Genomic DNA, 57,671 nt, shown 5'->3' on the forward strand with positions numbered 1-57,671 from the left:
CTGGGCACGTATGCGTGAACAGTAACGAGATAATAGGGGAAATTTAAGATTTCCTTTCTTGCTATCCACAAAACGAAATGCTATACTGATACAAGCCGTTTCTCTGGTTTTACGAATAAGAAAAGGAGAAGAATGTGATGGAACAGACAGAGATTGCAAGAGAGCAGGGAGCTCCGACTGCATCCATTTTGGCAGAGCAGGCATGGGAGGGAAAAGTCCGAAAGGTTTTTTCATGGATTGTGTCGGTGTATCTGTGTGTGGTGTTTGGGGCATTTCCGCTATATTTCCATAATTATTATTATGATATTCTGGTATCGAAATATCAGTTTTACTGGCTCAGTACGGTTGCGATGCTGGCGTCATGCCTGATCGCAGCGATAGTATTTGCGTGCATGGACTTAAAGCGGTTTGGCGGGGCGCATGTGCGGCGCTTTTTGGGCGCGTTTCGACTGACTGAATTAAAAAAGCAGCCATTTGCCTATAAGGCGTTGGCAGTTTTCTGGGCGCTGGCACTGATATCGACGGTGCTGTCGGACTATGTGTATGAGTCGTTCTGGGGAAATGAGGGACGATTCAGCGGATTATTCTTGATTACGCTGTATGTGCTGGGAACGATTGTGATCAGCAAGTATGGTCGGATGAGAAAATGGTACCTGGATGTGTTTTTGGCATCGTCCGTTCTGGTCTGTCTGTTTGGAATCACAGATTATTTCCAGATGGATTTATTGGGATGGAAAAAGGGCGTGAGCAATGAACAGGGAAACCTGTTTGTATCTACATTGGGAAATATTAACACATATACGGCGTTTGTGGCGCTTACGATGGCGGTTGCCTGCGGCTGTTTTGTAAGTGAGAGAAAAGTGGGACGCCGTATCTGGTATTATCTGGTTTCGGCGCTGGCCTTTTTTGCATTGATTACCGGACAGAGTGATAATGCATATTTATCACTTGGAATGCTGTTTGCGGTGATGCCGCTGTTTTTATTTACGACATGGCGGGGCATCGCAGATTATGGTATTCTGGCGGCTACGTTTATGACCGTGATCAAGGTAGTAGATACGGTCAATAAAGTATATGCCGATCAGGTCATCGGTCTGGGCGGTGTGTTTGGCGTGTTGGTGCGCTATCGTTATCTGGAGGGAGTCGTCGTTTTATTCTGGATTCTGGCGGGGATTCTCTGTGTTTGGAAACGGAAGATGGAACAGACGAATCCAGAGAGCAAACCGGGACGATGGATTTGGCGTGGCTGGTGTGCAGTTTTGATTCTTGGATGCCTGGCAGTGGCATTTGTCTTCTATGATGCAAATCTGGGAGGACATGCGGAACGGTACAGCGCGTTGTCCCAGTATCTTGTTTTTGATGATGATTGGGGGACGAACCGGGGATATTGCTGGAGAATTGGCTGGCAGTCCTATCGCGAGCTGCCGTTCCTGCATCAGTTGTTTGGTTTTGGACCAGACACATATGGAATTCTGACTTGGGATTTCAGGCAGGATGCGCTGGATCGGTATGGAGTTTTCTATGAGAGCGCCCACAACGAATATTTCCAGTACCTTGTTACAATGGGACCGCTTGCGCTTGCATCCTATCTTGCGTTTCTGGGCAGCGCCTGCGTGCGGATGTGCAGAAAATGGAAAGAGTGCGCCTGGATTCTGGCGCCTGTTCTGGCGGTGCTCTGCTATGGAGCACAGGCAGTTGTTAATATCAACCTCCCGATCGCGACGCCGATTATGTGGGCGATGCTGGCGATTGGGCTTACACTCACAAGAGAGAAAGCAGAACAGGCAGAATAGCTCAAATAGACGGCAAATCCGGGCAGATTCGGCGGAAAAGCCGAAATGACGAACTTTGTCGATTTAGAATTTAAAGTAATGTGTGAACAGTAACCCGTGTCGAAATTTGCGATCGATAGACTCTTTTATTTTTCTTAAAATCGGTTTATAAATAATATGAAACGAAAAAACGATAGGATCGCCTGGCAGAGCTGCGTTATGCAGTGTGGTCATCTGAATGGAAGAACAGGCAGTCAAAAGGAGGAGAGTTTATGGATGAAGCTAAAAAATTGGTCGTTTTGGAACAGGAAAATGAAGAATTAAAGCGTGAGCTTAAGGAGTTATTTAAAACTCTGGATCAGATGAATCAAAGCTTAAACCGGATGATTGACCACTACATACTCTGTAAGACGGAGAAGGCGGGATAAGCGGAGAAACTGGATAAGATGGGAGAGAAGAGGCTCATTTATACCAGATGGAGCAAGTGAACAATCAAATCAAAAATTAAATACTAAATCGAATATCAAAGCCGCATGATTCAGAAGGTATGTTATTAAACCAGAATGAATCATGCGGCATTTTTTATGTACTCTATGTAATATGCAGTTGGCGCGTCAATTTCCAGATTAAATCATGCATCCAGGAGATCGTCTGCTCCAGCTGCTCGTTTTTCTCTCTTAGCGCCAATACTTCCTGATAGAGAGTTTCCTTGTCGGAATCTTTTGAGATATCCGGATGGAGATTCGAGGAAGTGGAAGATGATTTTGTTTTACCCGGTGCTGCAGAATGATCTGTCATCAATTTGGTGTTATCAGGTGCTGCATTTTGATCCGACGATTTTGCATCATCCGGTGATTTGCTCCGGCCGGATGGCTTTGTCTGCCCTGGTGCCTTAGCCTTGTTCGCCTGTTTGGCTTTAGAATCCAAAGGGCTTGCCGCATTAATCATGTGTCTGGAAATCAGGATCTGCCGTTGTGGATAGTCTAAGTCCATGAAATCCTGATACGGAATGGGAAGAGGAGTCATGGCGATTGAGCAATGCGGACACACCGCATTGGCAACGAGCTGAAAGAATCCATAATGTCCACAGTTTGGACAGCAATAAACATTTAAACCACGCATAGAGTTGCCTCCGTAGAAGTAAGAGTTGAGTCATTGGGAGAAAAATGAAAACATCCCCTTTATTATAATACGTTTTAATCGGGAACATTATAACTGGTTTTTAGAAAAAAATTTAAAAATTTCCAAAAAAATTTTTAAAACGATAAAAAAAGACATCTTTCAGAAAAAATACCGCGGTGTCACAAAAGTGTCCTGCGGTATTTGAACGGATGCAATATTATATTTTACTGGATGATTCCAGATGTGTCAACTGTCCAGGCAGTATCATTGCTGTCTTTGATATCCTTGAACCCTTTTCCGAGTTCCGGACGGGAAGCGGAAGAGGAGGAAGAGGTTGCTTTCTGGATGGTGCCGCTGGTGTTTACCAGGTAGCGTTTTTCACCGATGGAAACCGGCTCATAGCGGAGTTCCGGATCCGCCTTCTTTAAAAGACCGTTTACATAAACCTGGTTATCGCGCTCTCCATGGTAGCCCTGTCCTTTGAGGGAACCTTTGGTCTGGAAATACCAGATCTGGTTTTCTTCTAAATCATCATTGTAAATAGTCTGCTTGCCGGTACGCATCACGCCGTCGTCGCCGAAGTAGTAGGAGGCGAAGCTGCCATCCGCCTGTTTCAGGCTCTGAAGCCCGGTCTGCATTTCACCGCGCTCGTTGAAGCAGTAGCGCTCGGAATTGATGGTGAAAATAGCAAGATCCTTCTCGGCAAAGTAAGCAGTTCCGTTTTTAAAGAAGAAGGAAAATGGCTCTTCTTCTTCGCTGATGCCCGGTGCCCCTTCAATGGTGTACCAGCCGCTTGCCCGGCGTCCGCCATTTTCCGGATCGTAATAGCGGAAATCGTTTAAGCTGACAGTGTCTGTGGCAGAGTTGTCCGTTGTTGCTGCTTCGTTTGAAGGTGTGCTGGAGCTTACAAATCCAGCTTCCGCGACATTGATCCAGCCTGTCTGCATCTGGCCGTCGATGAAGGTGTAGTAGGCATTGTCGATTTTGCGGTCCATTTGGTTTACGATCATGCGTCCTTCGGTGTCAAAATAGCACCAGATATCTTCATCGTCGGTGTCTTTCGTGATGGTTTCCAGCAGAATCCATCCGGTTTTTCTGGCGCCGTCATCTTCCTCGCCGAGGTAGTAGGTCTGTCCGTCCAGCTCCAGAAGCCCGGTCTGCATCAGTCCGTCCTCGTCGAAATAGTAGGTTTTTCCGTTGATGCTCATCCATTTGGCAGTTACAATCTTGCCGTCCTTGCCAAAATAGAGCCAGGAGCCGCCGTCCGGAGAATCCGGGCTGTCGTAGCTGATCTCATTTTCAGCCGAAACCCATTGGTTCTTTGCCATGTGCCCCTCATCGTTGACGAAATAGTCATCGACTCTCTGATTGGTAGCAATCTCGCCTTCCTCATCGAGATAAAACCAGTCGCCATTCCGCTTTTTCCATGTGTTTGTCTCTTTATAGCCGTCCTCATCGTAGTAATAAAGACGACCATCTTCCTCTGTCCAGCCGCTCTGAGCCGCCAGAACTCTGTAAGTTCCCGTATTTGTCATTATAGGTGCAGCAGCCGCGAACAAAGCCGCAGCGGATAAAACAGCTAAAGTTTTAGTTTGCTTACGCATGGTATAATCTCTCCTTTTTGAAAATGCGAAAATCCATCGCTGCATTACGGGGCTTATTATACGGGGATTATGCGTAAAAAGATAGTGTGCGTTGCTGGAAAGGGTGGAGAGATGTGGAAAAAGGGGTGAACCAGCTGGAACACCCCTTTTTCTATATGAAAATATAATTTTTTATTTTACGTATTTCGAATCCGTCAGGAACTCCAGCGTCAGCGTTCCTGCCAGCCTCTCCAGCGTATCTATCACATACTGGTTAATACTCTGTGATTTTTCCCGCGCGATCCGGTAGTCCATCGCGGAATTATAATAGTTGTCTCCATCGATCGTATATCCGTCGAATCCCGCGCAGGCGGCGTGGTGGACGCTTGTTTTGGTCAGGACGTTCAGCAGCATGACAAAGGAATTATCGATGATCTCTGCATTCTGGTCGATCAGGGAATTATAGTTTAAGGTGTAATCAAAATGTGTATCTTTGACATTTGTCACGTTTGAGGTCGCGATGACGCGCACCGGGCGTCCCTGGGCGTCGGCGTGCTCGAGCAGGCGGTTGTTGAGTTGGACATAGCGCCTGGAATTGCTTAAGAACGCATAATCGATTGGAATTCCCTCCGGGATAAAATTGACGGAGATTGTGATCGGATTGTGCGCCTTAATATAGGAAAGAATTGCCTCCTTTTCCAGTTCCAGATTCTTTCCCGGACCGAGCAGCAGAAGCGGGCGCTCGCGCCAGGAAGCACTCAATGCCTGAATATCGGCTTCGTCATTGCATTCTGTGCTCTGATACCTGCGGTACAGTGTTTCAATGTAATCTTTGTCGTAGAGCAGTTTTTTCTCCGGCTTAATCGCATCCAGAATCGTATTGATGGATTTAAGCGACAGGGTGTGCTTATCCATCAGGAAGCGGACGTAGTTCGGATGGCAGTTGTTGGAGGCGGAAATATAGAAGAACAGGTTATATCCCCATGGGCTCTTGCGGAAGAACGGCATGATGCTGATGTCGATCGCCTCGAGCATCTGACTGACATTGAAATTGCGTCCGAATACAGTGTTCATGTACATGGAAATGAGTTCGATCGGAAGATTTCCGGCGCTTTTTCCCATGCCGTACAGGGTGGCATCAACTAAAACGGTGCGGTCTGCCGGTTCGCGTAAGACTTCCATGCTGTTTGAGTATGCGAGCTGGAAGTTATTGTGGGAGTGGTAGCCGATCGCGATCGATGGTTTTAAGTTGTAGTTTAAGAGCTGGAAATAGTGCAGCAGGTTATCCTGATGCAGCAGACCGTAGGTGTCTACAAGGGACATCGCATACGGTTCCAGATCGTTGACAAGGTCAACCAGATCCAGAAGCTCACGGTCGGAGTAACTGGTGATCGAAACCGCCTGTGCAAACACTTTGTAGCCCAGTTTTTTGACTTCGTGGCAGAACTGGATCGCCTCATGCATCACATGTTTTTTGAAAATGACGCGAATGCCGTCGATGTAGGACTCTGAACACGGGCTTAAATTAGAAATATCGCAGGTTCCGTAGTCGATCATGGCAACGATCATCGTATTTCCCTTGTCCAGCTTGCCGAAAATCTGATCGGCACACTGGGTTGTCGGCATGATCGTGCGGTTGCGGTCGAAAGTGCGGCGGTCATCCAGAAAACCAACTTCCAGAATGTCCACGCCCGCGCTGATCAGACGTTCAAAAATAGTAACAATATTGTCGTGACCGAACTCCCAGTCGTTGACGTAGCCGCCGTCGCGGAGAGTGCAGTCGAGTAATTTGACTTGTTTCATGATGTTTGTCCCCTTGTTATGTTTGTAATTTTAAAAATTGACTCCCAGAAACGCCCCGATATCATGCGTATCCTTTGCCGTATAAACCGGCGCATATTCCTGCCATGCCTCCGCGGTATCTGGTCCGAAGCCGTAGGTGACTGCCATAAAATCGACAGCTGCCTCTTTGGCACCCTTTCCGTCGGAAGAGGTATCACCGATAAGAACTGCCTCGGATGGAGACAACTCCAAAGCTTTTAAGCACTTGTGCAGAACGTCAGCCTTCGTCATTTTGCTGGCAAAATCGCTGCCGCAGATGGAGTCACAGAGTTCTGTGAAATGGTAATGTTCCAGCAGAGTCAGCGCATAATCTTCACGTTTCAGGGTGGCAACCCCGATCTTGCAGCCCTGTGCGCGGAGTGCGCGGATCAGGTCTTTGATACCGGCGTATGGCTCGGCTTTCAGCAGGTCGTGATCCTTGTACTGGGTGCGGAAAATCTCGGTTGCGTGGTTCGCGGCGTCCTCGTCCAGTCCATAGAGGCGGATGAGCGACAGCTTGACGGGCGGTCCGATAAAGGTGCGGAGTGTCGCCTCGTCGAGGGCAGGTTTTCCAAGTGCTTCTACCGTGTGTCGCACGCTCGCAAAGACGCCTTCGGATGTATCGAGCAGCGTGCCGTCGAGGTCGAAGATCACGCCGCGGTATGTTTTCTTATTCATAGGGTGCTAGTCCTCCTGTGTAAAATCGCCTGTACTGTTTCAAGGTCGGCGGGGGTGTCTACGGAAAGCGTATATCCGCAGATGGGAAGAAATAGGATCGTTTTCCCATATTCGAGGAAACGCAGCAAATCCACGCCCTCGATCTGTTCCAGAATGCCCGGTCTGCTCTGGCAGAAGAAATCAAGCGATTCCCGCGTATAAAGCCCGATACTCACAAATTTCCGGGAAGGTTTGTCAAGCGTCCCCTTGCGGAATGGAATTGGCGCACGGGAAATGTAAAGCCCTGTGCCGTCCGGGCGGCAGACCACTTTTATGTTGGATGGATCGGCTGTCTCGGCATCGTTCGGGATATCTGCCATGGCATTGATGAGAAATGGACGCTGTACATTCTCTTTTGAGGTAATAACAGTAAGCGCCTGCTCCATAAAATTTTGCAGAATCTCCGGTGTCAGAAGCGGTTCATCCCCGCCGATCATCGCATAAAAATCAAATTTCCGCGAAGAAGCAGACTTGGAATCTTCCAGAATCGTCACCGCCTCCTGAATGCGGGAGGTCGGATTCTGATGGGAATGGGAGGTGAAAACCGCCTCAAATCCATATGTCTGGCAAACAGCAGCAATCTCAGGGCTGTCGGTCGCAGCGTAAACGGCATCAAATACACCGCTGTCCCGCGCCGCTGCGAGAACCCGCACAACCATTGGAATCCCATCAATCTGTTTCAATGCCTTTCCCGGAAAGCGAACCGAATTAAGCCGCGCCGGAATCAGCGCGCAGACCTTTTTTTCCTGTGCTAATCGATTCATAAGACGTTCCTCTGTATGATAAAGCAGTTACATAAAGTAAAATGAATCGTAACGTAACGATTCAGGCATACCGATGTGAACCGGATGCTGACCTTTATTATAGAAAAGAAATAGGAGAAATACAAGACAGCATAAGAAAAATGTAAGGAGTTGGGAAAATGCCGTGTCGGCTATGAAAAAAGAAATATGTGTGGTATAATATGACCACTTGACAAGGTATTTTCAGGAGGAAATCAAAATGAAACAGAAACTTTCTAATTATATAGCAGAAAAGCTTCTCGCATCCGGCATCACGGATGTGTTTATGATCACGGGCGGCGGCGCGATGCATCTGGATGACGCGCTGGGGCATCAGGAAGGACTTCACTGCCTCTACAATCATCATGAGCAGGCATGTGCGATGGCAGCGGAGGCGTATGCCCGCATCCACAACAAGATTGCGGCAGTGTGCGTGACGACGGGACCTGGCGGCATCAATGCGATGAACGGCGTTGCGGGCGGATTCCTGGATTCAATCCCGATGTTTGTCATTTCCGGACAGGTGCGTTATGACACGACAGCGCGCAGCACGGGACTTCACCTGCGCGCGATGGGCGATCAGGAGTATGATATCACCAAATCGGTTGCCAATATGACAAAATACTGTGAGATGGTGATCGATCCGATGCGTATCCGCTTCTGTGTGGAAAAAGCCCTGTATCTGGCTTACAACGGTCGTCCGGGTCCTACCTGGCTGGATATTCCGCTGAATGTGCAGGCGGCAATGATCGAGACAGACGATCTGATCGGCTTTGATCCGGAGGATTATGAGGCGGGCGGAACCGGCTGGGCGGCAGAGAGCGCGTCCGAGATCCCGGAGGATACCGCCGGAAAAGGTGAATTTCGTGCAAAACTTCCGGCACGTGTGACGAAGGAGACGGCGCGTGCGATCATCGAGAAAGTCCGCACCTCCAAACGTCCGGTGATCAATGCCGGAAATGGTATCCGTATCGGCGCGGCGCACGATGTTTTCATGCGCGTGGTTGAAAAGCTGGGAATCCCGGTTGTGACCGGCGCGGACAGCATCGACTGTATCTATGACGAACACCCGCTGTACATCGGAAAAGGCGGCAACGTCGGCGATCGCCCGGGCAACTTCGCGATCCAGAACAGCGATCTGGTGCTGTCGCTCGGAAGCCGTCTGAGTTTCCGCCAGGTCGGTTACCGTTTTACTACCTGGGCGCGCGAGGCGTATGTGATTGTGAATGATATCGATGCCGAAGAGCTGAAAAAGCCGACCCTGCATGTGGACATGCCGGTTCACGCGGATGTGAAGGATCTTCTGACCGTGATGGACGAGGTTCTTTCGGAGGAAGGAAAAGCGGACGGCGCGGCTTCGATGACGCAGGAGTACAAGGACGCGCAGGCAGAGTGGCTGCGTATCTGCCAGGGCTGGAAGCATGATTATCCGGTGGTTCTGCCGAAGCACATGAACGGCGGCACGGAGACAGAGGCAAACGTATATGCATTTGCGTATGAGATGAGCCGCCGTTTAAATGAGAACCAGATCGTGGTTGTGGGGAATGGATCTGCAAATGTTGTGTGTGGACACGCAAATATTGTGAAAAAGGGACAGAGATTTATCTCGAACTCCGGCATCGCTTCGATGGGCTACGGACTTCCGGCATCGATCGGCGCGTGCGTGGCAGATCACAGCCAGGATATTATCCTGATCACCGGAGACGGCAGTATTCAGATGAATTTACAGGAGCTTGAGACAGTTGTCAGCCACCGGATGCCGATCAAGATCTTCATTATCAATAACGGCGGTTACCATTCCATCCGCCAGACCCAGAAGAATTTCTTCGGCGAGCCGCTCATCGGTATCGGCGTGGACAGCGGCGATCTTGGATTCCCGAGCATGGAAAAGCTGGCGTGGGCGTATGGATTCCCATATGTAGCGATTCATGGAAACAAGGAGCTGGGCGAGAAGGTAGAAGAAACGCTGGCGATGGACGGCCCGGTGATCTGCGAGGTATTTGTAACGCTGGATCAGAACTTTGAGCCAAAGTCCGCGGCGAAGAGACTGCCGGACGGAACGCTTGTATCGCCGCCGCTGGAGGATCTGTCCCCATTCCTGCCGGACGAGGAGATGGACCGTATCATGCTGATTCCGCGTATTAAAAAATAGTAAAGGAAACGATAGAATGAAGATAGTTGTCACAGGTGCCACCAGCTTTGTAGGTCTGGGGGCGGTGCGCGAGCTGTTACATCGCGGACATCAGGTATACGCCGTACTGCGGGAGCATTCGACGAAAGCGGATCTGCTGCGGGAAAATGGAAAATTTCCGCAGGGACTCACGATTTTGGAGGAGGATCTGGGGAATCTCTCGAAACTGCCGGAACGGATTCCGGGCGGATGCGATGTGTTTCTCCATATGGGCTGGCGCGGTGCAGGGAGTGATTCACGGAAAAATGAGGCAGTCCAGGAGGAGAGCGTGCAGGACGCGCTGAATGCCGTCCGCGTGGCGAAAGACCTCGGGTGCCGGCGGTTTCTCTTTACAGGTTCGCAGGCGGAGTATGGCGTCAAGAGCGAGCTGACAGACGAGGAGACGGTCTGCGAGCCGACCTCCCCGTATGGACGCGCGAAACTGGCAGTCCGGCAGCGGGCGGAAGTGCTCTGCCGGGAACTGGGACTGGATTACGGGCATGCACGGATTTTCAGCACGTATGGACCGGGCGATCACCCGTGGTCGCTTCTTTCCTCCTGTGTCCGGGTCTTCCGGGCAGGGGAGAAGATGACGATGACCGCCTGCACGCAGCTCTGGAACTTCATGTATATTGACGATGCGGGGCGCGCCCTGGCGGATCTGGCAGAATATGCGGGAAATCTCACGGATCACGGATGTGTCTACAATCTGGGCGGTCCGATGGATGAGACAGGACCGCTGCGCGGGTTTGTCGAGACGGTCTATGAGCTGTGCGGCAGGCAGGGCAGCATGGAATTTGGCGTCCGCCCGCCGAATGCAGAGGGAATCGTCAATCTGATCCCGGATATCCGCAAGATGGAGCGGGTGGTTGGCTGGAAGCCACAGGTATATTTTGAAGAAGGAATGAAGAGAATTCTAGCTTTTCAGAAATGATTTTTCTGCCCTCTGTGCAGAGTGACGGGAGAGAATGGTAAATATTTGGACATATTTTATCAGTTTATGCCAAGTAAATAGCGAAGCAGCCAAAAATCGTTAAGAAAATTGTAGGTTGTCAAAAGAGAGAAAGACGTTTAAAATAAAGGCAGTATAGCCGAAGCGGCTTTCTCTTTTTTTTGTGTTCGAAATTTGGTGGAACGAAACAGAAGAGTTCAAACAAAAAGCAAATTAATAGGAATCAGAAAAGTATGAAAAAAATCAGTATATTAATTCCCTGCTACAACGAGGAAGAGAATGTAGGTCCGATCAGCGAGGCGGTTGTGGAGACGCTGGAGCGCGATCTGCCGGAATATGACTATGAGCTTGTCTTTATCGACAATGATTCGACGGACCAGACGCGCCCGATTCTTCGGAAGATCTGCAGCGAGAATCCACGGATCAAGGCAATTTTTAATGCCAAAAACTTTGGACAGTTCAATTCCCCGTATTATGGAATGTTACAGTGTACCGGCGACTGCGTGATCAGCATGGTGGCAGATTTTCAGGATCCGGTCGATATGATCCCGAAATATGTCCATGAGTGGGAAAATGGCTACAAGATTGTCATCGGCATCAAGACGGGAAGCAAGGAAAACCCGATCATGTATGCGCTGAGGAGCTGCTATTACAAGATGATAAAGAAACTCTCCGATGTCGAGCAGATTGAGCATTTTACCGGTTCGGGTCTGTATGACCGCGATTTTATTGAGATTCTGCGGGAGCTTGACGATCCGACGCCGTTTCTGCGCGGAATCGTGGCGGAGCTTGGTTATAAGCGCAAGGAGATCCCATATATCCAGCCGCAGCGCCGCGCAGGCAAGACACACAACAATTTTTACCGGCTCTACGATGCCGCGATGCTCAGTGTGACCTCCTATACGAAGGTCGGTCTGCGCCTGGCGACGATTTTTGGAAGTATCTGCGCGGCGATCAGTATGATCGTGGCGATTGTATATCTGGTGATGAAACTGCTTCACTGGTATGATTTTCCGGCTGGTATGGCGCCGGTTCTGATTGGAATGTGCTTTTTAGGGTCGGTTCAAATCTTTTTCATTGGTCTGGTGGGAGAGTATATTTTATCGATCAATTCGAGAGTCATGAAGCGTCCGCTGGTAGTGGAGGAAGAGCGGCTGAATTTTGATACACCGGTGAAAAAAGTTGGGGGCAAACAGCATGAAATGTAATGTCGATGTAGTTCGGATTCGTGAAAATTCGATTCAGCTCAATGGCTGGGCGATCGGAAAGACGCCGGAGACGGAGATCACCTATCAGGTTGAAGATGGGGCACATCAGCCGATCCGGTTTCAGTATGTGGCGACCCGCCGCGACGACGTCAGCCAGATTTATTTTGGGCGAACGGTAGAAAAAGAGCTTGGATTTGATATCCAGTTCCCGTATGAGCGCGGAAAAGATTATTATCTGATCGCAAAAGGCGAGGGACGCAAAATCCGCATTAAATATAATGAAGAACTGATCCGCAAGCGCAGCAGTGTGGCGCACAAGCGGATGCAAAAGATCCGCGATCTGATGAACATGGAGACTGTGCGGGTCTGTCTGGATTTCTGGAAGGAAAATGGTCTGAAAGCCCTGCTGGTAAAATCCAAGCACAAACTGCAGGGAATTGACAATGACTACGATTACGGCGAGTGGTATTCACTGACGAAGCCGACGGCGGAGGAGCTGGAGGAGCAGAGGAAAAAGGTGTTTGACGCGCCGGTTAAATTCTCGATCGTGATTCCGGCATTTAAGACACCGGAGCGATTTCTGCGGGAAATGCTGGATTCGATCGCGGAACAGACATACGCAAACTGGGAGGTCTGCGTGGCGGACGGCAGTCCGGCAGGACAAAGCTGCGAGCGGGTGCTGGAGCAGTATGCGAAGAAGGACAGCCGCTTTAAATACGTAATTTTAGGCGAAAATAAGGGCATTTCCGGCAATACGAATGCAGCAATGGATATGGCGACCGGCGATTATATTGTGCTGGCGGACCATGACGATAAGCTGACACCGAATGCTCTCTATGAGTGTGCGAAACTGTTACAGGAACATCCGGGATGCGACTGCTTCTATTCGGATGAGGATAAGCTGGATATGGACGGCGGCGCTTTGTTTGATCCGCATTTTAAGCCGGATTTCAATATCGATCTGCTCTGCAGCGTCAACTATATCTGCCATCTGTTTGTCGTCAGCCACGATCTGGCAGCGCAGGTGGGCGGCTTCCGTCAGGAATACGACGGAGCGCAGGATTATGACTTTATTTTCCGTTGTACGGAGAAGGCGAAGGAGATTCGCCATATCCCGAAGGTGCTGTATCACTGGCGCTGCCACAAGGATTCGACAGCGAGCAACCCGGAGAGCAAGCTGTACGCATTTGATGCGGGTGCGCGCGCGATCATGGATCATTATAAACGCGTCGGTATCGAGGCGGAGCGCGTGGAAAAAGGTGTGGACTACGGCATTTATCACTCTGTATATAAAATTCAGGGGGAACCGCTGGTATCGATCATCATTCCGAACAAGGATCACCATACGGATCTGGATCTATGCCTGCGGGCGATTGAGACGCGGGCAACGTACCGCAATGTTGAGTTTATCATTGTAGAGAACAACAGCACGGAGAAGGAAACCTTTGAATACTATGAAAAGATTCAGAAGGAATTTTCCAATGTCCATGTGGTAACCTGGGAGCGCGAGTTTAACTATTCGGCGATCAACAACTTCGGCGTGACCTTCGCAAAGGGCGAATATCTGCTGTTTTTAAATAATGATACCGAGCTGATTGCGGAGAATTTCATCGAGGAGATGCTGGGACTGTGCCAGCGTGAGGACGTCGGCGCAGTTGGCGCGAGACTGCTCTATCAGGATGATACGATCCAGCATGCGGGCGTCGTGATTGGTTTCGGCGGCATCGCAGGGCATACGTTTATAGGGCTTCATAAGGCGGAAAACAGCTATTTCCACCGTGCGATGAGTACACAGGATTACAGCGCTGTGACGGCGGCGTGCCTGATGACAAAGAAAGCACTCTTTGATGAGGTCGGCGGCTTTACGGAGAAGCTGGCGGTCGCATTTAACGATATCGATTATTGCATGAAAGTGCGGGCATCAAATCATTTAGTGGTTTACAATCCGTACGCATTGCTGTATCATTATGAGTCGAAGTCAAGAGGACTGGAGGATACGCCGGAGAAGGTGGCACGTTTTAACAGGGAGATCAAGATTTTCTCGGAGCGCTGGCCGGAGATCCTTAAAGATGGAGATCCTTACTACAATCCGAACCTGACGCTGCGGAAGTCCAATTTCGCCCTCAGGGATCTGAAAAAAGAGAAAATCGGAGAACCGTATCATCTGGAGGTATAACCCGGGATGGAGATTACAACGACAATTATTATTCCCAATTATAATGGGTTGAAATTTATGGACGAATGCATCCGTTCACTGAATGCACAGACGTATCCGAATTTCCGGACACTGGTGGTGGACAACGGTTCGACGGACGGAAGTGTGGAGTGGCTGAAGGAACATCAGATCGATACGATTTTCCTGCCGGAAAACACGGGATTTTCCGGTGCAGTCAACGTCGGAATCAAGGCGGCAGACACACCGTATGTGCTGCTTTTAAATAATGACGTCCGGGTGGACGAGTATTTCGTGGCGGAGATGGTGCGTGCGATCGGTCAGTCGGAGCGCATCTTTTCCGTCAGCAGCCGGATGATCCAGATGTACCATCCAGACAGGCTGGATGATGCAGGCGATATGTATTCCCTGCTTGGCTGGGCGTACCAGCGCGGCGTGGGACGGGATCTTACGCATTACCGCCGTTCAAGCCGGGTATTCTCGGCGTGTGCGGGCGCAGCGATCTACAGGAGAGAGGTATTTGAGGAGATAGGCTATTTCGATGAGATGCATTTTGCCTATCTGGAAGATATTGATGTGGGCTATAGAGCCCGGATTGCGGGTTATGACAATATATACTGCCCGGCGGCGCTGGTATGGCACGTCGGAAGCGGAACCAGCGGTTCCAAGTACAATTCATTCAAGGTTAAGCTGGCGGCACGCAACAATGTGTATCTGAATTATAAAAATATGCCGTGCTTACAGCTTATCATAAATGCGATTCCGATCGCAGCGGGGATTTTCGTGAAATATTCATTTTTCAGGAAACTCGGGTTTGGAAAAGATTATCTGGAAGGTCTGAAAGAAGGCATACGGACGGCAAAGAAGTGTAAAAAAGTGGCGTACCGCCCGGAACGGCTTAAAAATTATCTGGCGATAGAGCTGGAACTTTTAGCTGGGACATTTCTCTATGTCTATGAATTTGCTGTGAGACAGATCGAGAAAAAAGCAGCATCTGATAAATCGTGAGGAAAAGGTTAGAGTTGTTACTGGGCGCGTATGTGTGGACAGTAACTTAGAGTTTGCGCGATGTGTGAACGGTCATGGTTTAGCAGATGCAGCACGGAGAAAGGCTGCTTATCAGACAATGTCTGAGCGGCAGCAAGCAAGTGAAAGATGAGGTAGCTTATGAATTATGAGGATGATGAGCTGGAGCGCATGAGGGCGCGCCGCGAGGGCAGAAGCAGCCGTGCCAGTCAGGCAGGGTATTCTTCGCGCGGCAGTTCTGCTTCCGGCACCAGCCGCAGAAGAGTCAGCAGTACAGTCGAAAATAGCCAGAGAAAAGGTGAGGCGGGCAGCGGTTCAGTACGTTCCGGCTACAGCGGTCCTAAGAGCGCTGGAAGTGGAAAAAAGAGTTCGGGACGCCGCGGCAGCCATTACCGTAAATCGGCGCGCCACAGAAAGCATATGATCATTGCGGCGGAGATTGTCGTGATTATATTGATGATTCTGGGCGGTGCGTTCTGGTATATGTATCACAGAACCTTCGGTTCTATGCAGAAGATTGATTTTAACGAGGACCAGGTTAAGAACGTCAACCTGTCCCAGGAACAGATCGATGATATGAAGGGCTACATGACCGTGGCGTGCTTCGGTGTCGATTCGCGAAGTGAGCACGGGCAGATGAATGTCGGAAAAGGTACGAACGCGGATGTCAACATGATTGCCAATATCAATCTGGAGACGGGTGAGATCCGTCTTGTATCGGTATTCCGGGACAGTTATCTGAATATCAACGATAAAAACTCTTATAATAAGATCAACGCCGCTTACGCACAGGGCGGTCCGGAGCAGGCAGTTAAGGCGCTGAATAAGAACCTGGGTCTTAACATTACCCAGTATGCGACGTTCAACTGGAAAGCGGTTGCGGATGCCATCAACATTCTGGGCGGTGTAGATGTCGAGCTGAGTGATGCAGAGTTCTCCTGGATCAATGCCTTCATCACGGAGACCGTAAAGGAGACTGGTATCGGTTCTCATCAGCTGACCCATGCGGGCAATGTACATCTGGATGGTATCCAGGCAGTTGCATACGGACGTATCCGTTATTCAGATACGGACTATGCGCGTACCGAGCGTCAGAGAATTATTCTTCAGAAAGCCTTTGATAAGGCAAAAAATGCAGACTGGGCGACACTCAACTGTCTGATTCAGACGATCATGCCGCAGCTTGCAACCAATGTTGATATTACGGATTTGATTCCGCTGGCACGCAATATCGCGAAGTTCCATATTGGTGAGACCGCGGGATTCCCGGCAGCCAGAGGTGAGCAGGATGTTGGAAAGATCGGTGACTGCGTTATCCCGCAGACACTGGAGTACAACGTAAAAGAGCTTCATAAGTTCCTGTTTGATGAGGAAGATTATCAGGTTCCGTCTAATGTTAAGGAGTACAGCAGCCATATCGCGCAGGTAACGGGGCTTACGACGAATGCGAAGCTGATTGGTCATGTTCCGGTCGATCAGGGTGTCAGCGCCCAGACGTTTATCAAGAAACGGGCGAGCCGTATTGCCGCGCAGGCAGCGGCGAAGGATGCCGCTAAGAAGTCATCGACGAGTGCTTCGGACGAGTCGGATGACGAGAGCGGGGATGAGACCAAGAAGGGCGAGAGCGAGAGCTCGATCGGATTGGACGAGATCTTTGATCCGGATGAAGACTGGATTGACTGGGAGGAAGAAGAGTCGAAGAGCAACAGCAGTAAGGGACCAGGAACAACGACGACTCCCGGCAAGAAAAATCATACGGATAAGACAACCGAGGCGGATGATTCTTTATCCGGACCAGGCAGCACATCGGAGACGAAGTCTTCCGTTGCAAAACCGGGATCTACAACCACGACAGCGGCAGAGACAGCGGCATCCAGTGAAAAGACTTCTCCGGGTGCATCAGATAATTCCGGTGTGAAAAGCCCGGTCACAGAGATTCAGGATCCGGGGAATTCCGGAAACAGCGATGCAGCAGGCCCCGGCGGTCCGGCAGGTCCGGGAGCTTAATCTGAATTCAGGTGATATACTATGATAAAAGATAACCAGAAACGGCTGAACCATTTCCACGTAGTGCTGGACGCATGTGTCATTGCATGCGCCTACGCACTTGCGTGGTTTATCGTCAATGGAACGTCGTGGTTTAATGTAACAGGGCATAATAAGAGCGCAATGGCAGTCGTCTATCTGGCGGCTGGCGTTCTTATTGTACCGTTTTATTTGATTTTATACGCATTTTTTCATCTTTACACGCCCAAACGGGTTCAGGGAAGACGGGTGGAGTTAGCCAATATTTTTAAGGCGAACATCATCGGTCTTTTGGTGATCTCACTGATGCTTTACCTGGGCGGTAAAAATGAGTATTTCCACAACTTCTCCCGTCCGATGGTATTTTTGTTTTTTGGCATCAATCTCTTTGCTGAGATTCTGATGCGGAATATCCTGCGGATAGCGCTTCGGTCGATGCGGTCGAAGGGATATAACCAGAAGCATCTGCTTCTGGTCGGTTACAGCCGGGCAGCGGAAGGATTTATTGACCGTGTGAATGTCAACCCGGAGTGGGGCTATAAAATCCGCGGTATTCTGGATGACCATGAGGAGTGGGGCAAAGAATATAAGGGAGTGCGCGTGATCGGCAAAATTGACGATCTGGATACGATTCTGGCGCTCAATACGCTGGATGAGATCGCGATCACCCTGAGCATCCAGGAGTATGGAAAACTGGAAAAAATCGTGGCAGGCTGTGAAAAATCGGGTGTGCATACGAAATTTATCCCGGATTATTATAACTTTATCCCGACCCGTCCGTTTATGGAGGATCTGCAGGGACTTCCGGTGATCCACATCCGCCATGTGCCGCTCACGAATCTGCTCAACGCAACGATGAAGCGGACGATGGATCTGGTCGGCGGCATGATGGCGCTCATCCTGTTTTCACCGGTGATGCTGGTGACGGCGATTCTTATAAAGGCGACTTCGCCGGGACCGGTCATTTTCTGTCAGGAGCGGGTGGGACTTCACAATAAGCCGTTTAAGATGTATAAGTTCCGCTCGATGGCGGTACAGTCGGCGGCAAAGGAGAAAAGCCAGTGGACGACGCCGGGAGACCCGCGTGTGACTCCGATTGGAAGATTTATCCGGAAGACGAGCATTGACGAGCTTCCGCAGCTGTTTAATGTTCTGAAGGGCGATATGAGCCTGGTTGGACCGCGCCCGGAACGCCCGTTTTTCGTTGAAAAATTCAAGGAAGAGATTCCGCGTTATATGATCAAACACCAGGTGCGTCCGGGAATGACCGGATGGGCACAGGTCAATGGTTACCGGGGCGATACCTCGATCACGAAGCGGATTGAGCATGATCTGTATTACATCGAGAACTGGACGCTGGGATTTGATTTTAAAATCATGTTTTTGACGGTTTTTAAGGGCTTTATAAATAAAAACGCGTATTGATGAGGAAAACCACATGGGATATGAAGAAGAAAGAGATAGGTCAGGACACCGCCGGAGCCGACGGGCAAAACCGTCGGAGATGGAAGACGATGGTCTGACACTGATCACGGATTCATTTACGGAACGCCGGGAGGACGGATCCCACCGGAGCGGAGATAGAAGCCGAAGTGGTCAGAAAGCGGCAAAGAGGGGACAGACGCAGCCTGGCAGCAGCCGGGAGAGCCGGAATCAGGAGAAAACCCGGACCATGAACCGGTCGGATATTTACGCCGACCCGGTTAAATTGAAAGCGCGCCGGAAAAAGAAGCGGAAGATATGGTTTATTCTTCTGGAGAGCGTGATGCTGATCGGGATTCTCTGCTTTGCGGGATATTCGTATATCAGCAGCCGTCTGGATCTGATGCAGCGGCTTCCGTGGAACCCGGATGAGATCAAAAACGTCGAGATTTCGGAGGAGAAGCAGGAGCAGATGAGCGGTTACTGGACGATCGCGGTTTTCGGCGTGGATAGCCGTAACTCATCGGTCGGAAAGGGCAACAACTCGGATGTCAATATTCTCTGCAACATCGATCAGGGAACCGGTGAGATACGTCTGGTTTCGGTGTACCGGGATTCATATTTAAATATCAGCGACAAGAATACCTACAACAAAATCAACGCTGCTTATATGCAGGGCGGACCGGAGCAGGTTGTCAAGGCGCTCAATAGGAACCTGGATATCGATATTGACGATTATGCGACCTTTAACTGGAAAGCCGTTGCAGATGCGATCAACATTCTGGGCGGCATTGACGTGGAGATCACGAAATCAGAGTTTTATTATATCAATGCGTTCATTTCTGAGACGGTCAAGGCGACCGGCGTCGCTTCGACCCAGCTTAAATCAGCGGGCATGAACCATCTGGACGGTGTGCAGGCGGTTGCATATGGGCGTCTCCGTCTGATGGATACGGACTATGCCCGTACCGAACGGCAGAGAAAGGTTATTTCCCTCGCGTTTGAGAAGATGAAAAAAGCAGATTGGGCGACGATCAACAATATTGTGCAGACGGTATTTCCACAGGTGGCGACCAGCATCGAGATCAATGATCTGTTGAAGATAGGACGAAATATTACGCGTTACCATCTGACCGAGACGACCGGTTTCCCGTCGGAGCTGAGGGAAAAGAAGATGGGACGCAAGGGCGCCTGCGTCATCCCGCAGACGCTGGAGAGCAATGTCATCGAGCTGCATCATTTCCTGTTTGGCGATGAGGAATACACGCCGACTGAGACGGTCCGGACGATCAGTCAGAAAATTGTATCAGATACAGGCGTTCATGGCACGAAACAGGCAGAAACGAAGGCATTGCCGAAGACGACCGAGGCGACGACAATTTCCATTCTGGATCCGACGCAGGAGAGCGGCGCGGACGAAAGCCAGGAAGCCGGGAGCGGCAGCGACGAGTCGGAGAAAGAGACCGGTAATGCTTCGGAAACACAGGAGAATGACGCTTCTGAGCAGGAAAGCCGTCCGGACGGTACGCATGCATCAAAGGAAAATGCGCGGGAGAGCAGTGAGGCAGAGTCTGGCGGTTCTTCGCCGGCATTTCCGGGCGGAAATTCTGGCACCGGCACGGAGAATGGCAGAGAAAAACCTTCCGGCAGCGGTTCCCCGAATGGAAGCAGTGCACCGGGAAGTAAGACGGATGCGGGAATCATCATTGAGTGATGAGAGAGTGTGAAACGGAGGAAATGCTTTGAATTTAGATGGTTTGTACCGGATGCAGGGAATGTTATTTTCCCTGATGATTCTGGGTGCATTCTTAAAGAAGAAGGGAATTATCACGGATGAGGGAAAAAGGGTCATTGCGGATCTGGTCATCTTTGTGACACTTCCCTGCAGTATCATTGAGTCATTTGAAGTAGAACTGAGCATGGATATCTTAAAGAGCAGCGCACAGGCGCTGCTCGTCTCGTGTATGGTTCAGGTGGCTTGTTATATCTTAAATATGGTACTGTATCCGGGTGTGGGAGAGGAAAAGAAGAAGGTCCTCAAATACGCGACGATGGCGTCCAATGCCGGGATTCTGGGAAATCCGGTGGCGGAGGGCATCTTCGGCTCGATGGGGCTTTTCTACGCCTCTTTTTACCTGATTCCGCAGAGAACTGCGATGTGGTCTCTGGGAATGACGTATTTTACGAAGGCGCCGGATCGGAAGACGCTGATTAAAAAGATATGCACGCATCCGTGTATTGTCTCCGTATTCATCGGCTTTGTGCTGATGCTTTTACAGATGCAGATTCCGGGATTCCTGGGAGATACGGTACATAGCTTAAACAAGGCAAACACGGCAGTCTCCATGATTTTCGTCGGAACCGTTCTGGCGGAGGCAGATATGAAGACGATGATCACGCCACTCAGCTGCTACTATGCCGCCGTGCGCCTGATCCTGATCCCGGCGCTTGTGTGGATCGGCTGCCTCCTGTTCCATATTGACACGCTGGTGATGGGGATTTCTGTGGTGCTGGCAGCGATGCCGGCAGCAAGCACGACGGCGATTCTTGCCGCGAAATATGGCGGGGATGAAGTCTTTGCGACGAAGTGCGTGGTATTTACGACGCTGCTTTCGATGGTGTCGGCACCGGTTTGGTGTATGGTGCTGCAGCGGTAATCCCTTATGAGTTCGTATTTCTATAAAGGGGGTTTCGCTTGCATTGGATGAAAAGATATGTTATATTAGGGATAGAAAAAGGAAAAGCCAGAGGAGCGGCTTACCTGAATAAATTAAATAACTGTTTTATTAACAGCCGTCATTATTGCAGTAATGGCGGCTATTTTCGTTTTCCCTTGAAAATTGTATAACACAATCCAACAAGGGCGCAAATGAATATTCCAATCTGAATCAAATCAGAGTATGTAACATACATTGGCAATGCCCTCCTTTCTTTCGTCTGGAGGGTTAGATTTGTGCCTCGTTCCAGTCTTTGATAAACAAGCTTTGCTGAAATCTAGCAACCCTCCGATAACAGAGGGTAAGCCGCCTGGCTCTCTGGTTTTTCCATGTACGAAGTATATCATAATTTATCAGAACAGACAATGATAAAACGAAACAAATCCCCTCAGATTGCTCTGAGAGGATTTGCAGATTCATGATTTATAATAGCAGTTCATATTGCTTGGTTATAGTCTTACAAACATTCTGTAATTTTACTTTTCATCCACAATCTGGAAAATGTAGAACTTCAGATAATAGGACGTCTCATCCCCCGCCCACAGAATCGGATGGTCGGCTGCCTGGGTGCGGTATTCGATCTGGCGCAGGCGGCGGTGGGCGCTGCGGGCTGCCTCCTGAATCGCCTTTGTGAAGAGCTCCGGCGTCATGAAATGGGAGCAGGAGCAGGTGGCGAAGTAGCCGCCGTCCTTTACCAGACGCAGACCGCGAATATTGATCTCGCGGTAGCCCTTGATGGCATTTTTGACCGAGCTGCGGGATTTTGTGAAGGCAGGCGGGTCGAGGATCACGACGTCAAATTGCTCACCTTTTGCCTCTAATTCCGGAAGCAGGTCAAAGACATCCGCGCACTGAAAGGTGGTAGTGCCGGAAACACCGTTTAACTCTGCATTTTCACGCGCCTGTGCGACGGCAAGTTCGGACGCATCCACGCCGATGACCTCTTTGGCGCCAGAGACGGCTGCATTTAAGGCAAAGGAGCCGGTGTGGGTAAAACAGTCCAGAACGCGTTTGCCCGGGCAGAGACGCTGGATTGCCAGACGGTTGTATTTCTGGTCGAGGAAAAAGCCAGTTTTCTGCCCGTCCTTGACATCTACCAGATAGCGGACACCATTTTCAACGATCTCTACTTTTGTATCAAATGGTTCCCCGATAAAGCCCTTATAGCGCTCCATGTCCTCCTGTAAGCGGACCTTAGCGTCGCTGCGCTCGTAAATACCGCGGATATGAATGCCGTCTTCCTCAAGCACCTTGACGAGTTTTTCCAGAATCAGCGGTTTCAGACGGTCGATACCGAGCGCCAGGGATTCAACGACCAGCACATCGGAAAATTTGTCGATCACGATGCCCGGAAGGAAATCTGCTTCGCCGAAAATCAGGCGGCAGCTGCTGGTATCAACTGTCTGACGGCGGTATTCCCAGGCATTGCGGACGCGCATTTCGATAAAAGCATCGTCGATGACAGTATCCTTTTTGCGGGAAAGCATCCGCACGGTAAGCTTGGAGCGGGTGTTGATAAAACCACATCCGAGCGGATAACCGTCAAAATCTTCGACACGAAGGATATCGCCATTTTCAAATTCGCCCTCAATTCGTTCAATTTCATTATCATAGATCCACATACCGCCGGCTTTCAGGGAACGAGCCTCGCCTTTGCGGATATGGACAACTGCCTGTGTATTCATCATGGATGTAACAGTCCTTTCATATAAAATGTAAAATTCGTTTCATTCATTAAGTATACAAGAGGAGAGAAAGACTGACAAGTGAAAACCGAGAGATGTTTTTAAGCTTCACAGATTTATGATTTTATTTTCACAATTACATCACAAATAACTGATAGACTATCTCATGTAAACAGAGAGAGGGCAGAAAGCCTGAGACAGAATATAAGAGTATGAACAATCCGCTGCGGGAAGGTTCGCAAAATGGACAGTACGCGGCTGTGATTCCTGAGAACAGGAGGTATGAATATATGTATGACGAGAATGAAAGAAATGAGAGACACGATCAGGATGTAGATTATACGGAGGGCGCTTATTCGGACAGCGCTTATGAGGAAAAGAATAACGATACTGCTAAAAAAGAAGAAACTTCCGATTATGGCGGTTATCATGATTCCCGTTACCGGGGCAGTCTCGATGGAGAACCGGAGGCAGCAGCCGGAGCAGACCCGAAAGAGAATGCAGAGAAGCAGCCGGAACGCAGCTATATTCCGGAAGAACGGAGTGGCCGGGGACATGGCTCTAAGAATACTGGTAAGAAAATTGCGGCACTTGTGATGTCGGGCATTTTGTTTGGCTGTGTGGCAGGCGGAACCATGGTCGGCGTGAATGCACTTTCAAATCGGCTTCTTCCGGGTGAGACCGCACAGGAAACGATCGGTCAGGTTTCCCAGGAGACACAGGCAGATGCGGGCACTAAAACGCAGGCCTCCATTGGCAACGATGTTTCTTCGATTGTAGAGAAAGCGATGCCGTCCGTTGTAGCGATCAACAACAAGATGATTTATACACAGAACAACTGGCTGTTTGGTCAGCAGCAGTACGAGGTGCCGAGCAGCGGTTCAGGAATCATTGCCGGACAGAATGACACGGAACTTCTGATTATTACCAATAACCATGTCGTTGAAGATTCCGAGGAACTTTCGGTTACCTTTATTGATAACCAGAGCGTTAAGGCAGCGGTCAAAGGTACTGATTCCGATTCGGATCTGGCAGTCATTGCCGTACAGCTTTCGGATATACCGGAAGAAACGAGAAAACAGATTAAGGCAGCCGATCTGGGCGATTCTGATTCCCTGAAGCTGGGACAGGGTGTTGTGGCAATCGGTAACGCACTGGGACAGGGGCAGTCGGTTACCGTCGGTTATGTCAGCGCTTTAAATAAAAAGCTAACCATCAACGACGTAGAGCGGACACTTCTGCAGGTAGATGCGGCGATCAACCCAGGCAACAGCGGCGGCGCACTTTTAAATATGAACGGTGAAGTTATCGGCATCAATGCGGCGAAGTATTCGGACACCAGTGTTGAGGGCATCGGCTATGCGATCCCGATTTCACAGGCAAAGGATATTATCAGCGACCTGATGACGAAGACGACGAAGGTAGCTGTTGATGAGAATGAGCAGGGCTATCTGGGAATCCAGCCTCAGAATATCGACAGCCAGATGGCGCAGGCGTATGGCATGCCGGAAGGTATCTATGTATACAAGATTGTTGCGGGCGGCGCGGCATCCAGGTCGGATCTGCGGGAGCGCGATATTATCACCAAGTTTGACGGTGAGAAGGTAAAGAATGGTGATGATCTCAAGAAACTGCTGACTTACTATAAGGCAGGTTCCACCGTTACCATGACGGTACAGAGTCTGGAAAATGGCAAATATGTCGAGAGAAACGTACAGATTACACTGGGCTCCAAGAGCGATATGCCGCAGAGTCAGGATAGCCAGAACGAGAGCCGGAGTGAATCACAGGCAAGTCCGCAGAGAAAACTGGGAAGATAGAAAATATCCCATCAGCGAAGTGGACTGGAATGGATATTTGCCCGTAACGGTGAAGATACGGAACTGTTGCGAAGCGGAAATGAATAAAATCAGGAAGATATAGAAAAGAAGGCAGGTGAACCGCCGGTAGATCCTCTTGTAATCAGAGAGGGCGGTGATTCATCTGTCTTTTTGTTTCATAGGAAATTTTTTTATTTTTAAAATGAAATGACGGCTGCTGTTATGATTTACGTTTTTCGCAAGCTATGATAAAATGAAAAGGTGCTTTCAGATTGGAGGAAATATAAAAATATGAGTGATAACCAGAATATAGATACGACAACCAATATAAACGAAACAGATACAAATAAAACCAGTACAGATCATTCGGATGATTACGAGAAAATCTGCTACGTCTGCCGCCGCCCGGAGAGCAAGGCGGGAGAGATGATCACGATGCCGGGCGGGATGAATTTCTGCCATGAGTGTATGCAGAAAGCATTTGACTCGATTTCCAAGTCGGGCATGGACTTTTCCAAGCTTCAAAATATGCCGTTTATGAACATGAATCTCAATGATTTTGCGGGCATGCAGGTGCCGAATACAGAGATTCCAGAGAAAAATAAGATCAAGAAAAAGAGCAAGGCAAAAGACACGGAGAAATTTCTGACGATGAAGGATGTTCCGGCACCGCACCAGATCAAGGCGCAGCTGGATGCATATGTGATCGGGCAGGAGCGGGCGAAAAGGGCAGTTTCAGTGGCAGTCTACAACCATTATAAGCGCGTGATTCTCCGGCAGCAGGACGAGCTCCGGGCAAATGAAAATACGGAAGAAAAGGCGGAAAACGCGGCGGCACAGGGAATGCAGATGCAGGGCGGCGAGCCGGAGATTGAGAAATCCAACATCCTGATGCTGGGACCGACCGGAAGCGGAAAAACGTACCTGGTCAAGACGCTGGCGAAGCTTTTGGATGTGCCGCTGGCGATCGCGGATGCGACGGCGCTCACGGAAGCTGGATATATCGGAGATGATATAGAAAGCGTAGTCTCCAAGCTTCTGGCAGCGGCTGGAAATGATGTGGAGAAAGCTGAGCAAGGCATCATTTTCATCGATGAGATCGATAAAATTGCGAAAAAGAAAAATACGATGAGCCGCGATGTCAGCGGTGAGTCGGTACAGCAGGAGCTTTTAAAACTTCTGGAAGGCAGCCAGGTAGAGGTGCCGGTCGGCTCAAACCAGAAGAATGCACTCACGCCGATGGCGACTGTGGATACGAACAACATCCTGTTTATCTGTGGTGGCGCGTTTCCGGGACTGGATGATATCATCAAGGAGCGCCTGAAAAAGCGTTCCACGATGGGCTTCAACTCCCATTTGAAGGATGAATTTGACAATGATCCGGATATTTTGAGCCAGGTGACAACGGAAGATCTGCGGAATTTTGGCATGATTCCAGAGTTTCTCGGACGTCTGCCGGTGCTTGTGAGCCTGCAGGGGCTGACAAAGGAATTGCTGATGCGGATTCTGAAAGAACCGAAAAATGCGATCCTCAAGCAGTATGAGCGCCTGCTGGCGCTGGATGAGGTCAAACTGGTGTTTGAGGACGATGCACTGGAGTGGATCGCCGAGCGGGCGCTGGAAAAAGATACGGGTGCCCGTGCGCTGCGTGCCATTTTAGAGGATTTTATGATGGATATCATGTATGAGATCCCGAAAGATCCGAATATCGGCTCCGTTGTGATCACGCGCCCGTATCTGGAGAAGAATGGCGGTCCGCGGATAGAGATGCGGGGATAATAGCTTTTCAGGAACATGATCGGTGAACGGTGTCATGTATGTGGTGAAAGTTAGCGATGTAAGGATCCGGAAAAGCAATTTGTGTGTGAAGAGAAAACAGCAGAAGTTAATTAACTTCTCATGGATAAAAAAGAGTTATATAGGTTTAACGTCCCATACCCCCACTCCCGGCTGGGATATTCGATGGAATTTCGGCGGTCAGCCCCGCGGATCAGAAATGCCTTGGCAATCGAGGTGTTGATCCGCGGGGCTGATGGCGTATAGGCAGACCAGGAGAGCAGGATCGCGGCGGCTCCGGCGGTCATGGCGGCGGCAAATGAGGTTCCGGTTACCTCCTGATAATCGGGAAGCGGGAGCCGGACGCCGGGGGCGGCAAGGTCGGGCTTGATAGTTCTGGTGCGGGTAAAACCGCGGCTGGAATGCAGATAGATCCCGCCCGTCTGGTGGCTGTAGGCGGCGGTGGTGATGATGGCTGCTGTATTGCCCGGATCGGTGATGGTTGTGTCCGGATCCGGGCGCAGAAAGAAGGTTTCATCCGAGATAAAGCCGTGCACCGGCAGCCACATATGATATTCACCCTGAATCGAGAGCGTATGGTAGACGCGGATTTTCCAGATTCCGGCGGCGGGGGCATCAAAGCGCATCAGGATCAGTTCGCTTCCGGTCGCCAGCTCGGAGCTGGTATAGTTGAGGTGAATGGTCGTTCCTTCCAGAAGAAAGGGAATCCGGCGTTCTTCGTCGCCGGAGAGCCGGATGCGTCCCGTTTCGTCGCCGGAGGGGGATAAAAATCCGACACTGTAAAGCTCCGATTCACGCGCCCACAGTTCCAGCGTAAATCCCCGTTCGCCGGGACCGACCCGCAGTTCCACATCCTCATAGGAGGTGGAAGCAGGAAATACACTGCGAAAATGGTGCCCGCGCCCGGTTTCATTGCCTCCGGCGGCGACCAGAATCTGCCCGCTGGCGCGCGACAGGCTGTTCAGATATAGACCAAGCGGCGAAGTGCCGCTGTGGCTTCCGGTATTGGTGCCAAGACCCAGCAGGATCACAAGGGGCTTTTTCTCCTGCCTGGCAATATAAAGAAGAAACTTGATTCCGAGCATGATGTCGTCCTCCTGAAAGGCGATGGCATCCTCGCGGATCAGAAAAAAATCGCGAAGATAGGTTCTGGCTGGTTTCAAGCGTACAACGACCAGTTCCGATTCCGGCGCCGCCCCGGAGAAAAAAGTATCCGGATCTTCGGAGCCGGCTGCGACCAGAGCCATCTGCGTGCCGTGGCGGAGAGGATCTGAGGTGGGAACAATGGAATGCGGATTTTCCGAGCGCAGCGCCTCGTTGATTTGGGAACGCTGGTAGACACTTCCGTAGTGCAGCGCATCGATCGGATCCGGCGTGCTAAGTCCCGCGCCCGGAACCGTCTGATCCCAGATGGCGGCGATGCGGGTGCTTCCATCTGGCTCGCGTAACAGGGGATTTGTATAATCGACTCCCGTATCCACAATCCCAATCAGCACCCCGCGTCCCTTGTTTCCAAGGAATGGTTGTTCTGCCGTCCGGGAAATTCCTGCGCTGTCCAGGCTGGATGTATCTAATATGGTATAAAGATTCGGGATCGAGTCATAGCCATACTGCTGGACTGAGAGCGGCAGTGCCTCTGCCAGAGGTCGGTGCCAGATCACATACTCATGATTGATAAAATCATAGCAGCCGGAATCATTATCCAAAATCTGGTTATAAGCAAACGGAAAAAAACGCTCGATAAAATCAGCAGTCTGCTCTTCGGGAAAAGACGAACAATTCATGGCAGTTTTCACGGGAATTTTAAATTTTAAAATAAGATATGCAGTAAAATGCGAATTCTTCCCTATACGCTATCGAAAAAAATTGTTATAATAAATATAGGTTAGATAATGACAATGATATGAGGAGGTCACCCTTATGAAGAAATACCTGTACATGATAGCTGCCCTGTTCGGCATCGATTATTTCTGCAAGGAAAACATAGAAGCCCAGAAACCGGAAGATTTTCCGCGCGACATGGAAAAAAGCCATGGAAAGATCCGTCTGTACCGCAATCACAACGACGGTTTCTGTTTTGGAGTAAAAAAAGAAAAGAAAGAACTGGTTCGCATGGTGCCGGTTGTCTTTACTTCGGCGGCAGCGGGCATTCTGACATGGTTACTGTGCCGGGACGAAGGCAGAAAAGCCGATCGGATCGGTTTTGCCCTCATCACGGCGGGTGGTTTAAGCAACCTGTATGACCGCCTCAAACGCGGTTATGTGGTAGATTATTTCAGCATCCGGTGTAAATACCTGGAAAAGGTCGTCTTTAATCTGGGAGACTTTTTTATCTTCGCAGGAAGCGCCCTGATCGCAGCCTTCGATCTGCTGGGAGCCGTCCGTGATCTTAGTTCTCCGGCAGAGGATCACATAAAAGCGCTCCGACTGCCGTGGCGAAAGACGGATGAGGCGGAATGATATAGTCGATTCCAAAGACATCGTGCATCTGATTGAAAATGTCAAAGGTCTTTGCAGCAGGTGCAAGGCTGGCGAGAGAACCGGTCAGGACGACATTTCGGGTGGTGTCCTGGCTGAGCGCTAGGGACGCCATCACACCCACATTTTCATAAATCATATTGAAAAGAGCGGCAGCCAGATCAGCATCCGAGGCGCCGCTTTTGATTCGCCCAAAATTGGAAGCCGTTAAGTCGGCGGCAAGTCCCGGGACATCTTCCTCCTGCACGTCGGCGATGCGGAGATCCGCCATGGCCTTATTGCCGCGCAGCGCCATCTCTGAGAGGGCAAAAATGTCGGTAATGCCTAAGAAACGCTCCGCCATGCCGGCAAGTGTCCCACCGCCGACACCGCTTCCGCCCAGATGACGGAAGCCGTTTGTCTTTGAAGCGCGGATAAAGGCAGAGCCGGTTCCAAGGCTGACCACCAGCGCTTCGTCAAGCCCGGACAGGTATAGGCCGCCGTGTCCGATGGCATCCAGCTCCAGGGCGTGGATGGTCGGGATGCCGAAGATATTTTCATGGAAATACGTCGAACCGAGCCCGGTCAGGACGATTTTTTCAACATCGCCAAACGAAGCGCCCTGTTGATCCAGGAAACGCCCGAGAACACCGTAAGCCGAGGTGCGCGGGTCATCCGCGTGAACCTGAAGCGTACCGAGCAGAGCGCCATGTTCATCCAGCGCCGCCGCCTTGGTGCTGGAACTGCCGATGTCAATTCCGAGGGATAATTTCATTTGCTTATCTCCTTTATGATATAAAAATAGGATATGGCTGTCAGGGCAGTCGTTCCGTATCTTTTATGACTGTAAGAATTGGATTGTTTTTATAAACATTATAGGGTAAAGTAAAATAAAGTGCAATGGAAGAATGTGGTCCGAATGTTCTTGAAATGATATTTCAAATGGATAACATAAAGATTTATATGTCACGCCCAAGCTTTGTTGAGATTCCGGCAGAGACTGAAATATGCTTTAATGATAAGGAAATAGTGACCGAAAATACGGGATATCAGGCATGGTGGAGCAGAGAGTATGAAAGGAGAGCGCAGAATGATTTATAAAAATATTCACTTCCAGGCAGCTCCTTTTTCTTATGAATTATCTTTTGAAGACAGGATCACGCTTGTAGGCGGAGACAGTGGGACAGGTAGAACCGTTCTGTATGAGATGCTTGAGGATTTGAAGCTGACGGATGCGTATCACGCTATCAAATTGTTTAACTATAAATCGGAAAATCTGTTAGAAAATTTAAAAAAATGCAGAAATAATTATATTGTAATTGATAATGCAGATATCCGGATGAATGATGATATTCGTCGATTTATTAATTTTGAATTTTCAAACCAGTATATGCTTTTCCTGAGAAACTGTGATGGTTTGAATGTTTCGGATAAAAGTTTTAAAGTATTGAAATTAGTGGACAATAAGATTACGCTGGAAGAGGAAGTATAATTATGAAGTGTTTATGGACGGAAGATACCGATGCGGGATTCCATTTCTGGCAGATGGTAAATCGGATTTTCTTTGATAGTGAGCTGATTGTTGAAAGTAAGGAGAGTAATCAAGGAATATTGGACGCGATTTCTGGCTTGGAACCTGATACAGGAGATACATATTATATTGCATTTGATTATGTGGTAGATAATCAGGACATTCGGAATAAATACCGCATTTTGAAAATGTTTGCAGATCAGTCGAGCGGTCATATTCAGCTTTTGGATATGATTTGCTTTGAATATCTGATTTTAGCATTTGACAAATTAATTGCTTGGACAGGGACGGGAAAGAAAGATAAAATTAAAATACGAGAAGAAATTCTCGCAGCAATGGAAAATTATAAAATAAATATGGCAGAAATTAAGGACGAAAAGACTTTGCAGTATTTAGCTGGTTTTAAACGCTTTTCGACAGAGCGAGTCATGAAATCACTGGCGGGTGAATTGACCGAAAACGAGAAGTGGTCTATCAAAGGAGAATTGATGGGGGAATGCTGGTATAAGGATTGCTGTGTTTCGGAGCATAAGACTCATCTTCGGTGTGGAGAACCAGAGGTTGAAGATGGTAAGCAGAAAATGATGGAATTAATTCTGTCAGGATCGGTACAGAAAGTTTTGAAAAAATGTGTTTGCTGATATAGTTGGATATTTCTTTGCGAAAAGATATTTTGGATTTATTTAGGAGAAAACAAATGATAGATAAAAATGATGAAATACAACAAAAAAATATTGACTTATTAATAGAAGGATATTGGCATGAGGAATTACCTCCAGTTATAGATATGTCAACTATGAAAGAGGTGATAAAGCAGATTATAGAAAATATAGATGATGACAAATATGATGATTTTTGTAAGACCGATGGAATAATTATAGAATATAAAAATACAGAATCACCTAAGTATATATTTAATGATGGAATAGAACCTATAACTTTTTTTGAATTTAAGAAGAATGGCGCATTAAGAGAGATGCAACTTCCTAATTTGAAGTATTATTGTACTTTTGTTTATAATACGATTGCGGTCTATGATAAATTGTTTAATAAATTATATAATGAAGCGGAATTTGATAAATATGTTTGCAATTCGAACTCATATATATTATTTGATGAATTATTTTATATTGATAAAATGTATGATGGAAGAGAAGAGATTATTGAGAATGGAATATTTGCTGTAAAAAACAATAAAACTACGGGACAACTTGCTTATGAAGAAAACAATGCAAGATACTTAAAGGAACAAAGTGCCAAACTATATTCAGTAAAAGTAGATATAGAGTCATTTTATCCGAATGTATATACACATTATTTAAGTAAGATTAAAGATGCTGAACCATATAAGAGCCATGTATTTTGTGATGCTTATTTTGATTTCTTAGATTATTATAATATGAAAATAAATAATAATCAAACCAAGGGAATTGTGACGGGGGTATTTTCTTCGACAGTATCTGCAGAATTACTTATGTTGTGTGTTGATTATGAAATTAATAATGTTATAGGAGAAAATATATCCTATATTAGGTATGTTGACGATTTGACTTTTTTCTCAGATTCTTTGGAGGAAATATATTCTAAGTTACCATTGGTGCAAAGGGTTTTGAATAAATATAGACTTAGAATAAATAATAATAAAACGGAAACTCAAAAGGGTATATATAATACATCATATGTTGATGTGTATGAGTTGAAGAAAAAATTTGATTTTTTTGGCTTTGACTCTAGTGGAGAAATAAAATATGATAAAGATATTTTTTACAATATAAAAGGATGTATAGCTAAGGAATATGATAATGAGCGAAAATCTGAAATAAAAGCTTTTTTATCGTTGCTTAGAAGGGCCATTAATTTAAAGCGGCTTGATTTTGATATGGATGAAAAAATTGATTTCAAAAAGTATACTGTAGCGTATATGCTGCAGTTGGCTTGTCTGGAACCCATATTTGCATCGCGTTGCTATAAAGTTATTATTGAAATACTGAATTTGATTGATGATGATAATAAAAAAGATGAAATAATGTGTTTGCTGAAATCAAAAAATGATTTTATAAATAAAACGTATCAGGATTCTGTTTTGCAGATATGGCATTACTATGTTTTGGGAAAATATGATGTTAATATAAACACTAAAGAATTAATAGAAAGCTTTGAAAATGATGAAATAAATCCAATTATATTAGCGGAAATGGTTAGAGAAGGAAATAACACAAATAAAGAATTGTTTAATTATATAAAAAAGAAGTATTCTGCGGTGGAAAACAGAGAAGGAGAGAAATCGTTTTGGATGAGAAGTATTATGTTTTCTAAATGGTGGTTTCCATTACTTGTTATATATTTAAAAGACGGAAAAGACTATTCCCAATTTTACAATAGCCAACATTTTCATCAAATTTATAAGGAAATGAAAAAGAATAATTAGAGATATTTGGTGATGGATTTATAATAAGAGGGATATTTTATGAATGCTGATTATTTCTTGAAGATTAAATGTGAAGAAAATCAAGTGGAAGGTGTATTGAAAACCGAAGAATTATATAAAAATATAAGTGATTTTTATTTGGAACAGTTCTTTGCAGTTATGCATCAAAAAATTAATGACCTACTCGGTTTTATGCAATCAAAAAAGAATATCAACGGACATTATAATGCTGATGAAAGCAGAGAATTGATGAAAATGATTGAGTTGTATGAAGAAATGAAATGTGGACTGAAATCTACACCGTTGGAGTTTAAATTAGAGGAGAAGTATGTTAATATACTGAAATTTTGTGATGGTTTTTTACAGGAAAGTGGGGGGTAAAATACCAGACGATTTGCCAGAGTTTAAATTGATAAAATATGATCCTATATTTTTTGTGTCTGAAATGATTACTGTTTCTTCGAAAATTAAGGATTATAATTTTTTTCTGAAAATAATAGGAGAAGGTTCCTATGCGAAGGTTTTTAAATATAAAGATGATTTCTATGATAAGTATTTTGTGCTGAAAAGGGCAAAAAATGATCTTGATAAAAAAATTGGAAAGATTTAAAAGGAAATTTGAGGTGATGAAGGAACTGAAATCACCGTATGTATTAGAAGTTTATAGATATGATGAAGAGAAAAATGAATATTATATGGAATATGCAGATGAGACATTGAAAAAGTTTATAGAAAAAATAATAGTATTTTAACTATAAAGAAACGCAGAGAAATCGCAAGGCAGGTTTTTAGAGGTTTTTCTTATATTCATTCAAAGGGTTATTTACATAGAGATGTTAGTTTTACCAATATACTATTACAGTATTATGAGGATGATTTAATTGTAGTGAAAGTTTCTGATTTTGGATTAGTTAAAATCAAACAAAGTGAATTGACAAGTTTTGGTAGTGAAATAAAAGGATCATTAAATGATAGTAATCTTCAGGCGATAGGATTTGAAAATTATAATATGGAATATGAAACGTTTGCACTCACAAGACTTATCTACTATATAATGACAGGTAAATATAATTTAGAAAAAATCACAAATCAGAATGTACAGAATTTTGTGTTAAAAGGGATATCGCCTAATTTAGATGAAAGGTATCATGATGTTGCAGAGATGGAACAAGCATTTGATGATGCTTTCCCTCTTTCGGGGTATTAGGTTAATATTGGATTTTAAGATAGGTATATGTTGGTCAAAAAAAATACGGAAATAGAAAATGTATTTCTGCTTTTTGAGCTAAAAAGTAGAGAAACATAGAGGATGGTTTCTAAAATTATGTGGGAGAGGAAGAAGATTAGAATGGCTAAAAGCTGATAGAAGGATGAAGGCGATTAAGTATCAACTATGGTGTGGAAATATAAAAAAGAGGCTGTCGTTAAGCGAAAAACGGCTTTCCTGTTTATTTAGCAAGGAAGCCGTTTTTCGCTTAACGACAGCTTTTTTATTTCATAGAAAGTATGTCCAATGAGGCAGAAATGTTTTACAGGAAATTAAACATGATTTAGGGCAATCCCGATTAGGCGATTGGTCTGGTCAGCCATGAACAATGGAATATTTAACATATCCCCATCCAGTTTCAAGTTATCAAGAGAAAAACGCACCCGCAGTTTGACTTTATCCGGGAACAATTCTTTAAATTTTTTAATACTTTTACTGGTTGTATTGGTTTCAGCTTTTACTTCGATCGGGAAAATATCATTTTCCCGCTGAATAAGAAAATCTACCTCATAGGGAGGATTGGTTTGTGTCCAGTAACGGGGAACAACTTCAAATTGTGTAATTAAAGTCTGGAGCACAAAGTTTTCGGTTAATGCCCCTTTAAATTCAGTAAATAGGCGGTTTCCTTCGGCAAAGGCGCGGGGAGATAATTGGGATAGACGCCGAAGAAGACCTACATCTACAAGATAAATTTTAAAAGCGGATATATCATCATAGGCGGACATTGGAAGACCGGGAGCTGTGCTGCGGTAAATTTTATGCACAAGACGGGCATCTACCAGCCATTGTAAGGCATCTTCGTATTCGCGGGCACGGGCGCCCTCTTTAATCACTTTATAAATAAATTTTTTGTTTTCCTTTGCAAGCTGGGACGGGATAGATTTCCATACCATAGAAATTTTCGGAAACTCTCGGACGTCCGGATGTTTGGCAAAATCGCGTTCATAAGCGTCAACGATGGCAGAAAGAGAGTCCTGCATGGCGTTGACATCCCGAGCTTCTGTCCACATCAGGACAGATTCAGGCATACCGCCGGTAATATAGTACATTTTCAGCTTTTCATAAAGTGGGTTAAAAAAAGCATCGGGGATTGGTTCCAGCGTATCTATCTGTTCCAGATAGGCGGCTAGATTATCATCTCCATTTGCAAGTAGAAATTCAGTAAAAGTCATCGGGTCAATCTGCAGGAAATTAACTTTTCCAACTGGAAAAGAAGACGGCTTTGCAAGCGCGATACCGAGCAGAGAACCGGCGCAGGCAATGTGATATTGCGGTGCATTTTCACAAAAGTATTTCATAGAATTGATTACATTCGGGCAGTCCTGAACTTCGTCGAAAATAATCAGGGTTTTTTCAGGTAAAATTTTCTGGCCGCTTGCCAGCATCAGATTTTGCAGGAGGCGGTTCACATCTTTCGTAGTTTCAAAAAATTGTTTATATTCTTCATTTTCATCGAAGTTAAAGTAGGCGGTGTTTTCATAAAAGCGTCGTCCAAATTCTTTTAAGATCCATGTTTTTCCGACCTGACGGACGCCTTTTAAAATCAGAGGCTTGCGGTAAGGGGAGTTTTTCCAGTTTAATAATTGATTCAGTATCAAACGTTCCATATTAGTTATACTCCTTTATAGAAAGACGGTGATTGATTCTACAAGCTTATTATATGCTTTAGATGAGAAAATAACAAGAAGGATCACATAAATACACATAAAAACGTGATTTTTATCACACTTTTATATATATTTATGTGACTGCAACGGCTTGCGTGAATGAGAGATTTTGACTGTGTCATATTCTGGTTTAAGAAGAAGGGAGACGGTTTCTGGGCACGTATGCGAGAACGGTAACTGGAGATGGCAGAAGTATGGAAATGCAGGTCTGTCTTTATTGACAGAACCTATGAAATACGGTAGAATCAACCTTAAAAAAGAGTAATCCCCTACATGGGGAGATAGGAGTTGAGTTTTTTGAGTTCTGGTGATGGGATACAGCTATTGATTTTGATACTTCTGCTTTTGATGTCGGCTTTCTTTTCTTCGACGGAGACGGCGCTGACGACGGTCAACAAGATCCGGGTGCGGACGCTGGCGGAGAATGGCGATAAGCAGGCAGAGTATGTATTGAAGATCATAGAGGATCCGAGCAAAATGCTGAGTGCGATTCTGATCGGCAACAATGTGGTAAACCTGTATGCGTCTTCTCTTGCGACGGTTCTTGCCACCCACATCTGGGGCAACAAGATCGTAGGGATTGCGACGGGCATTCTGACGCTTTTAATCCTGATTTTCGGCGAGATCACGCCGAAGACGGTTGCGACGATACAGGCTGAGCGGATTGCATTTCGGTTCGCTAAAATCATTTATTATATCATGACGGTGCTGACACCGGTCATTTTTGTGGTCAACCAGCTCTCGTTTTTAGTGTTGAAGCTGCTTCGCGTGGATGTGAAGGCAAAGGGCGAGTCCATCACGGAGGATGAGCTGCGGACGATCGTGGAGGTCAGCCACGAAGAGGGCGTCATCGAGTCCGAAGAGAAGAAGATGATCAACAATGTGTTTGATTTTGGGGACGCCGTGGCGCGCGATGTCATGCTTCCGAAGGTCAACATGACGTTTGTGGACGTGGATGCGACGTATGACGAGCTGATGGAGGTATTCCGCAGTGAGAAATACACGCGTTACCCGGTCTATGAGGAGACGACGGACAATGTCATCGGTGTTCTGAACATCAAGGATATTTTCTTAAAAGGCGGGGAAGAGGGCTTTTCTGTCCGAAAATATCTGCGGAAACCTCTCTATACATATGAGTTTAAGAAGGTTGCTGAGCTGATGCGCGAGATGCGGAAAGCAGCGATCAGCATCGTGATCGTGCTCGACGAGTACGGTTCGACGGTCGGTCTTATCACGCTGGAAGATATGCTGGAGGAGATTGTCGGAGATATCCGGGACGAGTACGATGGAGACGAGGAAAAATCCATTCAGCGCATCGCCCCGCGGGAATACATGGTAGATGGTTCGGTCAAACTCGACGATCTGGATGAACGCTTGAATTTGGAGTTCCAGTCAGACGAATATGATTCCATCGGCGGACTGGTGATCGGACTTTTGAACCATCTTCCACAGGAAAAAGAAGAGGTTGTGGTGGAAAACGTCCGCCTCGTCGTTGAATGTGTGGATAAGAACCGGATCGATAAGATTCATCTGTACCTGTTAAGCCCGTCGGAGGCGGCGTTAGCTAAACATACCGCCGATGGTGCCGCTTCCGGCGCAGAGGGCGAAGGAAAGCAGCAGGGATGAGGCAGTCTCCTTGAGGGACTGTCGGATCGCAAAAGACAGGGCTAGAAAAATAAGAAAATAAAGGGCGCCGGCGCAGAATCCCCAGAGGAACCGGCGCCTTTTTGCTTTCTTCCCGGCGACGAGTCCTGCCAGAAAGCAGGCGAGAATGTAGATGCCGCGCACTCCTAGCGTGATTTCCTTTTCACCCCACTGAAAACGGTACATCCCAAACGCGAGCAGAAGCAGAAAGACAGCAGTTGCCGCGTAGGAGAAGAGGGAAGAACGGAGCAGAATCTGGATAGCTGATTTTTCCATGATAAAATACCTGTGTGCATTTTTTTCTATTCATATGAGCAAAGAAGGACAAATATGCCTGCAGAATGAAACACTGTTACAAACAAGCGTTACTGTTCACGCATACGTGCCCAGTAACGGAATTTGCCGTGGCTTCGCATCTCAATACGGCAAATTCCTGCTGCCACCGCGTTTTCTTACGGCACTTTCGGTTCCAAAAGTGCCTACCCGTGAACAGTTCCAAAAAAGCCGGAATCTGTGAGAAACACGGTAAATTGAAATGCTTGCACAAGTGGGCAACATATGATATAATCTGTAGGACTTTATATACTAAAAAAATGAAGGAGGACATAGAGATGAAACACGTAAAGACACTGAGCGCAAGCACACTGAAGAACAGCATGAAGAAAGGCGGCTGCGGCGAGTGCCAGACATCCTGCCAGTCTGCATGTAAGACATCCTGTACTGTAGGTAACCAGAGCTGCGAGAACCAGAACCGCTAATTGGCAGTACAAAACAAATGAGGCGTTTTCTGATAAATCAGAGCTTTTCATGAGTGGGAGAGCTGGAGTCTGAGAAAACGCAGAGTTGACACAGGGAGGCAGACAAGACGGAGCGCGGTCCGAGGAGAGGACTGCATATGTTCCGGGTTGTCTGCCTGCCTATGTCTTATAGAAGGAGAAAGACAGTGATTCATCAGTATATAAATAATGGATATTATATCGTACTGGATGTCAACAGTGGCTCCGTCCATTCGGTCGATCCGCTTCTGTACGATGTGATTTCCTTTTTATCGGAGCGGATTCCGGATAGCGAGAAGCCGTTTCAGATTGCCCAGTCCCTGAAAGACGAGACGGCGGCAGCATTAAAAGAGAAATACAGCCAGGAAGAGATCAGAGAGGCGTTTGAGGACATTCAGGAGCTCATCGATCAGGAAGAACTCTTTACCGCTGACATTTACAAAAACTTCGTTATGGATTTCAAGAAGCGCCAGACGGTTGTCAAGGCACTCTGCCTGCATATCGCGCATGACTGCAACCTTGCCTGTCAGTACTGCTTTGCAGAAGAGGGCGAGTATCATGGACGCAGAGCGCTGATGACCTTTGAGGTCGGCAAGAAAGCGCTGGATTTCCTGATTGCCAATTCTGGAAACCGCCGGAACCTGGAAGTCGATTTCTTCGGCGGCGAGCCGCTGATGAACTGGCAGGTGGTTAAACAGTTAGTCGAGTACGGACGTTCCCAGGAAGAGGCGCACAACAAGAAATTCCGTTTCACACTGACCACCAACGGCGTTCTGTTAAACGATGAAATTATGGAATTCTGCAACCGCGAGATGGCAAACGTCGTGCTCAGTCTGGATGGACGAAAAGAGGTCAACGACAAGATGCGCCCATTCCGCAACGGAACCGGAAGCTACGACCTGATCGTGCCGAAGTTCCAGAAATTTGCAGAAAAGCGCGGAGACCGCGATTATTTCGTGCGTGGTACCTTCACACACAACAACCTGGATTTTGGCAAAGATGTCCTGCATTTTGCCGATCTTGGATTCAAGAAAATGTCGGTTGAGCCGGTCGTAGCACCGGATGAAGAGCCCTACGCGATCAAAGAAGCGGATCTTCCGCAGATTCTCGAGGAATATGACCGTCTGGCAGCAGAGTATGTCAAGAGACACAAAGAGGGACGCGGCTTCACGTTCTTCCACTTTATGCTCGATCTGACACAGGGACCGTGCGTGGCAAAACGTCTGTCCGGATGCGGTTCAGGAACTGAGTATCTGGCAGTTACCCCGTGGGGCGACCTCTATCCGTGCCATCAGTTTGTAGGAAACGAAGATTTCCTGCTCGGCAACGTGGATACGGGCGTGACCAACACGGCAGTCCGCGACGAGTTCAAGCTCTGCAATGTCTATGCGAAAGATAAATGTCGGGATTGCTTTGCCAGATTTTACTGCAGTGGCGGCTGTGCGGCCAATTCCTACAACTTCCACGGTTCCATCACGGATGCGTATGATATCGGGTGCGAGATGCAGAAAAAACGTATCGAGTGCGCGATCATGATAAAAGCTGCTCTTGCAGACGGCTCTGACGAGTAGAGAACAAGGAGAGAGAGGAATGAAGAACAAAAAAGGAAAAAGCTTCCTGGGGATGCTGCTCCTTCTGATTGCCATCGGCGTATTCGGCTATTTCGGCTATTCGACGATGAATCAGATCAAGCTGGGTCTTGACCTGGCTGGCGGTGTCAGCATTACCTATCAGGCGAAAGAAGAAAATCCGTCTTCCGAGGATATGGCGGATACGATCTACAAGCTCCAGCAGCGTGTACAGAATTACAGTACCGAGGCGGAGGTTTACCAGGAGGGTAATAACCGTATCAACGTAGATATTCCGGGTGTATCGGATGCCAACGCGATTCTGGAAGAGTTAGGAAAACCGGGTTCCCTGATTTTCGTGGACTCTGAAGGAAATCAGATCCTTGATGGTAAACAGGTTGCCAGCGCGAAAGCCGGCATGACCGAGGATAAGGCGACCGGTTCCAAGGCGTATGTCGTTTCTCTGACCTTTACCGAGGAAGGTAAACAGGCATTTGCTGAGGCGACCACGAATGGCGTCGGAAAACCAATTTATATCATTTATGATAACCAGATTATTTCTGCTCCGACCGTCCGTGAGGCGATCACAGGCGGACAGTGCCAGATCGACGGCATGGCGGATTATGAAGAGGCAAATAATCTTGCGTCCACGATCCGTATCGGTTCCCTGTCCCTGGAGCTGGAAGAGCTGCGTTCCAACGTAGTTGGCGCGAAGCTGGGCCAGGAGGCGATCTCCACCAGCTTAAAGGCAGGTCTGATCGGATTTGCCATTGTCATTGTATTTATGATTGCCGTATATCTGCTTCCGGGTCTGGCTGCATCTCTGGCTCTGTGCCTGTATGTCGGTCTGATCCTGATCCTGCTGGTAGCATTTGAGGTGACCCTGACGCTTCCGGGCGTGGCTGGTATCATCCTGTCGATCGGTATGGCGGTGGATGCGAACGTCATCATTTTCACCCGTATTAAAGAGGAGATTGGTCTGGGAACATCCGTCAAGAATGCGATCAAGGCAGGTTTCGCCAAGGCACTTTCCGCGATCATCGACGGAAACGTAACCACCCTGATTGCGGCAGCGGTTCTGTTCTGGAGAGGTTCCGGTACCGTCAAGGGCTTTGCGGCGACGCTGGCAATCGGTATCGTGCTTTCTATGTTCACGGCGCTGTTTGTAACCAAATTTGCCCTGAACTGCTTCTATGAGATGGGCTTTGAGGATGCGAAGTTCTACGGATGCCGCAAGGATATGAAGACGCGTCCGTTCCTGAAATTCCGCAAGCTTTACTTTGCTCTGTCGCTCGTGATCATTCTGGCAGGCGTCGGCAGCATGGTTCACAATCAGTCTTCGATGGGTGTGCCGCTCAACTACAGCATGGAGTTCAGAGGCGGTACTTCTACAAACGTTACCTTTAACGAGGATATGTCTCTGGAAGATATTTCCTCCCAGGTGGTTCCGGTGGTAGAAAAGATTACCGGCGAAGCTGGCACACAGACCCAGAAGGTAGCCGGAAGCAACGAGGTTATCATCAAGACACGTACCCTGAACATGGACGAGCGCGAAGAGTTAAACCAGGCGCTGGCGGATCAGTTTGGTGTGGATAAAGAGAAGATCACAGCCGACAGTATCTCCGGTGCGGTCAGCCAGGAGATGAAGCGCGATGCGATTGTGGCGGTTACGATTGCGACGATCTGCATGTTGATTTACATCTGGTTCCGTTTCAGCAACATCACGTTCGCGGCGGGCGCGGTTCTTGCCCTGATGCACGATGTGCTGGTTGTCCTGACCTGCTATGCGATGCTGCGCTGGTCGGTTGGTTCGACGTTCATCGCCTGCATGCTGACGATTGTCGGTTACTCAATCAACGCGACGATCGTTATCTTCGACCGTATCCGTGAGAATATGAAGCTTCTGGGCAATAAAGAGTCCGCTGAGACGATCGTCAACACCAGTATCAGCCAGACCCTGACGCGAAGCATCAACACGACGCTGACGACCTTCGTCATGGTCCTGATTCTTTATATCCTGGGTGTATCTTCCATCCGTGAGTTTGCTCTTCCGCTGATGGTAGGTCTGATCTGCGGTACGTATTCGTCCGTATGCCTGTCCGGCTCTGTCTGGTATGTGCTGAATAAAAAGCGCATGGAGAAGAATGCCAAACCGGCTGGCAAGAAGGCAAAGGCAGAGAAGTAAAAAGTATAGGAAAAAAGATGGAATACAAGATTTTATACAAAGATGGCCGCGCAAAACGCGCGGAAATGAAAACGGTCCACGGAACCATCCAGACGCCTGTTTTCATGAATGTCGGCACGGTGGCGGCGATCAAGGGCGCGGTTTCGACCGATGATCTCCGCACGATCGGCACGCAGGTGGAACTTTCCAATACCTATCACCTCCATGTCCGTACCGGCGACAAGCTGATCCGACAGTTTGGCGGTCTGCACAAATTTATGAACTGGGATCGCCCGATCCTCACGGATTCCGGCGGATTTCAGGTGTTTTCCCTGGCGGGACTGCGGAAGATTAAAGAAGAGGGCGTTTATTTTAACTCCCACATCGATGGTCACAAGATTTTCATGGGACCGGAGGAAAGTATGCAGATTCAGTCCAACTTAGGTTCGACGATCGCGATGGCATTTGATGAGTGCCCGCCGAGTCTTGCCGATCGGGACTATGTACAGAAATCAGTGGAGCGCACGACGCGCTGGCTGGCGCGCTGCAAGGATGAGATGGCACGCCTCAATGCACTGCCGGATACGGTCAACCGGGAACAGCTCCTGTTTGGTATCAATCAGGGCGCGGTTTATGAGGATATCCGTATCGAACACGCGAAGGAAATCAGCAAAATGAACCTCGACGGCTATGCGGTTGGCGGTCTGGCAGTTGGCGAGAGCCATGAGGAAATGTACCGGATTCTGGATGCAGTCGTTCCGCACCTGCCGGAGGACAAGCCGACTTATCTTATGGGCGTTGGCACACCGGCAAACATCCTGGAAGCGGTAGACCGGGGCGTTGATTTCTTTGACTGTGTGTACCCGTCCCGGAATGGACGCCACAGCCATGTATACACGAACCATGGCAAATTAAATCTCCTGAACAGCAAATATGAGCTGGATCCGCGCCCGATCGAGGAAGGCTGCGGCTGTCCGGCATGCCGTTCTTACTCCCGCGCATATATCCGCCACCTGTTTAAGGCGAAGGAAATGCTGGGGATGAGATTATGCGTCTTGCATAATTTGTATTTTTATAATAAAATGATGGAAGAGATTCGCGACGCGATCGAACATCACTGTTATGCTGAGTATAAAGCAAAGAAACTTGCAGGCATGATGGGTGAATCGAACTAAAGGAGGAAATATACCACATGAGCAGCACAAGCGGAATGATCGTTTACCTTGTATTTATCATTGCCATCTTCTATTTTATGGCAATCCGTCCACAGTCCAAGGAAAAGAAAAAACAGGCAGAACTGATGGCAACCGTAGCAGTAGGCGACAGCGTTCTGACATCCAGCGGCTTCTACGGCGTGATTATCGATATGACCGATGATACTGTAATCGTAGAGTTCGGAAGCAACAAGAACTGCCGCATCCCGATGCGTAAGGATGCAATCGTTCAGGTTGAGAAACCGGAAGTCTAAGAAGAACGGTAAGAAAGTGAGAGGATCGCAGCTCCCGATGGGGGCGGCGGTCCTTTTTTTGTGTAACAGGAAATTCCTTGGAATTCCCTATTACACAAAAAGGCACTAACGTGCCAATGATGCGCACTCGCGCGAAGCAGAAACATGTCGCAAGCGACCGCGCTCGGCGCGAGAATGTGCCAAGGCACATTCTTTTTTATTTTACAGATAACCCCAGGTTATAGAATAAATTCCAAATTACTATATGGGGAATACCGGTTTTCCTTCGTCAGAAGATTGCAAAATAGGACGGAATCCGATATGATAAAAAGTAACCGTTTGAAACAAGGGAGGTATTTTATTATGAATTGCAATATTACTGTGATTCCGGGCGACGGAATCGGACCGGAGATTGTGAGAGAGGCATGCGGCGTGCTGGACAAGGTGGGCGCCGTCTACGGTCATACATTTAATTATACAAAAATCCTGATGGGCGGCTGTTCCATCGACGAGTACGGCGTACCGCTGACCGATGAGGCACTGGAGACCGCGAAAAAGAGTGATTCCGTCCTGCTCGGTGCAGTCGGCGGCAACGTGGGAAATTCCCGCTGGTACGATGTAGCTCCGAACCTGCGTCCGGAGGCCGGTCTTCTTGCCATCCGTAAAGGTCTGGGACTGTTCGCGAATATCCGCCCGGCATACCTCTACAAAGAGCTGGCAGATGCCTGCCCGTTAAAGAAAGAGATCATCGGCGACGGCTTCGATATGGTTATCATGCGTGAGCTGACCGGCGGTCTGTACTTCGGTGACCGTTACACGAAGGAGATTGATGGCGTGACGACCGCGGTAGATACCCTGACCTACAATGAAAATGAGATCCGCCGGATCGCAATCAAGGCATTCGATATCGCGATGAAGCGCCGCAAGAGCGTTATTAGCGTCGATAAGGCAAACGTACTGGATTCCTCCCGCCTGTGGAGAAAGGTAGTCGAGGAAGTTGCTAAAGATTATCCGGAAGTTACCCTGACCCATATGCTGGTTGATAACTGCGCGATGCAGCTTGTCATGAATCCGGGACAGTTCGACGTGATCCTGACTGAGAACATGTTTGGCGATATCCTTTCTGACGAGGCAAGCATGATTACCGGCTCCATCGGTATGCTGTCTTCGGCCAGCTTAAACGAGGGCAAATTTGGTCTCTACGAGCCGAGCCACGGTTCCGCACCGGACATCGCGGGCAAGGACATCGCAAACCCGATCGCAACTATTCTTTCCGCAGCGATGATGCTCCGCTATTCCTTCGATCTGGATAAGGAAGCAAAAGCCATCGAGGATGCCGTACAGCAGGTACTGACCGAGGGCTACCGTACCGTGGATATCATGGCGGATGGCTGCAAGCAGGTTGGAACCGTTGAGATGGGCAGGCTGATCTGTGAGAGAATTAAATAGAAAGATTGCAAAAATTTCATAAATGCGATAAAATCAAAGATAAACGTAAAAACCGCCCCTGTCACCAGGGGCGGAGGTCGTCGAAAGAGATAGAAGGAGACGAAAAGATGAAAAGTGATGCAGTAAGAAAAGGGATGCAGCAGGCACCTCACCGTTCTTTGTTTAATGCACTCGGTATGACGGAAGAGGAGATGAACAAACCTCTCGTCGGTATCGTAAGTTCTTATAATGAGATTGTTCCGGGACACATGAACCTGGACAAGATTGTAAATGCCGTGAAGCTGGGTGTAGCGATGGCTGGCGGCACACCGGTTGTATTTCCGGCGATCGCAGTCTGTGATGGTATCGCTATGGGACATGTCGGCATGAAATATTCTCTGGTTACCCGTGATCTGATCGCAGATTCCACCGAATGTATGGCGCTGGCACATCAGTTCGATGCGCTGGTTATGGTTCCAAACTGTGATAAAAACGTACCGGGACTTCTGATGGCAGCAGCCCGCGTCAATGTACCGACTGTATTTGTCAGCGGCGGTCCGATGTTAGCCGGTCATGTAAAGGGACAGAAGAGAAGTCTTTCCAGCATGTTCGAGGCAGTTGGTTCCTACGCAGCAGGCACCATGACGGAAGAAGATGTGAAAGAATTCGAATGTAAGGTCTGCCCGACCTGCGGTTCCTGTTCCGGTATGTACACCGCCAACAGCATGAACTGCTTAACAGAGGTACTCGGCATGGGCCTTCAGGGCAACGGTACGATCCCGGCAGTTTACTCCGAGCGAATCAAACTGGCAAAACACGCTGGTATGAAGGTTATGGAGATGTATGAGAAAAACATCCGTCCGAGAGATATTATGACAGAAAAGGCATTTTTAAATGCACTGACCGTGGATATGGCACTCGGATGTTCTACCAACAGTATGCTGCATCTTCCGGCGATTGCACATGAGGCAGGCGTAGACCTGAACATGGAGCTGGTCAATGAGATGAGCAAGCGCACCCCGAACCTGTGCCATCTGGCACCGGCAGGTCCGACCTATATGGAGGATCTGAACGAGGCAGGCGGCGTGTATGCGGTTATGAATGAGCTGTCCAAGAAGAACCTTCTGAATCTGGACTGCATGACCGTAACCGGCAAGACCGTTGGCGAGAATATCAAGGGCTGTGTCAACAAGAATCCGGAGGTTATCCGACCGATCGACAATCCGTACAGCCAGACTGGCGGTATTGCGATCCTGAAAGGAAACCTGGCACCGGATACAGGCGTTGTAAAACGTTCTGCCGTTGCACCGGAGATGCTGGTACATCAGGGACCAGCGCGTGTATTTGACTGTGAGGAAGACGCGATTGCAGCGATCAAGGGCGGCAAGATCGTGGCTGGCGATGTTGTTGTCATCCGTTACGAGGGACCGAAGGGCGGTCCGGGCATGCGTGAGATGCTGAACCCGACTTCTGCCATCGCAGGTATGGGACTTGGTTCCAGCGTAGCTCTGATCACAGACGGACGTTTCTCCGGCGCATCCAGAGGTGCATCCATCGGACACGTTTCTCCGGAGGCGGCAGTCGGCGGACCGATCGCGCTGGTTGAGGAAGGCGATATTATTTCCATCGATATCAACAATAACTCCCTGAACGTACTCGTATCCGACGAGGAGCTGGCAGAGAGAAGAAAGAAATGGCAGCCGAGAGAACCGAAGGTTACGACCGGATACCTGGCACGTTACGCAGCGCTTGTAACGAGCGGAAACCGGGGCGCAATCCTGGAGGTTCCGAAGACACAGAAGTAATCATTGCGGGCTTCAGACAGGTGCTTTTGAGACGGAAAGTACTGCTTGATGCCAAAAGGCAGTGGATGGGACGATTTATCAGGCTGCCCCTACGGAGAGCTTGACAGCGCGACAGACGCTTTCGGAAGCTTTGCGGGGATATGTACTCTCGGAGTTTTTCAGCCCCGCTTTTGCGGTTGATGAAAGCCCGGGAGTATATGCATTTAAAATGGTTTAAGGAAGGAAAGCAGGTTAGACAGATGAAGACATTGACAGGAGCAGAGATTGTCATTGAATGCTTGAAAGAGCAGGGGGTAGACACGGTGTTCGGTTATCCGGGCGGCGCGATCCTCAACATTTATGATGCACTTTATAAACACAAGGATGAAATCACCCATATTTTGACCTCTCATGAACAGGGAGCGTCCCACGCGGCAGACGGCTACGCGAGAGCAACCGGTAAGGTCGGTGTGTGTATGGCGACATCCGGTCCGGGAGCTACAAACCTGGTTACGGGTATTGCAACGGCTAACCTGGATTCCATTCCGATGGTAGCCATCACCTGTAATGTAACGACAGGCCTTCTTGGAAAAGACAGCTTCCAGGAGATCGACATTCTGGGTGTTACCATGCCGATCACGAAATATAATTTTATCGTTAAGGATGTCACGAAGCTGGCAGATGTGATCCGTCGTGCGTTCGTGATTGCTAAGAGTGGCCGTCCGGGTCCGGTTCTGGTGGATATCACCAAGGATGTGACGGCAGCGGCCTGCGAGTACGAGCCGAAGGAACCGCAGCCGATCGAGCGCGAGACAGAGCTGATCCGTGAGGAAGACATGGAAAAGGCGATCGAGATGATCAAGGCGGCGAGAAAACCGTTTATTTTTGTCGGCGGCGGTGCAGTGGCGTCAGATGCTGCCAATGAATTAAGTGCATTTGCACATAAAATTCAGGCACCGGTGGGTGACAGCCTGATGGGTAAAGGTGCATTTGACGGAACCGATGTCCTTTATACCGGTATGATCGGTATGCACGGAACCAAGACATCCAACCTCGGTGTGGCAGAGTGCGATCTGCTGATCGTTGTAGGCGCGCGTTTCAGTGACCGTGTTGTGGGCGATCCGAACCATTTTGCAACCAATGCAAAGATTTTACACATAGATATCGATCCGGCGGAGATCAACAAAAACATCCAGACCGATGCGAGCATTATTGGTGATGTCAAGATTATTCTGCGTAAGCTAAACGCGCGTCTGGATCCGATGAACCATGACGAGTGGCTGAGCCACATTGAGCGTCTGAAAGATATGTACCCGCTCCGCTACAACAAGGAAGTTCTGACCGGTCCGTATATCATGGAAGAGATCTACAAGGTAACCGGCGGCGATGCGATCATCTGTACCGATGTCGGACAGCATCAGATGTGGGCGGCACAGTATTATAAATACAAACGTCCGAGACAGCTTCTGACCTCCGGCGGTCTGGGCACCATGGGCTACGGTCTGGGCGCAGCGATTGGTGCGAAGATGGGCTGCAAGGATAAGACGGTTATCAATATTGCCGGAGACGGCTGTTTCCGTATGAACATGAACGAGATTGCGACGGCAACTCGCTACAATATTCCGGTTATCGAGGTTGTATTTAACAACCATGTTCTGGGTATGGTGCGCCAGTGGCAGACCCTGTTCTATGGAAAACGCTATTCCCAGACGGAGCTTTACGATCAGATGGATTTCGTCAAGGTGGCAGAGGGCATGGGCGCGAAAGCATACCGTATCACGAAGAAAGAGGATGTGGAGCCGGTGCTGCGCGAGGCGATCAGCTTAAATATCCCGGTTATGATCGAGTGCCAGATCGGCAGCGATGACAAGGTATTCCCGATGGTTCCGGCTGGAAAACCCATCGAGGAAGCGTTTGATGAGATTGACTTACGCATCGAATAGTTGTAAAATGGGGGCAATTATCACATTTTTGTGTAAGACAGGAGGAGATTTATTATGAGCAGAGTCTATAACTTTTCGGCAGGTCCGGCAGTACTTCCGGAGGAGGTACTGAGAGAGGCAGCGGCAGAGATGCTGGATTACCAGGGCAGCGGCATGTCCGTCATGGAGATGAGCCACCGCTCCAAGGATTTCCAGGCCATCATTGATGATGCAGAGAAGGATCTGCGCGAATTGATGCAGATTCCGGACAATTACAAAGTATTATTCGTACAGGGCGGCGGCAATATGCAGTTCGCCATGGTTCCGATGAACCTGTTCAAAAATAAGGTGGGGGATTACATCATCACCGGACAGTGGGCAAAGAAAGCATATCAGGAGGCAAAGATGTTTGGTACCGCCAACGCGATTGCATCCAGCGCTGACAAGACCTTTTCCTACATCCCGGATTGTTCGGACCTTCCAGTGGATGAGGACGCAGATTACGTGTATATCTGCTTAAATAACACTATTTACGGAACCGTATACCACGAGCTTCCGAACACCAAGGGCAAGACACTGGTAGCAGACATCTCCTCCTGTTTCCTGTCAGAGCCGCTGGATGTGAGTAAGTTTGGTATTCTCTGGGGCGGTGTCCAGAAGAACGTAGGTCCGGCTGGTATGGCGATCGTCATCATCCGCGAGGATCTGATCACTGAGGATGTTCTTCCGGGAACACCAACCATGCTGCGCTACAAAACATACGCAGACAATGACTCTCTGTACAACACACCGCCTACATACACCATCTATATGTGCGGCAAGGTATTTAAATGGCTCAAGAAAATGGGCGGTTTAAGTGCCATGAAGGAGCGCAACGAGAAGAAGGCGAAGATCCTTTACGATTTCCTCGATGAGAGCAAGCTCTTCAAGGGTACTGTTGAGAAAAAGGATCGTTCCCTGATGAATGTACCGTTCATCACCGGCGATGCAGATCTGGATGCCCTGTTTGTCAAGGAAGCCAAAGAGGCAGGCTTTGTGAACTTAAAAGGTCACCGTACCGTCGGCGGTATGCGTGCCAGCATCTACAACGCAATGCCGATCGAGGGCGTTGAGAAATTAGTTGCTTTCATGCGTGAATTTGAGAAAAAACATACAAATTAGTCAATTTTAAAATTTATGCCATTGCTGCGGCGAAAGGGAGGGGGAATCCGTTCCTTTCTGCTGCAGCAGTGGACTTTTTAAAACAAAAACAGCCCGCGTATGGGAAGATTTGAAATTTTGAAAGAAAAGAGAGTTAAAAAATGAGAAAAATCCATTGCCTGAACCCGATTTCCAAGCTGGGAACCGGTTTACTGACCGAAAATTATGAGATGACTGACAACCTGGCGGAGGCAGAGGGCATTCTGGTCCGCAGTGCTGCTATGCATGATCTAGAACTTCCGAAGGGACTGCGTGCCGTTGCACGTGCCGGAGCGGGCGTCAACAACATTCCGCTTGACAAGTGTGCGGAGGCTGGTGTTGTCGTATTCAATACACCGGGCGCTAATGCAAACGGCGTCAAAGAGCTGGTGCTGGCTGGCATGCTGCTGGGAGCCAGAGACGTAGTCGGCGGCATCGACTGGTGCAAGGAGCAGAAGGACAATGAAAATATTTCCAAAGATATGGAGAAGGCGAAAAAGAAATTTGCCGGTCATGAGATCCGCGGCAAAAAGCTTGGCGTTATCGGACTGGGCGCCATCGGCGCAGAGGTTGCAAACGCAGCTGCAGCGCTTGGCATGGAAGTATACGGCTATGACCCGTTCATTTCTGTCAAAGCAGCGTGGATGCTTTCCAGAGACGTAAAGCACATCACATCTGTTGATACGATCTATCAGGAATGCGATTACATCACCGTTCATGTACCGCTGCTTGACAGCACCCGCCAGATGATCAACAAAGACAGCCTGGGACAGATGAAGGACGGCGTGGTTATCTTAAACTTTGCGCGTGACCTTCTGGTAAATGACGACGATATGGCAGAGGCGCTGGCTTCCGGTCGTGTAAAACGCTATATCACCGATTTCCCGAATGCAAAAGTAATGCAGATGCCGAACGTCATCGCAACCCCACATCTGGGCGCATCCACAGAAGAATCCGAGGATAACTGTGCCGTGATGGCAGTCAAAGAGCTGATGGATTACCTGGACAATGGTAATATCAAGAATTCCGTCAACTTTCCGAATTGCGATATGGGCGTGTGCACAACCGTAGGTCGTCTTGCACTTCTTCATAAGAACGTGCCGAACATGATCGGACAGATTTCCTCGATCCTGGCATCGACTGACATGAACATCGCAAACATGACGAACAAGAGCCGTGATAAATACGCTTATACGCTGGTTGATCTGGAGACCAAGGCAGACGCGGCGACGATTGAGAAGCTGAAAGCTATTCAGGGTATGATGCGCGTGCGCGTGATCAAATAATAAGTTTTATTGAAAACAGCCGGAGAAAGTGCGGTTTTGGGTGCACCTTTTCCGGCTGTATTTTTATGGATTGCAGAATGTTTTTATTGAAGAATCTCTGCATGGCTTTTTAACGTGATAATTATATGTATATATTGGTGAGAAACTGTCAGTGGCGGGTTATATTAAGCGACAGGATTGACTTGGTAAGAAAACTTTGTCATGGGGTGGAAAATTGATCGATACTAGGATCTTTCATTTCATAAACACGCGTCCATTCTTTGGTGCCTTCTTTCTTGACGGTCTCGGAGCGGTTTATCGCCAGAAAACGGATCAGTTCATAGCAGTCAATCCAGATTTCGTTGTTTCCTTCTTTCTGGGATTCGTCAAAAATGAGCTGCAATCCGAAATGCAGGTGCGGTTCAGCAATGTTGTTGGTGTTTTCAGTGCTGCTGTAGCCGGTGTGCCCGAGATAACCAATCACGTCCCCGGCGGTGACAAGGCTGCCCTCTTTTAGGTTTGACTGGTAGGGGTAGTCTTTGCGTAAATGTGCATAATAGTAGTATCGTTTCCCGTCAAAGCTGCGGATGCCGATGCGCCAGCCGCCGTACTGGTTCCAGCCGAGCGCCTCGACGCGCCCGGATTCCACAGCAATCACAGGCGTTCCCGTCTGCCCCATCATATCATGCCCGAGATGCCGTCTCCGGTAACCGTAGCTGCGGGAGACACCGAAATCGTCATAGTGGCTGTAGGGAAAGTTTTTCGCTAGTGGGAGAAACGCTTTCAGACCATATTTGGTAACCCAGACTTTTTCCTCACCGGAGGGAGTCAGGGGGACAGCGTCGGGATCGGAGAGAGTGGGGGCTGGGGTTTCGAGAGAAGTTTGTGTGTTGGATGAGGCTGAAGTTTCTGGTGAAGCTTGACTGGCTGAGTCGATTGTGTCTGTACCAGTTGTGGTTGCTGTTGTGGTTGCTGTTGTGGTTGCTGTTGTTGGTGGTGGTGGCGTTGCGTAGGAAGTATTGGCAGCCGGATCCCCTTCCTGTATCTGCGCGTCCGCCAGTGCAAAAGCCGGTGCTTCCGATTTCGGAATCTCAATTTCATACAGTCCGACCATTCCATCCAGAACCGCGCCGTAAGCCTCACGATAATAGGCAAAAGAGGTCATATTTTTCGTCAATTCTTCCACTGTAACGCCATTTTGGAGCTGTTCGGCAGCTTCCGTCATATCGGACGCCTGATAATGCGAAAAATCGCCCCCGTAGCGCGCCCCCAGGTAGGCGAGCAGATCGACCCAGTTCAGGTGGAGATCCTGCTGGCAGGTATCAACATCATAGCGGAACGCCTGTGTCATGGCGTCGGCGGTCACATTGAAATCCACCCAGCGGATGAAATGTTCCGACGCATTCCCGGTCGTGACCTGACGGCTGTTCGGGCGCTGGAAGGACCAGCTGACAAAGAGCGCCGCAATGGCGCAGATTTCCAGTGCAATGATAACAGAACTTCGTTTCAAGACAGATCCCTCCTGTGCGATAGTATTTAAATGCGAAGCCACGGCAAATTCTGTTAGTGGGCACGTATGCGTGAACAATAACATTTTTGCAATCTGATAAGATTGTATGAGAGGATGGGAGAAAGTATGAGTCCATCTTTGGAAAAATATGAGAAAAAGCGTTTGAGGCGAGGAAAAAGGATGGGCTGATTCAGGCAAACAGATTATATCAGAGAGAAAAGTGATAGAAAAAATAGAAGAAAACAATAGATGACCTGCAGAGAGATAAAAAAGAGAGTAAATCATATATACAAGGAGATACATGAAATGGAAAAGAAGGAAGAAAAGAAAAAGCCGTCCGGCTCATTCTCAGAAGTCTGGGACAAGCGCGGACAGGAGACGGATGCAGCCAATGATTTCCGGAAGAAAATCGAGATGGAGATCACCGAGGCACGCCCGGGCTATGCAGTTGGAGAGATTGTATTGAAACCGTGGCATATGAATATCTTAGGTATCGTGCACGGCGGCGTCCTGTATTCACTGGCGGATACCGTGGGTGGCACCGCAGCGATGACCGGGCGCGACTACGCAGTCCCGACCGTGGATGGCACGATCCATTATCTGAAAGCTGGAAAAAACACATCCAAAATCATCGCCCGGGCGCAGGAAATACAGAATGGTTATGCATTTTCGGTGTGCGAATGCAAGATTTATGATGATAAGGAGACGCTGCTGGCATCGGCAACGATGACGTATTATCATTTGAGGAAGAGGTAGAGCTGCAAGATACAATCACAGCTCTATCACACTCCCATCCTCCGGTACCAGTAAATCCCCGTGATAATATGCTTCCCCTTCAGCGCGGTACAAAGCGGCGCGTTCCGGATAAGTCTTATCTTCAGTGTGCCACAGAATCAAATGCCGCGCACCGAGGCGTTCGGCGAGTTCGCAGGCGTCTTTGACGGTGCTGTGATGTTTTTCATAAGGGGAGAAGATTTCCCGGTCGCGGTAGAGGCAGAAGGCTTCATGGAAGAGCCAGTCGGCGCCTTTGGCAAATTCTTCGCAGAGCGGGTTCAGCGGCTCGTCGCCCGGGCAGCAGACGATCTTGCCGTCCGGCAGCACGGCGCGGAAGCCGAACTGGCGCGCCTTGGTCGAATGAATGTCAAAGAAGGTGACCTCCATATCGAGAATCTGCCGGGTTTCGCGGTCAGAAACCGGGATAAGCTGGATCGGACCGCCGATCAGGTCGCAGAATTTCTTCTGGAGTGTCAGGCGGCAGAGGGTCTGAATCGTGTCGATCAGCCCGTCGTGGCAGTAAATATGAAAAATTCCCTCATAATTTCCCTTTTTGATGGCAGTGCCAATCATCCGGATCATCCAGATCACGCCGAGAATGTGGTCGGTGTGTTCGTGTGTCACGAAGAGATGGTGGATGCGGTTTAATGGAACCTGCATTTCTTCCAGAATCCGCAGGATGCCATTGCCGCCGCCGGCGTCTGTCATGAAATATTCCTCGCCGGAGCGGATGGCGAAGCAGGTATTATAATAACGTGTCATCGTGGCGTTGCCGGTGCCAAACACGTAGAGAGTGTGTGGTTCTGTCATGAATGTTCCTCCTGTATTTATGTATGGAAAAAAATGTTTCTGTTCACGGGTAGGCACTTTAGGAACTGAAAGTGCCGAAAATATATTTTGACCCTGATCTGAATCTATGCTACTATAAATCTATCAAAAAGGCAAATGCAATGTAGATAATGTGCTGTTTACCCAAAGCCAACGGTTACTGTTCACACACGTGTGCCCAGCAACGGGATTTTGCCGATGCTACGCATTCCAAATCGGCAAAATCTGCTGCCGGAACTGTATCGTACGGAATTTTCAGTTCAGAAAATTCCTACCTGTGAACAGTTACAGCCAACGCGACGATAACGAGTCAAAACAATATCCGGGCAGACAGCGCAGTTTGGGAGCTGATAACATGAGGGATTTAGCATATTTGAAGCTGCTTTCGCGGGAGTATCCGAATATCCGGGCGGCGGCGAGTGATATTATTAATTTACAGGCAATCTGTGGACTTCCGAAGGGCACGGAATATTTTTTCAGTGACCTGCACGGTGAGCATGAGGCGTTTATTTATCTGCTCCGCAGTTCGTCGGGTATTATCCGGGAGAAGATCCGCGAGACATTTGGACATATTATTTCGGAGGAGGACGAGGTACGGCTGGCGAACCTTATCTATTATCCGGAAAAAATGATCAATCAGATCAAACAGGCGAACGAATACACGGAGGACTGGCAGAAGACGGCGGTCTACCGTCTGGTGCAGATCTGCCGGGAGGTTTCGTCGAAATACACCCGTTCCAAGGTAAGAAAAAAGATGCCGAGGGAATTTTCGGGTGTGATCGATGAGCTTTTATATGTCGATAATACCGATGACAATAAGACGGAGTATTACAGCGAACTCATCAATACCCTGATTGACGTCCGGGTGGCGGACAGCTTTATTGTCGTGATCTGCAGCCTGATCCGGAGTCTGACGATCGATAATCTTCATATCCTGGGCGATATATTTGACCGTGGTCCGAGGCCAGATATCATTCTGGAGGAACTGATGCATTTCCATGATGTGGATATCCAGTGGGGCAATCATGATATTTCGTGGATGGGCGCGGCGACGGGCAACCGGGCGTGTATCTGCAATGTTTTGCGTATGGCGCTCGGTTACAATGGATTTGATGTATTGGAGGACGGCTACGGAATTAACCTGCGCCCGCTGTCGATGTTTGCGGAGCGCGTGTACCGGGACGATCCGTGTACCTGTTTTCTGCCGCAGATTCTTGACAAAAATATTTACGACGCAGTGGATCCGAAGCTGGCGGCGAAGATGCACAAGGCGATCGCGGTGTTACAGTATAAGGAAGAGGGGCAGATCATCAAGCGCCATCCGGAGTACGGGATGGAAGAGCGGATACTTCTGTCAGCGATTCGTTATGACCGCGGCACGGTCACGATCGATGGAAAAGAGTATCCGATGCGCGACATGAATTTCCCGACGGTGGATCCGGCGGATCCGCTGCGGCTGACGGACGAAGAGGAAGAGCTGCTTCACACGCTGGAGCTGTCGTTCCGCCACAATGCACGGCTGCATGAGCATGTCCGTTTCCTATATTCCAACGGAAGCATGTATAAATGCTGCAATTCCAACCTGCTCTATCACGGCTGTATCCCGATGACGGAGAATCGGGAATTTGACGGTCTGATGGTGGGCGGCAAGATGTACCGCGGCAAGGAATTGATGGATTTTATTGACACACAGGTTAAAAATGCCTATTTTCTTCCAGAGGACGCGCCGGAGAAGGAGGCGTGCCGCGATTTTATGTGGTATCTGTGGAATGGTGCGAAATCGCCGGTATTTGGAAAGGACAAAAACCGCAGCTTTGAGCATTATTTCATTGAGGATCCGGAAGTGATGAGAGAGACGATGAACCCGTATTACCAGCTCAGTGAGGAAGAAGAGACCTGCGATATGATTTTGAAGGAATTTGGACTTCCGACGAAGGGCTCGCATATCATCAACGGGCATATGCCGGTGAAGATTAAGAGTGGAGAGACACCGATCCGGGCTGGCGGCAAGCTCTTCATCATTGACGGCGGGCTGTCGAAAGCCTACCAGGAGCGGACGGGAATCGCCGGATATACGTTGATTTTCAATTCGCACCATCTCGCGCTTGCGGAACACAAGCCATTTGACCCGGAGCGCGAGCGGACGCCGAAGGTATATATTGTGGAGAAAATGCAGAAGCGCATCACAGTGGCGGATACCGACGAGGGCAAGGAGCTGGCGGGTCGCATCGAGGATCTGAAAGAGCTCTTGAAAGCGTACCGGAGCGGACTTTTGAAAGAGCGCGTGCGCTGAGGCAGTTGAAAAGGACGGGAACTGGAAGCTTGTTTCTTTCGGCTGGGTAAAACGGGAGAAGCGGGACGGTTTGAGGAATAAGGAGACAAGATGAGAAAGACAGAGTTTTTACAGGAGCTTCGGGAGGCGCTGGACGGCGAGGTTTCGGCTTCAGTCATCCAGAGCAACATAAGCTATTACGATCAGTATATCCGCCAGGAGGCGGCGAAAGGGCGCAGGGAGGAAGAAGTGATCGAGGAGATCGGCAGCCCACGCCTGATTGCGAAAACCATTATCGACAGCAGCGAGGGCGCTGGGGAGACCGGCCAGGGCGGTTCGTACACTTCGGGAGACGCTGCCGGGAGCGGGCGCACAGCGTCCTCCTACAACGGCGGTTTTTCGGAGCGGGACGACAGCGGTCTGCCGCCGAACTTCCATTACATCGATTTGAACAAATGGTACTGGAAGGTGATTCTCAGCGTGGTGGTTATCGCGATCTTATTTGTGCTGTTTGCACTGGTCGGAGGTATTTTCACCATCCTGATTCATCTGGCGGGACCGATTCTTCTGATTTGGCTGATCTATACATTTATTAAGAATATTTGGAAATAGAAAAGAACCCCTGCCGCCGGCTGTGAGGGATGACCGGAGCGGGGGTTCTTTTCTTGTTTTCTCGCAAACATATGGAGGTTTATTGAGTTGAAAAATGTTGTATTATGGAACATTTCAGAGGGAGTTTCCATAATACAAAAAAAGCACTTGTCATGCCGTCTTTGGCAAACAAATGCTTTTTAGCTGGGCTACAAGGATTCGAACCTTGAAAATGACGGAGTCAGAGTCCGTTGCCTTACCATTTGGCGATAGCCCAATGAATTGAACGATTTGTATTATACTGTAAGGGAACAGATTCGTCAACTACTTTTTTCGCTTTTTTGATAATTTTTTTTGTTTGGGCGGCTGCTGTGGCA

At 48.4% G+C, this 57,671-nt stretch carries 46 protein-coding genes and 1 tRNA gene; 34 read left to right on the forward strand and 13 right to left on the reverse strand.

From position 1 onward, the window contains the following. The first annotated feature begins 137 nt into the window (after positions 1–137). Together DXB70_RS12000 and DXB70_RS14195 are read left to right on the forward strand one after the other, a co-directional pair. The gene (locus tag DXB70_RS12000) at positions 138–1,793 is read left to right on the forward strand and encodes an O-antigen ligase family protein (protein ID WP_118293400.1); all 1,656 of its coding nucleotides are present in this window, start codon (positions 138–140) and stop codon (positions 1,791–1,793) included. Positions 1,794–2,044: 251 nt separating this feature from the next. Beyond that, positions 2,045–2,200 (forward strand): hypothetical protein, encoded by a 156-nt coding sequence (locus tag DXB70_RS14195; RefSeq protein WP_181357241.1) that lies wholly within the window; start codon positions 2,045–2,047, stop codon positions 2,198–2,200. 163 nt (positions 2,201–2,363) lie between these two features. On the opposite strand, the gene DXB70_RS12005 is transcribed toward DXB70_RS14195, so the two are convergent. The 5 genes from DXB70_RS12005 to DXB70_RS12030 all read right to left on the reverse strand — a co-directional run bounded on the left by DXB70_RS12005 (position 2,364) and on the right by DXB70_RS12030 (position 7,779). After that, a complete protein-coding gene (locus DXB70_RS12005) occupies positions 2,364–2,894 on the reverse strand; it encodes a hypothetical protein (protein ID WP_107001448.1) in 531 nt (176 codons plus the stop codon). 224 nt (positions 2,895–3,118) lie between these two features. Further along, entirely contained in the window at positions 3,119–4,498 is a 1,380-nt protein-coding gene (locus DXB70_RS12015) for a cell wall-binding protein (protein ID WP_118673394.1), read from the reverse strand. Between the two features lie 171 nt (positions 4,499–4,669). Further along, entirely contained in the window at positions 4,670–6,280 is a 1,611-nt protein-coding gene (locus tag DXB70_RS12020) for an aldolase catalytic domain-containing protein (RefSeq protein WP_118673395.1), read from the reverse strand. 30 nt (positions 6,281–6,310) lie between these two features. Beyond that, positions 6,311–6,976, reverse strand: a complete 666-nt coding sequence (locus DXB70_RS12025; RefSeq protein WP_022359155.1) for an HAD hydrolase-like protein — start codon at positions 6,974–6,976, stop codon at positions 6,311–6,313. Next, positions 6,973–7,779, reverse strand: coding sequence for a 3-deoxy-manno-octulosonate cytidylyltransferase (locus DXB70_RS12030; RefSeq protein WP_118673396.1), 807 nt, complete (start codon positions 7,777–7,779; stop codon positions 6,973–6,975). The genes DXB70_RS12025 and DXB70_RS12030 overlap by 4 nt, the downstream gene beginning before the upstream one ends. 238 nt (positions 7,780–8,017) lie before the next feature. On the opposite strand from DXB70_RS12030, the gene DXB70_RS12035 reads away from it, so the two are divergent. The 9 genes from DXB70_RS12035 (at position 8,018) to DXB70_RS12075 (ending at position 21,430) form a co-directional block, all read left to right on the forward strand. Continuing rightward, complete coding sequence (locus tag DXB70_RS12035; protein ID WP_118626917.1) at positions 8,018–9,949, forward strand: thiamine pyrophosphate-binding protein; 1,932 nt, start codon at positions 8,018–8,020, stop codon at positions 9,947–9,949. 16 nt (positions 9,950–9,965) lie between these two features. After that, positions 9,966–10,901 (forward strand): NAD(P)-dependent oxidoreductase, encoded by a 936-nt coding sequence (locus DXB70_RS12040; RefSeq protein WP_118493659.1) that lies wholly within the window; start codon positions 9,966–9,968, stop codon positions 10,899–10,901. A gap of 251 nt (positions 10,902–11,152) precedes the next feature. Continuing rightward, complete coding sequence (locus DXB70_RS12045; protein WP_107001455.1) at positions 11,153–12,127, forward strand: glycosyltransferase family 2 protein; 975 nt, start codon at positions 11,153–11,155, stop codon at positions 12,125–12,127. Further along, positions 12,117–14,303, forward strand: a complete 2,187-nt coding sequence (locus DXB70_RS12050) for a glycosyltransferase family 2 protein (RefSeq protein ID WP_107001456.1) — start codon at positions 12,117–12,119, stop codon at positions 14,301–14,303. Before DXB70_RS12045 ends, DXB70_RS12050 begins: the two co-directional genes overlap by 11 nt. Positions 14,304–14,309: 6 nt before the next feature. Further along, on the forward strand, positions 14,310–15,308 hold the full coding sequence (locus tag DXB70_RS12055; protein WP_022359149.1) for a glycosyltransferase family 2 protein: 999 nt from the start codon (positions 14,310–14,312) through the stop codon (positions 15,306–15,308). Positions 15,309–15,467: 159 nt separating this feature from the next. Next, positions 15,468–17,333: an LCP family protein gene (locus tag DXB70_RS12060; protein WP_118629257.1), complete on the forward strand. Its 1,866-nt coding sequence runs from the start codon at positions 15,468–15,470 to the stop codon at positions 17,331–17,333. A gap of 21 nt (positions 17,334–17,354) precedes the next feature. Beyond that, complete coding sequence (locus tag DXB70_RS12065) at positions 17,355–18,776, forward strand: undecaprenyl-phosphate glucose phosphotransferase (RefSeq protein ID WP_107001458.1); 1,422 nt, start codon at positions 17,355–17,357, stop codon at positions 18,774–18,776. A gap of 13 nt (positions 18,777–18,789) precedes the next feature. After that, positions 18,790–20,487, forward strand: coding sequence for an LCP family protein (locus tag DXB70_RS12070; protein WP_118673397.1), 1,698 nt, complete (start codon positions 18,790–18,792; stop codon positions 20,485–20,487). 28 nt (positions 20,488–20,515) lie between these two features. Further along, positions 20,516–21,430, forward strand: a complete 915-nt coding sequence (locus DXB70_RS12075; RefSeq protein WP_182429162.1) for an AEC family transporter — start codon at positions 20,516–20,518, stop codon at positions 21,428–21,430. 536 nt (positions 21,431–21,966) lie between these two features. Here DXB70_RS12075 and DXB70_RS12080 read toward each other — a convergent pair. Next, positions 21,967–23,175 carry a class I SAM-dependent rRNA methyltransferase gene (locus tag DXB70_RS12080; protein WP_118673414.1) on the reverse strand — a complete coding sequence of 403 codons (1,209 nt, stop codon included), beginning with the start codon at positions 23,173–23,175 and terminating at the stop codon, positions 21,967–21,969. Positions 23,176–23,465: 290 nt separating this feature from the next. On the opposite strand from DXB70_RS12080, the gene DXB70_RS12085 reads away from it, so the two are divergent. Further along, positions 23,466–24,995, forward strand: coding sequence for a trypsin-like peptidase domain-containing protein (locus DXB70_RS12085; RefSeq protein WP_118673398.1), 1,530 nt, complete (start codon positions 23,466–23,468; stop codon positions 24,993–24,995). Positions 24,996–25,286: 291 nt separating this feature from the next. Further along, positions 25,287–26,774: an ATP-dependent Clp protease ATP-binding subunit ClpX gene (gene clpX / locus DXB70_RS12090; RefSeq protein WP_118482345.1), complete on the forward strand. Its 1,488-nt coding sequence runs from the start codon at positions 25,287–25,289 to the stop codon at positions 26,772–26,774. A 110-nt stretch (positions 26,775–26,884) separates the two neighbouring features. On the opposite strand, the gene DXB70_RS12095 is transcribed toward clpX, so the two are convergent. Further along, positions 26,885–28,576 (reverse strand): S8 family peptidase, encoded by a 1,692-nt coding sequence (locus DXB70_RS12095; protein WP_118673399.1) that lies wholly within the window; start codon positions 28,574–28,576, stop codon positions 26,885–26,887. A 136-nt stretch (positions 28,577–28,712) separates the two neighbouring features. Here DXB70_RS12095 and DXB70_RS12100 point away from each other — a divergent pair, with 136 nt between their 5' ends. After that, a complete protein-coding gene (locus DXB70_RS12100) occupies positions 28,713–29,252 on the forward strand; it encodes a signal peptidase II (protein WP_118523802.1) in 540 nt (179 codons plus the stop codon). Here the strand turns inward: DXB70_RS12100 and DXB70_RS12105 are convergent. Next, on the reverse strand, positions 29,182–30,024 hold the full coding sequence (locus DXB70_RS12105) for a BadF/BadG/BcrA/BcrD ATPase family protein (RefSeq protein ID WP_118638602.1): 843 nt from the start codon (positions 30,022–30,024) through the stop codon (positions 29,182–29,184). The genes DXB70_RS12100 and DXB70_RS12105 overlap by 71 nt on opposite strands. Positions 30,025–30,339: 315 nt before the next feature. Here DXB70_RS12105 and DXB70_RS12110 point away from each other — a divergent pair, with 315 nt between their 5' ends. The 6 genes from DXB70_RS12110 (at position 30,340) to DXB70_RS12135 (ending at position 34,415) form a co-directional block, all read left to right on the forward strand. Continuing rightward, a complete protein-coding gene (locus tag DXB70_RS12110; RefSeq protein WP_118673400.1) occupies positions 30,340–30,741 on the forward strand; it encodes an ATPase in 402 nt (133 codons plus the stop codon). 2 nt (positions 30,742–30,743) lie between these two features. Beyond that, a complete protein-coding gene (locus DXB70_RS12115) occupies positions 30,744–31,421 on the forward strand; it encodes a hypothetical protein (RefSeq protein WP_118673401.1) in 678 nt (225 codons plus the stop codon). A gap of 56 nt (positions 31,422–31,477) precedes the next feature. After that, positions 31,478–33,208, forward strand: a complete 1,731-nt coding sequence (locus tag DXB70_RS12120) for an RNA-directed DNA polymerase (protein ID WP_118673402.1) — start codon at positions 31,478–31,480, stop codon at positions 33,206–33,208. Between the two features lie 39 nt (positions 33,209–33,247). Further along, on the forward strand, positions 33,248–33,589 hold the full coding sequence (locus tag DXB70_RS12125) for a hypothetical protein (protein ID WP_118673403.1): 342 nt from the start codon (positions 33,248–33,250) through the stop codon (positions 33,587–33,589). 245 nt (positions 33,590–33,834) lie between these two features. Beyond that, entirely contained in the window at positions 33,835–33,960 is a 126-nt protein-coding gene (locus DXB70_RS14570; protein ID WP_279221359.1) for a hypothetical protein, read from the forward strand. A 20-nt stretch (positions 33,961–33,980) separates the two neighbouring features. After that, positions 33,981–34,415 carry a protein kinase gene (locus DXB70_RS12135; protein ID WP_243099963.1) on the forward strand — a complete coding sequence of 145 codons (435 nt, stop codon included), beginning with the start codon at positions 33,981–33,983 and terminating at the stop codon, positions 34,413–34,415. A gap of 332 nt (positions 34,416–34,747) precedes the next feature. Here DXB70_RS12135 and DXB70_RS12140 read toward each other — a convergent pair whose 3' ends face one another. After that, positions 34,748–36,082 (reverse strand): ATP-binding protein, encoded by a 1,335-nt coding sequence (locus DXB70_RS12140; RefSeq protein ID WP_118673406.1) that lies wholly within the window; start codon positions 36,080–36,082, stop codon positions 34,748–34,750. A gap of 357 nt (positions 36,083–36,439) precedes the next feature. Here DXB70_RS12140 and DXB70_RS12145 point away from each other — a divergent pair, with 357 nt between their 5' ends. Then, complete coding sequence (locus tag DXB70_RS12145; RefSeq protein WP_118673407.1) at positions 36,440–37,768, forward strand: hemolysin family protein; 1,329 nt, start codon at positions 36,440–36,442, stop codon at positions 37,766–37,768. Here DXB70_RS12145 and DXB70_RS12150 read toward each other — a convergent pair. Further along, positions 37,703–38,062, reverse strand: a complete 360-nt coding sequence (locus tag DXB70_RS12150; RefSeq protein WP_107001467.1) for a TIGR04086 family membrane protein — start codon at positions 38,060–38,062, stop codon at positions 37,703–37,705. The two genes, DXB70_RS12145 and DXB70_RS12150, sit on opposite strands and share 66 nt — an antisense overlap. A 335-nt stretch (positions 38,063–38,397) precedes the next feature. Between DXB70_RS12150 and scfA the strand changes: the two genes are divergently transcribed. The 10 genes from scfA to DXB70_RS12200 all read left to right on the forward strand — a co-directional run bounded on the left by scfA (position 38,398) and on the right by DXB70_RS12200 (position 51,340). Continuing rightward, positions 38,398–38,544: a six-cysteine ranthipeptide SCIFF gene (gene scfA / locus DXB70_RS12155; protein ID WP_022359867.1), complete on the forward strand. Its 147-nt coding sequence runs from the start codon at positions 38,398–38,400 to the stop codon at positions 38,542–38,544. A 185-nt stretch (positions 38,545–38,729) separates the two neighbouring features. Continuing rightward, positions 38,730–40,133 (forward strand): thioether cross-link-forming SCIFF peptide maturase, encoded by a 1,404-nt coding sequence (scfB, locus tag DXB70_RS12160; RefSeq protein ID WP_118523804.1) that lies wholly within the window; start codon positions 38,730–38,732, stop codon positions 40,131–40,133. A 19-nt stretch (positions 40,134–40,152) separates the two neighbouring features. Then, on the forward strand, positions 40,153–42,315 hold the full coding sequence (gene secD / locus DXB70_RS12165; RefSeq protein WP_117796027.1) for a protein translocase subunit SecD: 2,163 nt from the start codon (positions 40,153–40,155) through the stop codon (positions 42,313–42,315). A 17-nt stretch (positions 42,316–42,332) separates the two neighbouring features. Next, on the forward strand, positions 42,333–43,469 hold the full coding sequence (gene tgt, locus DXB70_RS12170; protein ID WP_118524726.1) for a tRNA guanosine(34) transglycosylase Tgt: 1,137 nt from the start codon (positions 42,333–42,335) through the stop codon (positions 43,467–43,469). Positions 43,470–43,486: 17 nt separating this feature from the next. Next, on the forward strand, positions 43,487–43,762 hold the full coding sequence (yajC, locus tag DXB70_RS12175; protein ID WP_022359870.1) for a preprotein translocase subunit YajC: 276 nt from the start codon (positions 43,487–43,489) through the stop codon (positions 43,760–43,762). Between the two features lie 342 nt (positions 43,763–44,104). Continuing rightward, positions 44,105–45,190 carry a 3-isopropylmalate dehydrogenase gene (gene leuB, locus DXB70_RS12180; RefSeq protein WP_117796026.1) on the forward strand — a complete coding sequence of 362 codons (1,086 nt, stop codon included), beginning with the start codon at positions 44,105–44,107 and terminating at the stop codon, positions 45,188–45,190. A 107-nt stretch (positions 45,191–45,297) separates the two neighbouring features. Continuing rightward, positions 45,298–46,974, forward strand: coding sequence for a dihydroxy-acid dehydratase (gene ilvD / locus DXB70_RS12185; RefSeq protein WP_107001470.1), 1,677 nt, complete (start codon positions 45,298–45,300; stop codon positions 46,972–46,974). 239 nt (positions 46,975–47,213) lie between these two features. Further along, complete coding sequence (gene ilvB / locus DXB70_RS12190; protein ID WP_107001471.1) at positions 47,214–48,896, forward strand: biosynthetic-type acetolactate synthase large subunit; 1,683 nt, start codon at positions 47,214–47,216, stop codon at positions 48,894–48,896. Between the two features lie 54 nt (positions 48,897–48,950). Continuing rightward, positions 48,951–50,036, forward strand: a complete 1,086-nt coding sequence (gene serC / locus DXB70_RS12195) for a 3-phosphoserine/phosphohydroxythreonine transaminase (protein ID WP_118629249.1) — start codon at positions 48,951–48,953, stop codon at positions 50,034–50,036. Positions 50,037–50,176: 140 nt separating this feature from the next. Further along, positions 50,177–51,340 carry a phosphoglycerate dehydrogenase gene (locus DXB70_RS12200; RefSeq protein ID WP_022359875.1) on the forward strand — a complete coding sequence of 388 codons (1,164 nt, stop codon included), beginning with the start codon at positions 50,177–50,179 and terminating at the stop codon, positions 51,338–51,340. 199 nt (positions 51,341–51,539) lie between these two features. On the opposite strand, the gene DXB70_RS14430 is transcribed toward DXB70_RS12200, so the two are convergent. Continuing rightward, on the reverse strand, positions 51,540–52,871 hold the full coding sequence (locus tag DXB70_RS14430) for a M23 family metallopeptidase (RefSeq protein ID WP_347559619.1): 1,332 nt from the start codon (positions 52,869–52,871) through the stop codon (positions 51,540–51,542). Between the two features lie 264 nt (positions 52,872–53,135). On the opposite strand from DXB70_RS14430, the gene DXB70_RS12215 reads away from it, so the two are divergent. Further along, positions 53,136–53,585 carry a PaaI family thioesterase gene (locus tag DXB70_RS12215; protein ID WP_182427970.1) on the forward strand — a complete coding sequence of 150 codons (450 nt, stop codon included), beginning with the start codon at positions 53,136–53,138 and terminating at the stop codon, positions 53,583–53,585. A gap of 15 nt (positions 53,586–53,600) precedes the next feature. Here DXB70_RS12215 and DXB70_RS12220 read toward each other — a convergent pair whose 3' ends face one another. Continuing rightward, positions 53,601–54,413 (reverse strand): MBL fold metallo-hydrolase, encoded by an 813-nt coding sequence (locus DXB70_RS12220; RefSeq protein ID WP_118673409.1) that lies wholly within the window; start codon positions 54,411–54,413, stop codon positions 53,601–53,603. Between the two features lie 373 nt (positions 54,414–54,786). Here DXB70_RS12220 and DXB70_RS12225 point away from each other — a divergent pair, with 373 nt between their 5' ends. Both DXB70_RS12225 and DXB70_RS12230 read left to right on the forward strand, forming a co-directional pair. Continuing rightward, positions 54,787–56,724 carry a fructose-1,6-bisphosphatase gene (locus DXB70_RS12225; protein ID WP_118469418.1) on the forward strand — a complete coding sequence of 646 codons (1,938 nt, stop codon included), beginning with the start codon at positions 54,787–54,789 and terminating at the stop codon, positions 56,722–56,724. A 90-nt stretch (positions 56,725–56,814) separates the two neighbouring features. Further along, on the forward strand, positions 56,815–57,315 hold the full coding sequence (locus tag DXB70_RS12230; RefSeq protein ID WP_118469419.1) for a DUF1700 domain-containing protein: 501 nt from the start codon (positions 56,815–56,817) through the stop codon (positions 57,313–57,315). 183 nt (positions 57,316–57,498) lie between these two features. Here the strand turns inward: DXB70_RS12230 and DXB70_RS12235 are convergent. Further along, a tRNA-Gln gene (locus tag DXB70_RS12235) sits at positions 57,499–57,571 on the reverse strand. Positions 57,572–57,671 lie beyond the last annotated feature (100 nt).

The sequence above is a fragment of the Clostridium sp. OM05-5BH genome (assembly GCF_003481505.1).
Lineage (GTDB): Bacteria > Bacillota > Clostridia > Lachnospirales > Lachnospiraceae > Otoolea > Otoolea fessa.

Excerpts from the sequence above, each read along its gene's own strand:
- DXB70_RS12000 (WP_118293400.1), top strand. The coding sequence starts at position 138 with ATGGAACAGACAGAGATTGCAAGAGAGCAGGGAGCTCCGACTGCATCC.
- DXB70_RS14195 (WP_181357241.1), top strand. The coding sequence starts at position 2,045 with ATGGATGAAGCTAAAAAATTGGTCGTTTTGGAACAGGAAAATGAAGAA.
- DXB70_RS12005 (WP_107001448.1), bottom strand. The coding sequence starts at position 2,894 with ATGCGTGGTTTAAATGTTTATTGCTGTCCAAACTGTGGACATTATGGA.
- DXB70_RS12015 (WP_118673394.1), bottom strand. The coding sequence starts at position 4,498 with ATGCGTAAGCAAACTAAAACTTTAGCTGTTTTATCCGCTGCGGCTTTG.
- DXB70_RS12020 (WP_118673395.1), bottom strand. The coding sequence starts at position 6,280 with ATGAAACAAGTCAAATTACTCGACTGCACTCTCCGCGACGGCGGCTAC.
- DXB70_RS12025 (WP_022359155.1), bottom strand. The coding sequence starts at position 6,976 with ATGAATAAGAAAACATACCGCGGCGTGATCTTCGACCTCGACGGCACG.
- DXB70_RS12030 (WP_118673396.1), bottom strand. The coding sequence starts at position 7,779 with ATGAATCGATTAGCACAGGAAAAAAAGGTCTGCGCGCTGATTCCGGCG.
- DXB70_RS12035 (WP_118626917.1), top strand. The coding sequence starts at position 8,018 with ATGAAACAGAAACTTTCTAATTATATAGCAGAAAAGCTTCTCGCATCC.
- DXB70_RS12040 (WP_118493659.1), top strand. The coding sequence starts at position 9,966 with ATGAAGATAGTTGTCACAGGTGCCACCAGCTTTGTAGGTCTGGGGGCG.
- DXB70_RS12045 (WP_107001455.1), top strand. The coding sequence starts at position 11,153 with ATGAAAAAAATCAGTATATTAATTCCCTGCTACAACGAGGAAGAGAAT.
- DXB70_RS12050 (WP_107001456.1), top strand. The coding sequence starts at position 12,117 with ATGAAATGTAATGTCGATGTAGTTCGGATTCGTGAAAATTCGATTCAG.
- DXB70_RS12055 (WP_022359149.1), top strand. The coding sequence starts at position 14,310 with ATGGAGATTACAACGACAATTATTATTCCCAATTATAATGGGTTGAAA.
- DXB70_RS12060 (WP_118629257.1), top strand. The coding sequence starts at position 15,468 with ATGAATTATGAGGATGATGAGCTGGAGCGCATGAGGGCGCGCCGCGAG.
- DXB70_RS12065 (WP_107001458.1), top strand. The coding sequence starts at position 17,355 with ATGATAAAAGATAACCAGAAACGGCTGAACCATTTCCACGTAGTGCTG.
- DXB70_RS12070 (WP_118673397.1), top strand. The coding sequence starts at position 18,790 with ATGGGATATGAAGAAGAAAGAGATAGGTCAGGACACCGCCGGAGCCGA.
- DXB70_RS12080 (WP_118673414.1), bottom strand. The coding sequence starts at position 23,175 with ATGAATACACAGGCAGTTGTCCATATCCGCAAAGGCGAGGCTCGTTCC.
- DXB70_RS12085 (WP_118673398.1), top strand. The coding sequence starts at position 23,466 with ATGTATGACGAGAATGAAAGAAATGAGAGACACGATCAGGATGTAGAT.
- clpX (WP_118482345.1), top strand. The coding sequence starts at position 25,287 with ATGAGTGATAACCAGAATATAGATACGACAACCAATATAAACGAAACA.
- DXB70_RS12095 (WP_118673399.1), bottom strand. The coding sequence starts at position 28,576 with ATGAATTGTTCGTCTTTTCCCGAAGAGCAGACTGCTGATTTTATCGAG.
- DXB70_RS12100 (WP_118523802.1), top strand. The coding sequence starts at position 28,713 with ATGAAGAAATACCTGTACATGATAGCTGCCCTGTTCGGCATCGATTAT.
- DXB70_RS12105 (WP_118638602.1), bottom strand. The coding sequence starts at position 30,024 with ATGAAATTATCCCTCGGAATTGACATCGGCAGTTCCAGCACCAAGGCG.
- DXB70_RS12110 (WP_118673400.1), top strand. The coding sequence starts at position 30,340 with ATGATTTATAAAAATATTCACTTCCAGGCAGCTCCTTTTTCTTATGAA.
- DXB70_RS12115 (WP_118673401.1), top strand. The coding sequence starts at position 30,744 with ATGAAGTGTTTATGGACGGAAGATACCGATGCGGGATTCCATTTCTGG.
- DXB70_RS12120 (WP_118673402.1), top strand. The coding sequence starts at position 31,478 with ATGATAGATAAAAATGATGAAATACAACAAAAAAATATTGACTTATTA.
- DXB70_RS12125 (WP_118673403.1), top strand. The coding sequence starts at position 33,248 with ATGAATGCTGATTATTTCTTGAAGATTAAATGTGAAGAAAATCAAGTG.
- DXB70_RS14570 (WP_279221359.1), top strand. The coding sequence starts at position 33,835 with ATGAAGGAACTGAAATCACCGTATGTATTAGAAGTTTATAGATATGAT.
- DXB70_RS12140 (WP_118673406.1), bottom strand. The coding sequence starts at position 36,082 with ATGGAACGTTTGATACTGAATCAATTATTAAACTGGAAAAACTCCCCT.
- DXB70_RS12150 (WP_107001467.1), bottom strand. The coding sequence starts at position 38,062 with ATGGAAAAATCAGCTATCCAGATTCTGCTCCGTTCTTCCCTCTTCTCC.
- scfA (WP_022359867.1), top strand. The coding sequence starts at position 38,398 with ATGAAACACGTAAAGACACTGAGCGCAAGCACACTGAAGAACAGCATG.
- secD (WP_117796027.1), top strand. The coding sequence starts at position 40,153 with ATGAAGAACAAAAAAGGAAAAAGCTTCCTGGGGATGCTGCTCCTTCTG.
- tgt (WP_118524726.1), top strand. The coding sequence starts at position 42,333 with ATGGAATACAAGATTTTATACAAAGATGGCCGCGCAAAACGCGCGGAA.
- yajC (WP_022359870.1), top strand. The coding sequence starts at position 43,487 with ATGAGCAGCACAAGCGGAATGATCGTTTACCTTGTATTTATCATTGCC.
- leuB (WP_117796026.1), top strand. The coding sequence starts at position 44,105 with ATGAATTGCAATATTACTGTGATTCCGGGCGACGGAATCGGACCGGAG.
- ilvD (WP_107001470.1), top strand. The coding sequence starts at position 45,298 with ATGAAAAGTGATGCAGTAAGAAAAGGGATGCAGCAGGCACCTCACCGT.
- ilvB (WP_107001471.1), top strand. The coding sequence starts at position 47,214 with ATGAAGACATTGACAGGAGCAGAGATTGTCATTGAATGCTTGAAAGAG.
- serC (WP_118629249.1), top strand. The coding sequence starts at position 48,951 with ATGAGCAGAGTCTATAACTTTTCGGCAGGTCCGGCAGTACTTCCGGAG.
- DXB70_RS12200 (WP_022359875.1), top strand. The coding sequence starts at position 50,177 with ATGAGAAAAATCCATTGCCTGAACCCGATTTCCAAGCTGGGAACCGGT.
- DXB70_RS12215 (WP_182427970.1), top strand. The coding sequence starts at position 53,136 with ATGGAAAAGAAGGAAGAAAAGAAAAAGCCGTCCGGCTCATTCTCAGAA.
- DXB70_RS12220 (WP_118673409.1), bottom strand. The coding sequence starts at position 54,413 with ATGACAGAACCACACACTCTCTACGTGTTTGGCACCGGCAACGCCACG.
- DXB70_RS12225 (WP_118469418.1), top strand. The coding sequence starts at position 54,787 with ATGAGGGATTTAGCATATTTGAAGCTGCTTTCGCGGGAGTATCCGAAT.
- DXB70_RS12230 (WP_118469419.1), top strand. The coding sequence starts at position 56,815 with ATGAGAAAGACAGAGTTTTTACAGGAGCTTCGGGAGGCGCTGGACGGC.